At 39.3% G+C, this 57671-nt stretch carries 41 protein-coding genes; 7 read left to right on the forward strand and 34 right to left on the reverse strand.

Translation table 11 applies throughout. The annotated features are described in order from the left end of the window. Window positions 1–585 precede the first annotated feature (585 nt). On the reverse strand, window positions 586–1125 hold the full coding sequence (locus DUT70_RS18195) for an outer membrane beta-barrel protein (protein WP_113648788.1): 540 nt from the start codon (window positions 1123–1125) through the stop codon (window positions 586–588). 30 nt (window positions 1126–1155) lie between these two features. Continuing rightward, complete coding sequence (locus DUT70_RS18200) at window positions 1156–3615, reverse strand: mechanosensitive ion channel family protein (RefSeq protein WP_113648789.1); 2460 nt, start codon at window positions 3613–3615, stop codon at window positions 1156–1158. A 127-nt stretch (window positions 3616–3742) separates the two neighbouring features. On the opposite strand from DUT70_RS18200, the gene DUT70_RS18205 reads away from it, so the two are divergent. Continuing rightward, a complete protein-coding gene (locus tag DUT70_RS18205) occupies window positions 3743–4591 on the forward strand; it encodes a hypothetical protein (RefSeq protein ID WP_113648790.1) in 849 nt (282 codons plus the stop codon). A gap of 16 nt (window positions 4592–4607) precedes the next feature. Then, window positions 4608–5285, forward strand: a complete 678-nt coding sequence (locus DUT70_RS18210) for a hypothetical protein (protein WP_113648791.1) — start codon at window positions 4608–4610, stop codon at window positions 5283–5285. A gap of 123 nt (window positions 5286–5408) precedes the next feature. Here the strand turns inward: DUT70_RS18210 and DUT70_RS18215 are convergent, their stop codons facing one another. From DUT70_RS18215 to DUT70_RS18245, 7 genes are all read right to left on the reverse strand, one after another. Further along, complete coding sequence (locus tag DUT70_RS18215; protein ID WP_113648792.1) at window positions 5409–6158, reverse strand: succinate dehydrogenase/fumarate reductase iron-sulfur subunit; 750 nt, start codon at window positions 6156–6158, stop codon at window positions 5409–5411. 8 nt (window positions 6159–6166) lie between these two features. Continuing rightward, window positions 6167–8083: a fumarate reductase/succinate dehydrogenase flavoprotein subunit gene (locus DUT70_RS18220; protein ID WP_113648793.1), complete on the reverse strand. Its 1917-nt coding sequence runs from the start codon at window positions 8081–8083 to the stop codon at window positions 6167–6169. 1 nt (window position 8084) lies between these two features. Further along, the gene (locus DUT70_RS18225) at window positions 8085–8756 is read right to left on the reverse strand and encodes a succinate dehydrogenase cytochrome b subunit (protein WP_205529835.1); all 672 of its coding nucleotides are present in this window, start codon (window positions 8754–8756) and stop codon (window positions 8085–8087) included. After that, the gene (locus tag DUT70_RS18230; RefSeq protein WP_113648794.1) at window positions 8750–10180 is read right to left on the reverse strand and encodes an anion permease; all 1431 of its coding nucleotides are present in this window, start codon (window positions 10178–10180) and stop codon (window positions 8750–8752) included. Before DUT70_RS18230 ends, DUT70_RS18225 begins: the two co-directional genes overlap by 7 nt. A 10-nt stretch (window positions 10181–10190) precedes the next feature. Beyond that, window positions 10191–11345 (reverse strand): porin, encoded by a 1155-nt coding sequence (locus tag DUT70_RS18235; protein ID WP_113648795.1) that lies wholly within the window; start codon window positions 11343–11345, stop codon window positions 10191–10193. Between the two features lie 244 nt (window positions 11346–11589). Next, window positions 11590–12087 (reverse strand): hypothetical protein, encoded by a 498-nt coding sequence (locus DUT70_RS18240; protein ID WP_128353393.1) that lies wholly within the window; start codon window positions 12085–12087, stop codon window positions 11590–11592. Window positions 12088–12278: 191 nt separating this feature from the next. Next, window positions 12279–12515 carry a hypothetical protein gene (locus tag DUT70_RS18245; protein ID WP_113648797.1) on the reverse strand — a complete coding sequence of 79 codons (237 nt, stop codon included), beginning with the start codon at window positions 12513–12515 and terminating at the stop codon, window positions 12279–12281. A gap of 238 nt (window positions 12516–12753) precedes the next feature. Here DUT70_RS18245 and DUT70_RS18250 point away from each other — a divergent pair, with 238 nt between their 5' ends. Continuing rightward, entirely contained in the window at window positions 12754–13083 is a 330-nt protein-coding gene (locus DUT70_RS18250) for a hypothetical protein (RefSeq protein WP_113648798.1), read from the forward strand. A gap of 20 nt (window positions 13084–13103) precedes the next feature. On the opposite strand, the gene DUT70_RS18255 is transcribed toward DUT70_RS18250, so the two are convergent. From DUT70_RS18255 to DUT70_RS18265, 3 genes are all read right to left on the reverse strand, one after another. Beyond that, window positions 13104–13613, reverse strand: coding sequence for a DinB family protein (locus DUT70_RS18255; RefSeq protein ID WP_113648799.1), 510 nt, complete (start codon window positions 13611–13613; stop codon window positions 13104–13106). Between the two features lie 258 nt (window positions 13614–13871). Then, window positions 13872–14678: an alpha/beta hydrolase gene (locus tag DUT70_RS18260; protein ID WP_113648800.1), complete on the reverse strand. Its 807-nt coding sequence runs from the start codon at window positions 14676–14678 to the stop codon at window positions 13872–13874. Between the two features lie 144 nt (window positions 14679–14822). After that, entirely contained in the window at window positions 14823–15686 is an 864-nt protein-coding gene (locus DUT70_RS18265; RefSeq protein WP_113648801.1) for a DUF5694 domain-containing protein, read from the reverse strand. A gap of 318 nt (window positions 15687–16004) precedes the next feature. On the opposite strand from DUT70_RS18265, the gene DUT70_RS18270 reads away from it, so the two are divergent. Continuing rightward, window positions 16005–16574: a hypothetical protein gene (locus DUT70_RS18270; RefSeq protein ID WP_128353394.1), complete on the forward strand. Its 570-nt coding sequence runs from the start codon at window positions 16005–16007 to the stop codon at window positions 16572–16574. A gap of 182 nt (window positions 16575–16756) precedes the next feature. Here the strand turns inward: DUT70_RS18270 and DUT70_RS18275 are convergent, their stop codons facing one another. Then, window positions 16757–18100 carry an OmpA family protein gene (locus tag DUT70_RS18275; protein WP_113648846.1) on the reverse strand — a complete coding sequence of 448 codons (1344 nt, stop codon included), beginning with the start codon at window positions 18098–18100 and terminating at the stop codon, window positions 16757–16759. Window positions 18101–18457: 357 nt separating this feature from the next. Between DUT70_RS18275 and DUT70_RS18280 the strand changes: the two genes are divergently transcribed. The 3 genes from DUT70_RS18280 (at window position 18458) to DUT70_RS18290 (ending at window position 24060) form a co-directional block, all read left to right on the forward strand. Continuing rightward, complete coding sequence (locus DUT70_RS18280; RefSeq protein WP_113648803.1) at window positions 18458–20704, forward strand: hypothetical protein; 2247 nt, start codon at window positions 18458–18460, stop codon at window positions 20702–20704. Between the two features lie 220 nt (window positions 20705–20924). After that, entirely contained in the window at window positions 20925–22658 is a 1734-nt protein-coding gene (locus DUT70_RS18285; protein WP_113648804.1) for an SIR2 family protein, read from the forward strand. Between the two features lies 1 nt (window position 22659). Beyond that, window positions 22660–24060, forward strand: a complete 1401-nt coding sequence (locus tag DUT70_RS18290) for an argonaute/piwi family protein (protein ID WP_113648805.1) — start codon at window positions 22660–22662, stop codon at window positions 24058–24060. Window positions 24061–24272: 212 nt separating this feature from the next. Here DUT70_RS18290 and DUT70_RS18295 read toward each other — a convergent pair whose 3' ends face one another. The 21 genes from DUT70_RS18295 to DUT70_RS18395 form a co-directional block, all read right to left on the reverse strand. Next, window positions 24273–25040 (reverse strand): LytR/AlgR family response regulator transcription factor, encoded by a 768-nt coding sequence (locus DUT70_RS18295; protein ID WP_113648806.1) that lies wholly within the window; start codon window positions 25038–25040, stop codon window positions 24273–24275. After that, window positions 25037–26068, reverse strand: coding sequence for a sensor histidine kinase (locus tag DUT70_RS18300; RefSeq protein WP_113648807.1), 1032 nt, complete (start codon window positions 26066–26068; stop codon window positions 25037–25039). The genes DUT70_RS18295 and DUT70_RS18300 overlap by 4 nt, the downstream gene beginning before the upstream one ends. 149 nt (window positions 26069–26217) lie before the next feature. Then, window positions 26218–26964, reverse strand: a complete 747-nt coding sequence (locus DUT70_RS18305; protein ID WP_113648808.1) for a hypothetical protein — start codon at window positions 26962–26964, stop codon at window positions 26218–26220. Between the two features lie 450 nt (window positions 26965–27414). Next, window positions 27415–29349, reverse strand: a complete 1935-nt coding sequence (locus tag DUT70_RS18310) for a heparinase II/III domain-containing protein (protein ID WP_113648809.1) — start codon at window positions 29347–29349, stop codon at window positions 27415–27417. After that, window positions 29330–30811 (reverse strand): alpha-L-fucosidase, encoded by a 1482-nt coding sequence (locus tag DUT70_RS18315; protein ID WP_113648810.1) that lies wholly within the window; start codon window positions 30809–30811, stop codon window positions 29330–29332. The genes DUT70_RS18310 and DUT70_RS18315 overlap by 20 nt, the downstream gene beginning before the upstream one ends. 110 nt (window positions 30812–30921) lie before the next feature. Beyond that, the gene (locus DUT70_RS18320) at window positions 30922–32859 is read right to left on the reverse strand and encodes an FG-GAP-like repeat-containing protein (protein ID WP_162926665.1); all 1938 of its coding nucleotides are present in this window, start codon (window positions 32857–32859) and stop codon (window positions 30922–30924) included. A gap of 86 nt (window positions 32860–32945) precedes the next feature. Next, on the reverse strand, window positions 32946–34880 hold the full coding sequence (locus tag DUT70_RS18325; protein ID WP_113648812.1) for an NHL repeat-containing protein: 1935 nt from the start codon (window positions 34878–34880) through the stop codon (window positions 32946–32948). A 21-nt stretch (window positions 34881–34901) separates the two neighbouring features. Continuing rightward, window positions 34902–36629 carry a LamG-like jellyroll fold domain-containing protein gene (locus DUT70_RS18330; RefSeq protein WP_113648813.1) on the reverse strand — a complete coding sequence of 576 codons (1728 nt, stop codon included), beginning with the start codon at window positions 36627–36629 and terminating at the stop codon, window positions 34902–34904. A 10-nt stretch (window positions 36630–36639) separates the two neighbouring features. After that, the gene (locus tag DUT70_RS18335; protein ID WP_162926666.1) at window positions 36640–38106 is read right to left on the reverse strand and encodes a M60 family metallopeptidase; all 1467 of its coding nucleotides are present in this window, start codon (window positions 38104–38106) and stop codon (window positions 36640–36642) included. An 11-nt stretch (window positions 38107–38117) separates the two neighbouring features. Beyond that, entirely contained in the window at window positions 38118–39857 is a 1740-nt protein-coding gene (locus tag DUT70_RS18340; protein ID WP_113648815.1) for an alkaline phosphatase family protein, read from the reverse strand. A gap of 27 nt (window positions 39858–39884) precedes the next feature. Then, the gene (locus tag DUT70_RS18345) at window positions 39885–41483 is read right to left on the reverse strand and encodes a DUF5008 domain-containing protein (protein WP_113648816.1); all 1599 of its coding nucleotides are present in this window, start codon (window positions 41481–41483) and stop codon (window positions 39885–39887) included. A 12-nt stretch (window positions 41484–41495) separates the two neighbouring features. Continuing rightward, complete coding sequence (locus DUT70_RS18350) at window positions 41496–42239, reverse strand: fasciclin domain-containing protein (protein WP_113648817.1); 744 nt, start codon at window positions 42237–42239, stop codon at window positions 41496–41498. Between the two features lie 4 nt (window positions 42240–42243). Next, window positions 42244–43824 carry a RagB/SusD family nutrient uptake outer membrane protein gene (locus DUT70_RS18355; RefSeq protein WP_113648818.1) on the reverse strand — a complete coding sequence of 527 codons (1581 nt, stop codon included), beginning with the start codon at window positions 43822–43824 and terminating at the stop codon, window positions 42244–42246. Window positions 43825–43834: 10 nt separating this feature from the next. After that, a complete protein-coding gene (locus DUT70_RS18360) occupies window positions 43835–47017 on the reverse strand; it encodes a SusC/RagA family TonB-linked outer membrane protein (RefSeq protein ID WP_240432187.1) in 3183 nt (1060 codons plus the stop codon). A gap of 56 nt (window positions 47018–47073) precedes the next feature. After that, complete coding sequence (locus DUT70_RS18365; RefSeq protein WP_113648847.1) at window positions 47074–48093, reverse strand: DUF5007 domain-containing protein; 1020 nt, start codon at window positions 48091–48093, stop codon at window positions 47074–47076. Window positions 48094–48123: 30 nt separating this feature from the next. Continuing rightward, a complete protein-coding gene (locus DUT70_RS18370) occupies window positions 48124–48795 on the reverse strand; it encodes a fasciclin domain-containing protein (RefSeq protein WP_113648820.1) in 672 nt (223 codons plus the stop codon). A gap of 7 nt (window positions 48796–48802) precedes the next feature. Further along, complete coding sequence (locus tag DUT70_RS18375) at window positions 48803–50374, reverse strand: RagB/SusD family nutrient uptake outer membrane protein (RefSeq protein ID WP_113648821.1); 1572 nt, start codon at window positions 50372–50374, stop codon at window positions 48803–48805. A 7-nt stretch (window positions 50375–50381) separates the two neighbouring features. Then, on the reverse strand, window positions 50382–53375 hold the full coding sequence (locus DUT70_RS18380; RefSeq protein WP_113648822.1) for a SusC/RagA family TonB-linked outer membrane protein: 2994 nt from the start codon (window positions 53373–53375) through the stop codon (window positions 50382–50384). 670 nt (window positions 53376–54045) lie between these two features. Further along, entirely contained in the window at window positions 54046–55062 is a 1017-nt protein-coding gene (locus DUT70_RS18385; RefSeq protein WP_113648823.1) for a LacI family DNA-binding transcriptional regulator, read from the reverse strand. Between the two features lie 94 nt (window positions 55063–55156). Continuing rightward, the gene (locus tag DUT70_RS18390; protein WP_113648824.1) at window positions 55157–56413 is read right to left on the reverse strand and encodes a DUF2264 domain-containing protein; all 1257 of its coding nucleotides are present in this window, start codon (window positions 56411–56413) and stop codon (window positions 55157–55159) included. A 10-nt stretch (window positions 56414–56423) separates the two neighbouring features. Next, a complete protein-coding gene (locus tag DUT70_RS18395; protein WP_240432190.1) occupies window positions 56424–57536 on the reverse strand; it encodes a glycoside hydrolase family 88 protein in 1113 nt (370 codons plus the stop codon). Window positions 57537–57671 lie beyond the last annotated feature (135 nt).

Here is a 57671-nt window from a genome sequence, read left to right on the forward strand (position 1 = left end):
ACACAAGGAGTACCTGTTACGATGATTCGGAAGAGTTAGAGAAAGTTTCAATACGAAAACCACCCACAGTAAGAATGATAAAAGCAGTACCTGTCCTCTCTCCTTTCAAAGGAGAGAGCTAGAGAGAGGTTCAACACATAAAAATATCAAAACCCTTTCTCGCTATGCGGTTCTCTCCATTTAAGGGCAAGAATAGCAGAGATTAAAGTAACGGGGGAAATATTTAACCAGTGATCAATTGAAATCGCAGTTCAGGTACTCGCTCCTAAAAAAGAAGTACCTGTTACGATGATTCGGAAGAGTTAGAGAAAGTTTCAATATGAAAACTACCCTCAGTAAGAATGATAAAAGCAATACCTGTCCTCTCTCCTTTCAAAGGAGAGAGCTAGAGAGAGGTTCAACACCTAAAAACATCAAACCCTCTCTCCGCTTTGTAGGTTCTCTAAAATGGAGAGAGAGAAGTGCTTAAGAAAGTTCACACTAACATCATGTCCGCAAACCTCGTAGGTTTTAAAAACCTACGAGGTTTAAATACCAATGAACAAGCGAACTAATGAACCAATGAACTATTTTAGCTCAACCTATTTACAGTGCAAAATTATAGCCTACCCTAATGCCCACAAACTTGATATCATAGATATCATCGCTTACATCAGAACTTTGGTATTTTACCCCCAATTCAATTTGATTGATCATATAACCTGCACCAACGGCCCAACCAAAAGCGGTTTGACTACCGCTGGCCTTTACACCTGATGCGCTTTTTCCAGAAGCCCTATTGATCGAGATCCCTGCTTGAGTATCTAAAATGACTTTACCAAACAAATAACGATAACCTGTATAAATAGGAATGGCCGAATAAGATCCGCTTGCGCCGTCAGGAAGGTCTTTCAAACCAAAACGGTTATAACCTGCCTCTAAAGTAACCTGATGTGGACTGCTTTTGCCGCCAACGCCATATATGCCCTTTAAACTGCCACCAAAACCTGTATTAACAATATCATTTAGTTTTTCGGTTGGGAAAGCTACACGAGCACCTACCTGAATAGCATTTGTTCCCTTTTGGGCACTAGCTGCCGAAAAGATAAAAACCGAAGCAGAAAGAAGTAAGAGTTTTTTAATCATCTGATGTTAATTTTTGTATAAGGATTTATGTTAAGTTTTATTTTTCTCGTGGTTGGCCGTATGCACAAATACCTCTTGTTTTGGATACGGAATTTGAATGTCATTTTTAAGGAATAACTGATTAATGGCTACAATCACATCGCTTTTAATCTCGGCAAGCTGTTTCGTTTGTCGGCTCCAATAAAACACCTGCATTTGCAAAGCTTCTGGACTAATATCTTTAAAGAACACCGTAGGCTCTGGATGCTTCATGATCCGTTCGTCGGCCAGCAGCAATGCTAAAATGTCTTGCTGCACTTTTTGAAGGTTAGCACCATGGGCAATATGGATAATCACCGACGCTCGTCGTTTACTGCCACCACTTGACCAATTGATCAAATGCGAATTCAGTAAATCGCCGTTAGGCATCACAATCTCCGCACCGTCAAAAGTGGTTATAATGCTACTGCGGAAACCTATAGATTTTACCGTGCCGCTTTTGCCAGCCACTTCTACTTCATCTTCCAAGTTCAGCGGCTTTTCAAAAGCAATCACCAATCCGCTAACCAGGTTATTCACTAACGATTGTAAACCAAAACCAATACCCACACCCAAAGCACCCAACACAATCGCAATTTTATCAATAGGGATACCTACCGCAGCAAATGCCAAAAACAAGCCTAAAAGGATAATGGTAATTCGAATTAACAAAATCCAGCTGCCAATTCCCTTTTTGCCATCTTGCTTAGAAAAAGTACGTTTATCTACCGCAAAAAACGAGACTACTTTAGAAATCACCACTGATGCAGATACCACAAAGAAGAATAAAATCAGGTTACTGATGCTGAAAGTATAACTTCCTATGGCACGCTGGTCGAAAAAGAAATTGCGTACAGGCTCAACAATAAAAGCATAAGCTGGGAAATTCCGTCCAAACAAAATCAACCAACCAATAACCAATAGCACATAAAGCAACATGGGTGCTTTTTGCCCTACCCTATCAAAATTCATGAAAAACAGGCTTTTGTCTTGCCGTGCATACAGGTTAAATGCTAATTGTAAACCTTGGTTAATCAGTCTTACCGTCCACAAAAACATAATGGCAATGATGACATTTACATAACCTGCAACCAACAAGGCCTTGGCCAAGTTATAACTACCTATCAGGTTAAATAGCAAGGCAAAAAACTCCAGCGCCACCATCAATCCAATGGCATAAACAATGAGGCGCTCCCTCAATTCATCACGTTTTCCTTTTTTAAAAATCAAATAGCCCAATACCAAACCTGCACTTGATAAAAAGAGCATATACCACCTTTCGATACCCGAAGCTTGAAGAATGAGGTTATCAATGGCTGATAGTATAAACAACGACAACATGCCCAACCAAGCGTACATCCAAAACTTGGTGATGTAGCCCCTCATCAACAGTGTAAGTGCTAATCCAGCAACAAGCCAAAAAAACAAACTAAAGATAAAAGGCGGTGAATTAAACAGGAACTGCGCTAAATTTGCAATGATGAAAATAGCCGAAAGCAGCGGATGCCTGATGATCAAATGATCTTTGCCTATGGCTTGGCCATTAGCTTCTTTACGGTAAGCATTTTTAAGCGACAATATAAAAGAATAGCACACCAGTAGGAGCAATAAAACGCAAGCCAAAATACCCACGTTACTAATGCTAAAGAAGCGTAAAATCAATTGACCTTTTTGTACGGAGTAGTTAATAATCTGCCCAAATGGCCTAAATACTTCTGAGGATTGCCAAATGTAACTCAATTCAGGATGGAACAGTTGATCTGCCATTTGTTGCTGAAAATGCGTCACTTCATCAAGATGACTTTCCAAACTATAGGTTTGTAAGTTCGCTTGATTTTGTAAAGATTGAGTTTGCACAATCGAACGATCAATCATGCTATCAATAGGCGCTACTTCTTGTGCCAATACCACTAAAGCCTGTATGTACTTGGATAGTTTTACCGAATCTTTAGAGAAGCTGAACAGCTCTTTGGTTTTGGAAAGGGAATCAATTTGATATTTAAACTGCGAAAGCCGCTTTTTGTGATTATCTAATTTGGTTTTCTGCAAGTTACATCGTTCCAACAATGCATTAAGCAACTTTTGGGTTGATACCAGATTTCGATAAGTCCTTGGTGTTTCTCTATTTGCGAAAACTCCATCGCCTGCTAAACTGGCATGCTTTGCAATTAAAGAAAGTTCCTTTTTAGCCGCTAGGGTATCTAAACCAGTACGAAGATAAAGTTTAGCTTTTTGGATGTTTTTCTTTATCTCTACCAATGTCGCTTCCTGCACCTGCTCGGCCCTATCCGCCTCAAAATCTGCAGCACTACTCATGGCAGACGACTTTGCAAAATCCTGCATTTTGTCCACAAAACTTTTAGCATTCGCAGTGTCTTTTTGATTTGATTGATTGACTTGGCCATAAGACAAGCTAAACATCCCAACTAAAAGAAGCAACAAGTTGATGATACGGGACAGTTGAGGCTGCATATATGAAATCAAATAAATGGAGTAGCCGTTGCGCTAATCAATGCCATGAAATTAAAAAAATATTCCCTAAATGAGTAATTTTAGCTGCTAAAAAGGTAAATTTATACCATACAAAAATAATCAACTCATGGGCAGACCTCTCTTATTCCTGGTAGCACTGTTGCTCTCTATCAGCACTTTTGCGCAAACATCCAACAACGAAAAAGCCGACATTATCCTGAAAGTGAATGGCGACGAAATGAAAGGTAAAATCACTAAAATTACCGATACTGACCTCACTTTTATTTACAGTGGCGAAACTTTAGAATACACGATTAAGAAATCGGATATTTTGAAAATCACCCATTCAAGTGGCAGGGTAGAAACCATTAACCAACCGCCTTTGCCTTCTGACATTCGCAAAAACGACCAAATAGTAATGAAAGGCACTCCCGCCGACCATCATAATCGCATTGCTGTACTTCCTTTTCACTACTTGATCGAAAATCAACCTGGTGCCGATGAAATAGGTTTAAGTGCCCAACAAGACACCTACTCGTTTTTATCGCAACACTCGGCAGGCTATACCTTAATTGATCCCAGAACCACCAATGCTTTGTTGGCCAAAGGAGGCGTAACCAAGGAAAACATTACTGGCTTTACCATGAACGAGTTATGCAATATACTTGGTGTGGAATACATTATTGATGGCACCGTTAAACAAAACAAAGCCTCGCAAACCAGTTACACCAGTGATAACTCAAACACCAACGTAAAAAGAAACGCAAATGACAAAGTAACCAAGGTAAACTCTTACGGTTCTACTTTTTCAAATGCCGAACAACGTTACGACGTTTCGGTGAGCTTGAACATTTATAATGATAACAATGCCAATATTTATAATCAAAGCCATAAAGCTTTTTTCTCCAACACAGACGGAGGTTTTGGCAGTCCATTACAATACCTTTTAAAACGTTGCCCTTTATACCGTAAATAATTTTAAAGCTTATAAGATGAAAAAACTGTTTATTTCTTTGCTGATGACCTCCATAGGCTTCGTGGCCTTTGCCCAAAAGAGCCTGGTGTTGCAAACACTAAAAAAATACCATGTGAGCGAAGACGTGCTGAAACCTAATTTGAAAGACAATTTAGAAAAGTACGCTCATGAAGTAGAAAGAACGGTAAGCTTTAACGATAAGGATAAAGTTTATATTTCCAGTTTCGACCCCAATAAGCAAGACACACCACAATGGACGTTGGTTTCGGTAAATGGTAAAAAACCTTCAAAGGGCGAGCAAAAAGCTTTTGACAAGGAACACAATCAAAAAACTGATTTTAAGGTAGACGACAACTCTTACAAAATAGCTAAAGATGATGGCAACACCTTAGAAATCACTTATCAATACGACCCAAGTACCATAGATAGCGAACACGGATTTTTTAAAGATTGCCTATTTACATTACACATTAATGCCAAAACGGGCAGGTTGGAGAAAATAACCGAAGTAAATTTGAAAGACTTAAGGATTAAAATCCTCAAGGCAACCAAGCTGACTACCGAAGTAACTTATCAATACATCGAAAAAGATAAAATTTATGTTCCTGTGAACGATCGCGTAGAAGTAGTGATTAAAATGTTGGGCAACGAAATGCCAATGATCACCACCGACAAATACACTTTGAAACCCTAGGTTGTACATTGATGTCCGTGATTTAACACTTACATCGCAATGACGGGCGATACCACTACATTTCGAACATAAAAAGGCGGCTGGATGACCAACCGCCTTTTTTATGTTCAAATCCTACTAAGCTTAGGTTTTACTTAACAAACGAGATTCATGATATAGATAGTTAAACCTGGCAATATGCAATACTGAAATCCCTTGCGGACACTCCACTTCACAAGCTTCGGTGTTAGAGCAATGTCCAAAACCTTCTGCATCCATTTGTTGTACCATGGCATCCACTCTTTTAGCTGTTTCCAGCTTACCTTGTGGCAATATAGCCAAATGAACTACTTTGGCCGCGGTAAATAAGGCTGCACTGGAATTTTTACAGGTGGCCACACAAGCACCACAACCAATGCATGCCGCCGCATCAAAAGCTGCTTCGGCCGTTTCATGAGCAATGGGAATGCTATTGGCTTCAGGGGCCTGTCCCGTGGAAGCAGATATGAATCCACCCGCCTGTATAATTCTATCAAAACTGCCTCGATCTATTTTCAAATCCCTTAAAACGGTGAAAGCACTTGACCTAAAAGGCTCTACATAAATGGTTTCCCCGTCTTTAAAACTGCGCATATGCAACTGACAGGTGGTGGTATTGGCCAAAGGCCCATGGGCACGACCATTGATCATCATGCCACATTGCCCACAAATACCTTCTCTGCAATCATGATCAAATTCAATGGTTCTTTCCCCTTTTTCAATCAACAGCTGGTTCAACATATCCATCATCTCTAAAAAAGACATGTGCGTAGTGACCCCATCCAATTGATAATCAACAAGCCTGCCCTTTTCCGAAGCATTTTCTTGTCGCCATATTTTCAAGTTCAACTTCATGGTTTCCTTTATTTATAGCTCCTAACGGTTAAACTCACCCTTTCAAAAGTCAATGGTTCTTTATGCAACACATGTTGCTCATTTTCGCCCTTCCATTCCCAAGCAGAAACGTAGGCATAATGTTCATCATCACGTACCGCCTCTCCATCAGCCGTTTGGTATTCTTCCCTAAAATGCGCCCCACATGATTCTTCTCTCTGTAAAGCATCCAAACACATCAGCTCACCAAGTTCCAAATAATCGGCCACCCTTCCCGCTTTTTCCAATTCGCTGTTCAAATGCTCGTCGCCAGTAAGTTTTAAATCGGTGTAGAATTTATTTCTGAGTGCCTTAATCTCCTCAATGGCTTGTTGCAAACCTTCCTTACTTCTCGAGAGGCCACATTTATCGTAAAGCAATTTGCCCAATGTTTTATGGAAATAATCGACCGAAAGACTGCCCTTAATCTCCATTAACTGCTGAAGCTTCGCCTTTACTTGTGCCTCTGCCTCATCAAACGCAGGATGCGAAGTTTTCACACGTTCTGCTTTTAATTCATCAGCCAAATAATTTGGGATGGTATAAGGAGCAATAAAATAACCATCTACACAGGCTTGCAAGAGCGAATTGGCACCCAGTCGGTTTGCTCCGTGATCTGAAAAATTAGCTTCACCCAAAGCAAATAAACCTGGAATAGAAGTCATTAACTGATAATCCACCCACAATCCGCCCATGGTAAAGTGAGCTGCTGGAGAAATTAACATGGGCTGCTCATAAGCATTGATCCCCGTGATTTTCTCGTACATGGTAAAAAGGTTACTGTACTTTTCTTTGATTTTCGCTTTCCCTTGTGCTTTAATGGCCCTTGAAAAATCCAGATAAACGGCATTCTTCATCGGACCAACCCCAAAGCCTGCGTCAATGCGCTCCTTAGCCGCACGTGAGGAAATATCCCGTGGAGAAAGGTTTCCAAACGCTGGATACCGTCGTTCCAAATAGTAATCTCTTTCTTCTTCTGGAATAAGCCCAGCCTCTCGCTGCTCCCCCTCCTTGAGCGGCACCCAAATCCTACCATCGTTACGTAGCGATTCGGACATGAGTGTTAGCTTAGATTGCTGCTCGCCCGATTGCGGTAAAGAAGTGGGATGAAACTGGATCCAGCTTACGCCCGACATTAATGCCCCTTTTTGATGTGCCCGCCAAATGGCCGAGCCATTACAGCCCATGGCCAAGGTAGAGAGATAATAGATTTTACCATAGCCACCAGTAGCCAATACCACCGCATCGGCAGCATGACGTTCTATTTCCCCTGTCACTAAATCTCTGGTGATAATTCCTTTGGCTTTTCCATCTATCAAAACCAAATCCAGCATTTCATGTCGGGTATAGGTTTTTACCTTCCCCAAACTTTCTTGTCGCATTAAAGCCTGATAAGCGCCCAGCAGCAATTGTTGTCCCGTTTGTCCACGGGCATAAAAAGTTCTGGAAACCTGCACTCCGCCAAAAGATCTGTTATTTAAATAGCCGCCATATTCCCTGGCAAAAGGTACGCCTTGCGCTACCGACTGATCAATAAGTGCTAAAGAACATTCGGCTAAACGATACACATTGGCTTCACGGGAGCGGAAATCGCCGCCTTTAATCGTATCATAAAACATCCGATAAACACTATCGCCATCGTTCTTGTAATTTTTGGCAGCGTTTACCCCTCCTTGTGCCGCTACCGAATGGGCTCTTCTGGCACTATCCTGAAAGCAAAAGGATTTAATCCGATAACCTTGTTCGGCCAATGAAGCTGTACAAGAAGCCCCAGCTAAGCCAGTGCCTACCACAATCAATTCCATTTTTTGCCTATTGGCGGGATTCACCAATTTGGCTTTTTCCTTAAAATTGGACCATTTATCTTCTAAAGCTCCTTCTGGAATATTTGCATTTAAAGCGTTCATATCAGTGGCTTAAATAAACATAAATTGGCATGGCCATAAACCCTAGCGTAATGGCCAGTGTATAAACCCATGCTACCCATTTGGCCAACTTCACATATTTGGGATGATATAGCCCCAAAGTTCTGATGGCACTAAAAAAACCGTGCAATAGGTGAAATCCTAAGGCTAGCAAACCCACCTCATACAACATTACATACCACAGTTCCTGATAGGCACTTACCACAATGGTGTATAAATCCTTTTGTCCATGCGCATCCAAGGGCAATTCCGTAAACTTATATTGATACCAAAAATCTTTCAGGTGAACAATTAGAAACAAGAAAATGATGGTGCCCAACACGCCCATATTACGACTATACCAAGGGCTTACGGCACCACGTTGGTCATAAGCATATTTTACCCCATTGGCTTTCTGTTTTTTGAGCGAAAGGATAATGGCATAAACCACATGCGCTATAATGGATAGATAGAGCACATAGGAAATGATTTTGATGATGAGGTTATTGGACAGTAATTGCGAGTACCAATTGAACTGGATCCTAGCTTCTTCGGCAGGAAGAAAAAGCTGCAGATTGCCCAGCACATGAATCACCAAAAACACGCACAAAAAAAGTCCTGTTAAGGCCATCCAAAGTTTATAGCCCTGCGTTGTTGCTCCTTTAGTTTTTACCATAACCCAATTACTTTCCACCAAAGGCCGCCAATGACAAACCAAATTAAAAGAAACAGCACACTAATGAAAAAACCATGCTTCCACCAATCTTTCATATCCACATAGGTACTGCCAAAGAAAATAGGTGCTGGCCCATGACCATAATGCGTTAAAGAGCCCATTAAGGTAGCACAAGCACCCAAGAAAATAGCCAGCATAGTACCTGGCACCCCTACCGAAATACCCACGGCCAAAAACACCGAATACATGGCGGCAGCTTGTGCCGTTGCACTGGCAAAAAGGTAATGGCAATAAGAATATACCAAAATGATAATCGGAAAGGCCAATTGCCAACTAAAGGTGCTCATTTTAGCACCTACCAAATTACCAAACCAACCGATAAAACCAAGGGAATTTAAATAGGAACCCATCATCACCAGCGAAGAGAACCAAACAATGGTGTCCCATGCGCCCTTTTCCGATTTGACATCATCCCAAGTCAATACCCCACAAAGCAGCAGGATAGACAACCCGATTAAAGCGCCAGTAGTGGCATCTACCGCAATCAGGTTTCCAAATATCCATAATACTAAAAGAATGATAAAGGTGGCCACCATTAACCATTCTTGTCTGGTTACGGGCCCCATTTCTTTGAGCTTTTCAGCGGCTAAACGTGGGGCATCGGGTGTCTTTTTTAATTCGGGTGCATAAAATTTGTAAAGGAAAAGCGGTGCCAATATAAAACAGGCCAAGCCAGGAATTACTGCTGCCATGAACCAACTGCCCCACGTGATGGTAATGCCCAAATCTTTGGCAAATTTTTGTGCCATGGGATTACTGGCTGTAGCCGTTAAAAACATGACCGAGGTAATCATATTGGCATTATAGCTGCTCAAGGTTAAAAAGGAACCTATCTTACGATGGCTCTCTACATTTTCTGGCGTAGACCCCATGTTGACCGCAATGGATTTCATGATCGGAAAAATAACCCCTCCAGCCCTAGCCGTGTTACTGGGAATGGCGGGAGCAAGAATCAAATCGGCAGTATTGAGGCCAAAAGCCAGCCCCAGCGAACTTTTACCAAACATGCGGATAAAGTTATAGGCCAACCTGGTTCCCAATCCTGTTTTAATAAATCCCCTGGCAATAAAGAAAGCCAATCCAATTAACCAAATGGTTGAGTTTCCGAAACCACTTAGAGCATTTTTGATGGATTGCGTAGGATCTCCAGGTGCTAGTACTTGGGTAGCGGCACAAACGGTCATCCCAATCATGGCCATAGAACCCATAGGCGCCGCTTTAAGAATGATCCCGATAATGGTGGCCGCAAAAATAGCCAGCAAATGCCAAGCATTTGGCTTTACGCCTTCTGGAACGGGAATAAACCAGATAATGAGACCAATAACAACGGTAATGGCCAGTGATTTTAGGTTAACTTCTTTCATAAACGAGGGTTTAAAAACGGACCTGCAATTGCAAGTAATAAAGATGACTATCGTAAGTGGTGCTCAGCGGAACATTGCGATCATACAAATTGAGGGATACCCCCGTTTGAATGGCCGCGTAAAAATCGTCGGCAAATACCAGTGAGATATTTGGAACAATATTCCTTCTCACGTTTTTGTCTAGCTTATAATTCAAATCCAAGTACTCATACCTCGAGGAGAACTCAATTCCTCGCAAACGAGGCAAATTGCAATTGTAACGCAGGATGGGGAATACATAAAAACCGTGCATGCGCACTTTAGAAAGACTTGGTGCATTGGTGGTGAAGGTATTGAACAATGACAGGTTACTTCCATTTTTATACTCACCACTCAGGGAGAATTGCCACCTGTTTCCAAGCTTATGCGTGGTCACTACGTCAGCGCCCCAAGCATCACCTTGGCCATTGCCCATACTTCCAACTGCGGCATTCACCCCCACAATAAGCTTCTTCGCTACTTCGGCCTCAATACGCCCGTAAAAATTCTTAGCGTCATCGTTGTCGCTAGATTCGTTTCTATTATTTCCGTTGTAAACCCCTAAATAATACCTGATGGGCATTTGCCCTGTGGAAGTGACATCGCCAAACAGCGATAAGCCTATTTGAAAACTTTGCCATCCACTGGCTCCAAAAGCATAATATTGGTTAGAATAGTCGAAAGTTCTGATGACATCTACTGGAAGCGCATCCTCTATCCCAAAGAAAGGTCTGAATTGTCCAGCCTGCACTTGAAAATGCTTGCTAAGGGTATATTTTACGTAGGCATTTTCCAAAACTTTATTGGCTGGATTGGAACTAAATTCCGCAAAGTTGAACATGATATTTGCGGCGAAGTGGTCGTTCACATTACCCTTCACCTGAAGTCTGACCCTTTTTAGCAAAAAGGCATTGGTATTTTTACTGGTGGATGCGTCATTAAAATGCTTACCATTAATATCTACCTTATCAGAAAGAGAAGCCAGAAATCTGGTCTGCAACAAACCCGCAAAACCAATAGAACGTTTGTAAGTAGAATAGTTGGTGATGGTATCTCTATCGATGCCAGCAATATCCGTTTGCTGAGCAATAGCTGACAGGGAGAAAATGAGTAAAAATGAAAACAATAGACATTTTTTCTTCATCATGAGCGTATTTGAATTTGTTAATCCAACAAGCCTTAAATGCAAGATTTCACTAAGTTATTCGAGGCCTGTCATCCAAGATAACAATAAAATACCACTTCTAAAAGGAATATGTTATGATTAACAAAATGATCATACGCAATTCATCAAATCAATTAACGGGCTTATTGGATGGTTACGGTTTGGTTCAGCGTCAACGCCAAATGAAGACTTTCTTTTTTAAAAGAACCCTATCTGTAATTTGCTTCTATTTTACCTGCACAGTATCTAGTTTGGCGGTAGTTTGATGATAGTTTCCAGCAATACTGGCTCCGCCTGAGCAATAAAAATATAGCGCCCCTGCATCTTTTTCAGTTTTTGGACGGATAGATAAATTCCCATCTTTAAATTCAAACACCGCAATACCGTTAGACAAATGGGCTTCAAAAACACCAGCACCAATTTCCATAGCCTCTGTATCTAAAGTGCAGGTAGGCTTTTTTAAATCTGCTCTAGACCTAATTTTAATTCTGATATTATTTTGATCTGTTGATTCGACAGTCACAGCAACCCAATCATACCCCTTGCTACGCTGCTCATAATCAGCGCTCACATAGTTACCTGCAGGCTCTAACGCTTTAACTGTCGACTTCTGCTCAATTGAAATACTGTCCTTCTCTAAAGTTTTATGAGATGGTGCAGATCCGCACGCCATTAAGGTTGACACCAAAACGAAACTCAATTTGTTAATTTTTGCGTATAGCATATCCAATAATTTTAGATTGACTAAGAATAATAAATTTAGGCCTTTTATCTCTGTTTCTCCACCATAAAACCCAATTTTCAATAGCTACCCAAAGAAGCTACCAAGGCAACGCAAAAGTTTTAACAATGGTGAACGCCAAATATTGCCACCTTACGGGTACGATATTTATCAAGGAAAATAAATGAGGTGGGCTAGCCCACCATATAATTCACCTCAAAACCTCGATAGCTTAACATCTCGGCGGTATGCGTAACCACTAGTTTTAGCTGAAAACGTTCTATTAACGCTTTGGCTTCCTGCATGCCCCTGTGCAAATCTATAATTCCCCTAATTTCTACCCCATTTTTGATCAACTTAAATTTTCTTGGATCAAACTTGTCAATAAACTTCTGTAAATCTGCGTTTTGGTTAAGCACGGTTATTTCCATATTTATTTATCGTTTTTTTATGGCCACAAAACAAGGTAATGTGGATTAATGCAATGTTCATTTATTGTTATCATTAGCCCATTTCAATACAATAAGGGCACTTTTACACCATGAACAGCAAATCCTATGTTTTGTTTGGCGCATATTTTAAACATCATCGTTTCGTAACATTCACTTCACCTAACAGCTTTACCTTTGCACATCATTCCCATAGGATATAAATCCAACATTCCCAGTCATGTACAAATTATCGTTATTAGCCGCCATTGCGATTTTGCAAATCCAATTTCAGGAAACGAATCCAAAACATAAATTACTTCAACGCAAAATACATATAACTGTTCACCAGGCCGAGACTTTAGAAAGTGTAGTTTTGCGCATTTACACAGAAACGCGCACCAATATTGATTTCAGTAGTGCTTTATTGGCACCCTACCACGCAAAAGCCGCAGACTACAAAGGAATTAGTTTAGGAATTATTTTGAAAGAACAGTTAAAAGACACCCCAATTAAATACCGCATTAGAGGCAATACCTTAACCTTATATGCTGAAAACAGCAATCCCTAAAACGATTAGAAAAATTAGAATTAGCCTTGCGAAGCCTTCACATCTTCATAAGTTGGGCCATATAAACCTGGCGGTTTGTTACCCGTAGCACGAAGATATACCACCATTTCGCCCCTATGGTGATAAATATGGCTAAACAAGAAACTACGCACCACGATGGCCTTAGGCATTGGCCCAAGCACCGTCCGTTCACCCACTTTCATGGTCCATGCCCGTTGCAAGCTTTCGTCCGTTGCTGCTTTCATGGCCGCTCTGGCTTTCTCTACATTTTGTTCAAAAAGCGCTAGCGTTGCTTCAATATCACCTGGTTCGCCTCGCTCTAAGCTATCAGCCGCCATGTCATAAACTTCCTTTTCAAAAACACCTACGTACCAATAATAAATGGTAGCAATGTGCTGGGCCAATTCGCCCATTGTCCAAGAAACTGGCGAAGGCTTATAAGCAATATCTTTTGATGGGATAGACTGTAGCAGTTTTCGAGTGCCTGCCACTTCATGTTCAAACTCAGCAATAAGGGCTTCTAACATCATGATATTCGTTTAAATAAGCGTAAAACGCAAAGATTTAGACCATTACCTCCTATTAAATTTAAAATATAAGAAGTGCTAGCTCCCGATACAATAAATTACGGTAATTACCACTAGCAGTAAAAACAAGATTCTTGAAAGATCTCCTTGATATTCCCTAGTATCCATACAGTTGGCTTTGAAACTAAACATACCAACGCTTCTTTTTGTTTTTAAGTATCGGAAACGATCAGGAGTGATGATCTACAATAGTGAGCCAGGTTATTTTTTAAAATTGTTGCTGATGAAAAGTAATTGATACTTGATGGCGTCGGACCAATACTGCCAGTTGTGCGCCCCTGGATTAGTCATAAAAGTATGTGGAATATTCTGATAGGCTAACTTTTCATGCAATTGAACATTTACCTTGTAGAAAAAATCCTCGGTTCCACATTGAATAAACAATGCCAAGGAATTGGGCGTAAGCAAATGTGTAAGGTTAATGACCGAGCGGCTTTCCCATTGATCAGGCTTTGCCGCATAGGTGCCAATACGTTTGGCAATGTCCCAATTGTTCGGGAATGGGCGTAAATCCACGCCACCACTCATACTGCCCGCCACACTAAATACATCCTGATGTTTAAAGGCCAAATAAAGCGCCCCATGGCCACCCATACTTAAGCCCGTAATGGCTCGTGCTTTTTTATCAGCAATGGTTTTATATTTTCCATCTATCCATTTTACAAGCTCTGTAGCCACATAGGTTTCATACTTGTTCTCGGGCTGCTCAGGACTATCAAAATACCAACTGCTAAAATTACCGTCTGGACAAACAATCATCAGTTGATACTGGTCAGCCAGGTCTTTAATGGCAGGCACTTTTTTAATCCAATCGGCATAATTGCCCGAGTAGCCGTGCAACAGATAAACTACAGGGAACCGATTTCCATCTTTATAGCTCGCAGGAGTAACTACCACCGCTTTGATTTCCTTCTTCATGGAAGCACTATAAGTTTTAACCGTATCCACATCGGCAGCAAAAGTGTTTAGTGCCGATAGCAATAGCAACATGCTCAATATTTTTTTCATCTGATCTGCTGGTCTGTTATGAGATAATTCTTTACGTTTTAAATCGCTTTTGAAGATAGCTATTTGCTCGGAATTATGGAGAATTTGCTAGCAAAATGAGCTGCTCTCAGCTTTGCCTACTTTTTCCCTTAGCTTAATTTCGCACTACTTCAATCCATCAAATTCAACCAACTCGTATTCAGGCGAACTTTCTAGCAACTGCCGAAGAATGGAACCATGACCGTTTCCGAACAATACCAAAATCCTATCCGCTGGACCTTCAGTAATTTCCTGAAGATTCCTGAAAATCCGCAGATTTCTACTATACCAATTGATAGAAAGCGCATCAGCACCTCTTTTATCTTCCAATTTGAAATCCCCTACAAGGTAAGCCCCGTGACTAGCCGCATGGTAGCTTCGAGCATTGATATGTTTGAAATAACTCAACAAGTCCAATTTCGAACGCAGCTTGTCGTCGCTAACGTACCAAGCCTTATACATTTTACTAAAAGGATCATCGCTTTGATAATCATAATCCTTAAATAGCTTTTTAAAATAAGTGGAATCCAATGTCATGAGTTGGGAAACCATCGAATCGTCATCAATGGCATAGATCGTATCCAAATTCAATTCACTGGCAATCCTCAATCCCAACTGATAACGTTCGTCACGCTTATCCCGATGTGCGCCTTCTTTGTATTGCCTCAACTTTTCTGTTGCTTTCCATTGTGGAAAGGCTTCAATAGCAATTTTAGTAGGTTTAAATTTTTTGATATAGTTAACCAGTTCCGTCACTTCTGGTTTTCTGGATTCTGAAAGGACGTCTACTTTGTCGCTATTGGAGGTCACATGGGCATCCAATCCTGGATAGTGAAAATGAAAGGCCCCCACAAATAGCACCTTGGTTCGCTCTTTTGGAAAAAATGAAGCGGGAGTTGATCCTTCCGCTTTTTTCTGGCCAAAAGCCAAAGCGGTGTTTAATAAAAATAATAACGACAGCAACAGCTTTGCTAAATGAGTTTGGTTCATTGGAAAATCAATTTAAGGTTTACCACAAAGGACACCACCTGCACAGAAACGTTGCATTGGGGAAAAATGAAACCCTCACTCCTGCCCACATTTCCGCGGACGTAGCACCGACGGCAGACCGACGGTAGACCGACGGCAAACGAGCATGCCTCGACTATTGCGACAAAAACAGAAAACAACGCAAAATGCGTTCAAATGCGACAAAACCGCCAAGCCCAAAATGCTTTCTTCCCAAATTGCCTTCATCAAACACGCATTACCGGTAAATAAGCAGTGTAAATGGTAAAGATTATTCACATTAAAAAAGAAAGGAAAAAAATGGCAAAATCAGAAAACAATGAAGTGATGTTTGGTGCCCGCGGCAAAGTGGGTAACTTAGTGGTATTTAAAAATTTTGCGAACAACCAAACGGTGATTGCCAAAAGACCAAGAAGACCAGAAAATTTGGTGTATACGGAGAAACAAATCAAGGCTACGCAAAAATTTAGAGAAGGCGTGCTTTATGCAAAGGCCGTAATCAGCAATCCTGATCTGGTCGCCACCTATCAGCCTTTTGTTAAGCCAGGCACCTCAGTTTACAACCTAGCTTTGGCAGATTATTGCAAAGAGCCAGAAATTACCCTGGTGGATACCAGCACTTATCAAGGTCAAATTGGCGATCAGATTAAGGTTAAGGCCATCGACAATTTTAGGGTGACCGAAGTAAAAGTGAGCATTTTTGATGCCACCGATGTATTGATCGAGAGCGGCTTGGCCATGCTAAGTACCAACAACATCGATTGGATTTACGAAGCCACCACCTTAAATGGCAATTTGACAGGTACCAAAGTGACGGCAGAAGCTAAAGATACCCCTGGTCATATCAAGGCAGAAACCGTGATCATTTAACATCAAGCCCATCTCCCGAATAGTGTATTTGGGGATGGGCTTAAATTTACAAATGCGTGTACATGACGTGGAAAGATGAACCGATTGGATCGTTGATCAATACACCACCTCCATTGCGTATCATTAAAAAAGGCCCACCGAATATTCGATGGACCTTTCTTTCGTCTAACAGAGACTCATCATTAGAATAAGGTAAACTCTACACGGCGGTTTTGTTGACGGCCTGCAGCAGTTTTATTTGTTGCAATAGGTTGGTCAGGACCATATCCAGTAGCTTCAATTCTAGAGGCATTTGCACCTTGAGATACCAAGTAAGCTTTTACTGACTCTGCTCTTTCTTTTGATAAACGTAAGTTCAATTCTCTTGAACCAGTAATATCAGTATGACCAGCTAATTTTAAGCTAAAGTTCTTTTCAACCAATAATGCCGCTACTCTATTTAAGGTAGCATAAGATTTTGATCTGATGGTAGACTTACCTAAGTCAAACTCTAAGTTTTTAATGGCTTCATCAACTACTTTACGGTCAGCTTCAGTTACCACTACTTTGGTTTCTTTTACTACTTCTCTTTGTACTTTGATTGGACATCCAGAACCATCAACCACGGTGTTTGCAGGAGTTCCTGGGCATTTATCAAATTTGTTGGCTACACCATCATTGTCATCATCGCCCATATCTTTCGCATATTGATCCCTGTCACGTTGTGCATTTTGCTCGGCGGTAGATAATGCTCTTCTCAATGCTTCACTTTCTTCTTTAGATTGGATACGAAGTGTTGCCAATGAACTGTGGTTTTGCAATTGTGGTTTTGATTTGCTACCCAAAGCAAATTCTAAACCTGCATGTGCATAAGTGAATTTGTCGTTGGTTGCGCGATTAACCCCATCAAAAGTTGATGATTTCACGAAATTAACATCGTAACCCAAATCTAGGTTAATGCCTTTGGCTACACCAAGTTTGAAACCAATACCTGTAGGGATATACCATCTTTGGTCGTAACCTTGATAATTGCTAGTACTACCTGCATAAGTAGTGGCGTTAGATGACATGTAACCAGCACCTGCTTTTACATAAGGGATCAATACGGCATTTTCGTTATTGATGTTGATGTTGGCGATGTTATATACCGCAGTTACGGCACCAGACCATTCTATTCGGCTCTCATAACCTGATCCAGTCAAATAAGTTGGATTGCCATTGGCGTCAGTAGCACCAGTCCATGCTCTTAAGCCTTGAACTTTACCCGCTAAAAACTCCGCTTGGATACCTAAAGAAGGCAAAAGCTGTTTTTTAATGTAACCACCATAACCTAAGCTTTCTTTGGTGGTTTGGAAATCTCTAAACTTTCCATCGAACAATGTTCTCGGACTGGTTACCCCAGCGTGTACTCCTATTGACCAAGTACGAAATGGTTGTGTAGAAAAACGTGTTCCTTCTGTAGATGATGACATCTCTTGTGCCATCACTGAACCTGAAATACCTACCAAGGCTATTAAAAGTGCAGATTTTGTAATTTTTAGTTTCATATATTTAATTTCATAGACTGGGAATTGCCCCATCGGCCAGTTAGGAGGGAAAATAGTGCCAAAGGAAACTAAAAACTACACAAAAAACATCTAATCAGCAAGTTAGCATGTTTTAAAAATTAATTTTAGAGAGGGAAAATTGTCCTGAAAAGTGTACAGATTTAGGATTTGATAGTTTATGGTTTCATCCACTTTGCTTAAAAATCCTATCTTACTAAATGTTAAGACAGGCAAAGATTAAAAGTCTATGAGATAACGTCGGTTAATTTATTTGCTGTTTATTTTTTTATATTAGAAATGAATTTTATTAAAGAAAATCAATATTGATATGGCTATAAACTAAATAAATATTACTTTATGGGAATACCTGAAATATGCATCACATTTATCGCCGCTCTTGTTGGTGTTGCCTATCCAATATTACTCGAAGTAGTATCAAGGCTTGATGAAAAATATGGCTCATTGGTTATTGTAAACCTCTTCAAAGAAGAAATTGAATGGAAGCTGTTTAGACTAATGCTTTTCACCTCGCTTTTCTGTGTACTGGTATATATAGTCCTTAACGTACCTTATTTGGCAATCACAACAAATATATGCTTCACAAATATGTTTATTTCTGCCTTTATCATTTCTACAACTGTATTGATTATAGTGTTTCTCTTTTTTGTAAAAAAGATAATAATCTATTATTCTACCAATCAAGTTCTCCAATATTTTAATCAACAGAAGGATAATGAGGACCACATTTATTTTCAGGCAACTTCAGATATTCTTAACTTATCTATAAAAAAACAGGACACCGTAACAGCAAAAACTGCTTCGGAATTCATCTACAAAAACTTTCGGAACATTCGTGTCTTAAATTCTGGCATTCAGGTTCAATATCCAAATGCTTATTATCAAGCGGTCCACAAGATTATTCAAGAGCTTATCTATTCAAGAGATGAACGCTTCATCTATCTGGAACACAGAACTATAGGAGGTGTATGGTATCTAGGAGAACATGAAAGAGCTAAAATCCACGAAGACACTTTCGGCTGGCTATGGCACGGCTTGGTATTGGCAGTCAAACACGATAGAGATGACATGGTAATGCATTACTGGAGTGTAGCCCACCAGTATTTTATGTATGAACTAAGTTCTATCCATCCGAACCATGTAAGGATGAATGAGCAGTTTGTAGTTCAGAACGCACAAGAAGTAGATGATAGAGAAGAAGAACGATCACGCTTTCTGGAATTCAATTATGCATTAGGGGGACTACTTATGTACAGAGGCCGCCACAAATGTCTAAAGAGAATATTCGAATATACCACAAGTTTACCCCCATCTTATGATCTCTTACCACTATGGATGAATGAGGTGTTCCAGCTTTATTTTAAGTTTAGAGATCCTTATGACTATAACTTTCCCTTCATCAATAACCGATACTATTTTCCAGAAGTAGAAGGTATTCAAGGTGAGAATGCAGTCAAATTCTGGATATGTAAATATGCCGCACTATTGTTCATTCGACAGTACAGTATCATCCCGTATCTTTCATTCATGGAACCATTAAGATACCCTTTCATACCAGAAAAACAGAACGAAAAAAGGCTATGGATTGAGAACCTTGACCATTTTAAAACATTGATCGAAAACATTCTAAATGATGGGGCATTACTAAACGATGTTGGATTTGGCTATATAAACAGCCAGTGGTTTATTGACGAAGGCAAAACCTCACCTCAAGATTTTATTGAGAACTTAAAACAAGAAGTTTCCCAAGCATACGACAACACAGAGCTAAACCAGCCAATATCTGATGCCAAAAGACAATCCTTTATTGATGGGACCAAGAACATATTATCGAAAGTAATCAATGAGTACAAATCAAAACTAAACTCTGAGATTGAGGAAGAATACAAAAGCTGGTTTGTTCCTAGTATCAATATGGTTTCCGAAAAGAGTGCTTTCTCTGATAACCAAGACGTACACCATACTAACTATGATACATTTCTGGCGGCAGAACAAGCCAATCGCATCAGTATGTCTGTCTCAGAAACATTCCATTTGAAGTATACTGAAAGATTCCTATTAAAGACTCCAGACCTTTTTAAGGCTTTAGACCGCCTAGCTCTAGACCCCAAAAAATTTGTCATCGTCAATTTTGGTATTGAATTAAATTACCAAATAAACTATGAAAAAATAGATGGGTTAACGGCAACTCAATACAAATCTTTGGAAATCATAACATTTGACAACTTCAATAGAGCTATGATGAATCCAACATTTTTTGTTCTTGAAAAACGACATCTTCCCGCATTAGTTTGTAAACAGATTGCCCAAGATCAGCTTCAAAAATATAGTTTGACAGAAATAGATGAAGAACTACATATTTATGCATCCGTAATAGATCTCAACCTAAATGACGACCTAAGAAATGAATTGGAAGCTGAAGACATATATCCTAATCTGAGAAAATCGGCATTACTATATATTGGAACACCTATTGAGATACGATGGGCCAAGAATATCAAAATGCTTGCTTTATCGCAATTTTCCGAATTCCGTAATCGTGGAGTTGCAAATGATGCTGGCGATGTCACATTTAAAGAGGAATAGACTAACCCATTATAGGTTTAGACACAAACTTGCAGCGATTTTACTCAAAACTGGCCGCAAGAATATTTATGATTCATGCAACATCAACATCTTCGATTTCTCTTATCTAAAGTGATTAATAATGTGGAAAATAAATTACAGGTCGAATATTTTTTAGTTTAGTCTATTCTATGTTAAATTGCAGAATTAAAACAAGTTTAACCATCTAATAACATTCTCATTGGCAATATCATTATCAGAATTCGTCAAATTTTATCCCTTAAGGGCAAGCAGCTTAGGATGGCTCTTCGGGGCTGGGAGTTCGGTGTCTGCTGGAGTTCCCTCGGCATACGATCTTACTTGGGACTTCAAAAGAAGAATATATTGTGCTGAACAATCTTATCCTTTGCATTTATTTAGCAATCTAACTGACAAAGGAATCAGGGAACAGATCCAAAACTATTTTGATTCCCAAGGAAATTGTCCTGCTTTTGATAGTCCCGAAGAATACTCGTATTATTTTGAACGAGCATTTTCATCTCCCAGAGATAGGAGCGACTATATCGCTAAACAGACTTCGGGAATGCAGCTGACCTATGGCCATAAGGTCATAGGTATATTAATGAAAAATAGCTACATCAATTTAATATTCACCACGAATTTTGATAAGGCATTCGAAAATGTTGCAAGTTCCAATTTTCAAAAACTAGAAAGTTGGTATGCGGCAGATTTAGATGGCGGCGATAATGGCATTAAGTTTTTTCAAAACGGAAAGCGTCCACTTATCGTTAAACTTCACGGTGATTATTTTTCAGACAAAATTAAAAACACTACGGAAGAACTTCAAAGCCAAGACAAAAAACTGAGAGATATTCTATCAATCTCCCTAGATACCAACGGGCTTTGCGTAATGGGATACAGCGGCAGAGATAAGTCGATTATAGATATCCTACAGGAATCTTTAATAAAAACCAACTCCTTTTCGAACGGTCTTTTTTGGTTTATAAGATCGGGAAGCCAACCGTTGCCAGAAGTTCAATCGCTGATAGATGCGGCAAAAAAGCACGGAAAGCAAGCTGAAATTATTGAAATAGAAACCTTCGATACAGCTTGGGCAGATATCATCAAGGGTTTTGATAATATTTCACATGAGGATTTCGAGAACCTTAACCAACATTACCATAGAATAAATAACCAACCACTACCAGACGTCGGTAAAAAATACCCATTACTCAGACTGAACGCAATTCCTATTTTAGAATATCCAGCAACTGCGAGGTTATACAAGTGTAATGCTGGAAATACTAAAGAGGTTACGGAAAACATCTTAAAAAGTGGCAGCAAAATATTGGCGATTAGAAAACAGAGTGGGGTTGTAGGCTTTGGGCCCGATGAAGATTTTAAAAATACTTTTAAAGACTACGGAGACTATGATACCGGACTATTCCAGATAACCGAAAAGGATCTGATGTATGATGACTCCGCAATGAAAGGATTGATTACAGCATGCTTGCAGAAGGCACTTATAGACAATAAACCTCTTAGATCATCGAAGCGTCGTAATCGTCATTTTATTTTTCCAGACCCCAAAAAGCTATCCGACCCTATTTTTGATTCTCTTAAATCAACATTGACAACTATATCTGGTACCGTACCTAGATCAAAGCTAACTTGGGTTATCGCATTGGAAGTAAATATTCAATATGTATTGTCCAAACCTTTGCTTGTACTTACACCAACTGTCATAGCATCCAAAGCATCGGAGCGTTCGGAAAGTAAGCTGGTCGCTCCATTTGTAAAAGAATTTATGGCTAAGTGGTACAATCAAAAATATGACACTATTTTAAACAGTTGGCTAGATGTCCTATTTGGAACAAATAAAGAAATAACTATTACTGCGTACCAAAGACCAATCGGAGGCGTTAACGCTTCTTTCACACTCTCACGAACCACAGCGTTCACTAGAATAAACTAAAATGGAATTTCCTGCATATCAAGTCATACCAGAACCTAAACTTAGCTTCGAAGCTTTATCAAATACACAAGACATCCATCCGCTGCGAGGGCTGAAATCCTTTAATCCATATTCCAGCAAATTAAATCCCATCGGAAAAATTAGAGTAGCGGCAATCTATCCAGAGGGCTCTTATAACATACTTGAAAATCTGGTCCGCGAACTTCATTCGGTACATACACCTAAAGAACGGACAGCCTACTTGGAAGAATTTACTGGAGTAGAGGCCATATTCAAAACAAAAGTTGAACTGATCCCTGAGAACCTTTCCATCTCTTTAAGAACAGATAATATGTTTAAAGATGGTGTCGAGCCTTATATCTCATTAAGCGAAGCAATTAGTGCCGCTATTAGAGAAATGGCTAAACGGATTTTGGAATATGACGTCCTTGTTATCTATTTGCCAGAATATTGGTCTGCAGGATTTGATGATTTGAACACAGGCTTTGACTTGCATGACTTTATTAAAGCGACAACAGCGATGCAAAATGTCGCTAGCCAGATTTTGCGGGAGAGTAGTGCAATAAAATATAAGTGTAGATGTAGTGTGATGTGGAGACTATCCATCGCATTGTATGTAAAAGCGGGCGGGATACCTTGGAAGCTCTCGTCAATCGACCAAAACTCCGCTTTTATAGGCCTCAGTTATGCCACAAGACTCAATCCAAACACCAATCAATTTGATTTTACAACCTGTTGCAGTCAGGTTTTTGATGCTGATGGAACTGGATTGGAATTTGTAGCCTATGATGCGGCTGAAATCGAAACGAGGGTAGGTGAAAACCCGTTCTTATCCAGGGCAGAAATGAGAAAACTAATGTCGAGAAGCCTAGAGCTATACCAACGAAAACATGCCGGTAGAAGGCCTGAAAGGCTGATTGTTCATAAAACCACTCATTTTACAAAAAGTGAGATTGATGGAGCTTTCGATGCCATACCTGGCAATATCAATTTAGAGTTGTTACAAATAGTTCAAGATACCAATTGGAGAGGAATTCATTACATTGACAAATCAGGGACAAAGTGCGCTGACAACTTTCCTTTGAACAGAGGCACATACTTTCAAATAGGTCCGCAGGAAGTGCTCCTTTGGACACAGGGAAATGTGGTGCTCAACAACAAGAACTTTTTCAAGGAGGGCAAGAACATCCCATCTCCCATTTTAATTAGACGTTTTGCTGGTGATGGTGGTTGGAATAGAAATTGCCAAGCGATATTAGGTCTGACTAAAATGAATTGGAATCACGATGCTTTATACGATCGCTTGCCAGTCACATTGGGATACGCTCAATCACTGGCTACTACCATTAAAAGAATGAATAAGCTTATAAATAAACCATATGAATTCAGGTATTTTATGTAACTATTTTTATCGGTAATTACAACGCTATAGCTGTTAAATATATCTTGATATCTAATACTTAATAGAGAATAACAGCTCTACATTCCCTCTCTAGCGCAAGCTTTTCCTTTTACCTATCATAACTATTAAATTATTTTTTAAACCCAAGCACCGTTATGCTAATGCCTGCGCTAGAAGGGGGATATTTGAATGATATATATGACAACATTTTCCTACTTTTCTATCCAATCCCTAAACGTGGCTGTTTGGCTTTGGCTAGTTTTAAGGTAGCTTTCATAGCCTATCAATTTAATGGCAAGCGTATTTTTATTGTAGCGTTCTATTTTTTCGATGTAAGGTTTGTGAATAAGCTCGCTCCTGTTGATACGGAAAAATACGGAGGGATCGAGCTGCTCCTCTATTTGCTTTAACGTAGCTTCGCTCAGCAAATGCTCTTTTCCTTTATGGTCATAAGCCACTACCATACCTTCATTGGCTTCAAAGAACAGGATATTTTCAGTTTCTATAAAATAAATTCCTTGGCGGGTATTGATGGCAAAACGTTTTTTCCAAGACTGACCAGGAAAATTCTCCCTAATTAGCTTTGTCAAATTAGTGATCATAGCTTGCTCTGATGAAGCAGCACTTTTAAGCATCTTAAATTTATGCCAAGCCTTTAAAAAGCGATCCTTGTTAAAGGGCTTCAGGAGGTAATCGATCCCATTGCCCTCAAAAGCATCCATCCAAAATTGGTCATAAGCGGTCGTAAAAATGATTGGACACTTCACTGGAACTTGCCCGTAAATCTCAAAAGCATTGCCGTCCAATAATTCGATATCGGAGAAAATAAGATCGGGCTGATTAGTCCTTAGGAAATCAATCGATGCCTGAACCGTAGCTGTTTCAGCCACAATTTCGACAGGCGAATCCAGTTCTTCAATCAATCGCCTCAATTTTTTTCTCGCTGGAATTTCGTCTTCTATGATCAGTATTTTCATCATTTGCTTTGTTTGAGTATGATGGGAAGGTGTAGCGAGAATGCCGTATCATCTTGATGAATTTCAATAGGTATATCCGACAATAACTGATATTGCTCCTTCAGATTTTTCAATGCCCGCCCAGAGGTTGCCTTTTTATTTCGCTTTAAATTGATATTGTTTACCACAGTAATGTTCTTGCCTATGGTGATTTTAATAAAAACTGGATTTTCGTCCGTTCCCAAATTATGCTGAACCGCATTTTCTATTAACAGTTGCAAGGTAAGCGGAACGATAAAACCACTTTCATTTTCAGATTCGACAGTTAATTGGTACGCATTCCCATATTTATGCTGAATAAGGTTGAAGTATTGCTGGGCAAAATCAATTTCCTGGGCAATAGTTACCAATTCTTTGTCGGTAGAATGCAGTACATACCGATAGATTTCAGCAAATTCATTTAGAAAATCAGAGGCTTTCTGCTTGTCCTCCTCAATCAGTTGATCCAATACATTGAGGTTGTTGAACAAAAAATGTGGATTGAGCTGTGTTTTGAGTTGGCTGATTTTACTTTCAGCTAAGGCTTCGTTATAAACAAGCAGCTTTTGTTGGTATACTTTATTGTTATGATAATAGTAATAGGTTAAAAAAAAGCTCCCGTAAATAATGCCATCTAACAAATGTGAAAACAGCGAAATTGCCAAAGTGTGCGAATTGAAATTTCGTTCTACATGATCAAAAGCCAGCGCAATAAGTAAGCCGATCAATTGCATTGAAAGCACGAATACGAGCACAGAAGCAACAAAAACCTTCAGCATCGACAGGGTATTAAACACACCCCCTTTTTGCCATTTTCGGATAAAGAAAACAATAATCAAAAACAAGATACCTGCACCAATCAGCTGGGCTAAAGCGGCCTCTGGCGTAAAGGTGTAAATGTTAATTTGCTGTCTTACCGCAATACGTGTATAAATAGACTGTACATAAGCAAACAGCAAAATAAAAAGCAGAAAGTAGCGGTTTTGAGATATTTTGCTAACGAGTTTTTTCATTGAGATATGCACCTGCAATTTACAAAAAATAGCACGGTAAAAAATAGCACTATTTCAGCCTGGCAACCGCCTAACCTGTGGTCTAAGCGGAAGCTACGCTGTAAAATAAATTCAGGACGAGGACCGATGGAATGAGGTGACTGCTATTTTTAATTTTTCTGCTCTGGAAAAGAAGCAATGGTATTACCTTTATCGTCGAAAAAATCGAGCTTTGCTTTGTTTGCTTTGTCTACATAGAACATCGCTTTCGGCATTCCCTTATCATCGAAAAGAAACAGTCCGTTGTTCTGGTTTCTAGACTTTCCTAGCATTACACGAGGAACACCCCCAACTAAGCCTTGATTTTCATACCATTTGTATTTTTCCTGCATCAGTTTTGGATCTTTTTTACGAAGTTCTTCCAGCTCCTTCATAATTTCCATTGTTTTCAGCTGCGATTCTTTACTTGGGCGGTCGTTGAATGCCAGAGTACTACTCACAAACCGTTGGTCACCTTGTGCCACATCTTGGGTAAGCAACTGCATCACCTGATCACCATCGTACTGGTCGTAAGTAAGCGAAAGCCCGGCAGCATGCCCATTTGCGGTTTTCTTTCCATCGTAGATAAAGCCACCAGCTTCAATGCCATCCTCGTTAAAGAACAACATTCCCGAACGCTTTTTACGGTCGGCATTGGTAGGTTTATGGTTAATCTGATCTGTGCCGTTCGGAAAACGCGCTACATTGGTAATCACCATTTTTACGGTGCCGTCATTTTCTACAATGTTGATGCGTTCAACATCGATTTCCGTAAAACGCTGGTTGCCTATTTTTTTAAATGCTGAAGTGGTCAATATTGTTACACCAATGGCCGTAGCTACAGCAAATGTTCTGAGAAAGGTAAGTTCTTTATTCATCTTTTCAATTTTATAGTTTGATGAATCAAAACTATGTTATCAGCATTCCTGGTTCAACACAAAAACAATAAACGCAGGAAAAAATCAATTGAACTAAGGAAAAAGAAGATTGAGCAATGTAACTGTAAAGGAAAAAACAGTATCACACCATACACTCTTTTAATGACCGTACTAAGTGCACATCATCGCACCTGATTAGAAAAGTAGCCCCTCTCTGGCGCAACCTTCTGCTTGGGCCTATACTAACAATTTAACATTAAGCAATTTTTCAAACCCAAGCACCACTATGCTAATGCTTGCGCTAGAAGGGACGATGGCCCATAAATAACCTTTTGGATATGAACTGACCACTCTAGAAAAGACCGAAGATTGCCTAGATTGCCTGTGATCAGGAATTTCATTAATTACCAAGGCAGATAGCGGCCATGCCACCTTTCTGCGAGTCAATTTTTAATATTGTTTGATCGTGATTTGGTAGTTGTCTTTTAGGAGTTTCTTTTTAGCCACCAGTTTTATTTGATAAATTTGATTTCCCCAAGCCTTTATCAGTCTATCATCATCCATCATTTTTGGATTGATGACGACATCGAATTTGGAAGCGTCAAATTGCAAAGTTGCCTTGTTGCCGAAATTTAATTTCCCTGTGGTTATGGTTGGCTTGATGACGGCAATGTAGTTAAGCTCATTATTCTTTACGGTTTTATTCAATTCAAATTGGTCCGTTACGCTAATTTGCTTTTTTGACCTATTCAATATCATTTCCCTATTCCAGTAGTTTATTGCAGCTTCTGTAGGGTAAGCTTTTGAGAGATCCATTGATATTTGCTCTAAATTATCCTGATGGATTTCATTTAGTTTTGAAGCGGCATATTTCCTGCCGTCTTTTTGCTCAAACCCGTTAATGGTTGGACAGTTATGCCAATTGGATTGCACATTCCAAATTTCGTAACGTTGTTTGCTGAATGTTTTAGCTGTATAGGTACCAACCCCAACATCAATCAATAATGGATTTCCATCTACATAAACAATAAAATTCCCAATATCATTGTGATTATGACTTTCGTTATTATGTCCGCCCTTGATGGCGAAAAATAATCCTTTGTCGGAACCTTCTTGCTGACGACCCGTAAAAACTTGCAAATTAGGGAGTGATGTGCGTTTAGGATAGGGTGCTTTTGCTGGGGTGGCAATCAGTTTTTGATGAACCTTCAAAAGCTCTACGAAATCAACGATATCGTTGCCCCATTCCTGACGGCGTTGCTCAAACACGAAAGCAGCATACTCCTTCAACTTCTCGTCGTTAAACATTAATCCGTATTGAAATATACTTACTGGATTTTGCGTATAAATGGCGTGAGCATCAGCAAAATTGGTATAAAATTTATCGCTAATGTGCATTTTATAGGTGTAGCTACCCATGTTATGCAACAATTGGTTCTCTGCAAAATCAATTTGATTTGCTGAAATGGCCTTTAGCTGATCTAATAAATTAATTAAACGACCGCCTGCCATATCCCAATAAGACGGACCTTCATCACAACCTCCATCAGCAGGATAATGATTTAAAAAGGCATCGGAACTTAGGATAATTTTTTGGGCCAATTGCTGGAGTGTATCCGCCGATACTTGCGAATAAATGAGGGCATTGAAACAATTAGCATTATTAAAGGCATTCCAATTATTAACAATTCCGCCATTTAAACCCATCCAAAAAAACTTATCATTGGTTAAATAAGGTTGGATGATTCTCTTGTCTAGTTCGGCAGCTATTCTTTGGTTGACAACCCTGGAATATTTCTCTAGTTTATCTTTTAAAAGAAACTGAATTAATGCCACCCGATAACCTGTTCGGGAAGCATGTAAATCGATATAAGAAGTGGATACGGCGGGTAAATCAGCGCCCTGTTTTTGTACAACAATGTGCGCTGGAGCCACCCAAGTGCTTTCTTCGAGCAAAAGCCATAGCCCGTTTACCAATTGGGGAATATAAGTGTCATCATCAGAAATGATTGCCCCTATGGCTAAAAGTGAAATCATCTCTTGACGTTTGTTGTGTAAATTCTCGAAAGCTACACGTTGGCCTTTGTGCTTATAATCTAAATATAAAGCTGCGGTAATGCTGGGCCAATCATATTCGTTGGCCTTGTTAGCTAAATTAATGTAATAGGCTTTTTGCGCAGCGGATAAGCTGTTGATTTTACGGCGCAAATCAGTCAATTCGTTCATACGCCATTGCGCAACATCCTTGTCAAATGCTGCTTGGTGGTATCTTTCGTTAAACTTCTTTGTGATATAGTTTTTTTCTTGAGCATCACTTTTAAATGCTATGCCCAAAAAAAGAACAATTGACAAGCCTATTAACAACTTAGGTCTTCGCATCGCCATAATTTTTATTGTTTCCGTTACTTTCACCTAAATCCAACACAACCACAAAAGGCTTCTCTGTTTTAAAATCTGCAGGCAAGGTAACATCAAAATACGTGTTGCTATCCCTATCTATTCCTATATTGGTTTTTTTAATCTTTAGTGCTTGGCCACCCACCAAAAAATACGCTTTTTGTATCCCTTTTCCATAGGATTGAGGAATTGCCAAACGCAATTGATTATTTACTGGTCGGTTAAAAACCGTTAAATAAAGCTGATTTCCTTTTAGGGTGTAATAGCCGTATTCTGGTTTAGGCAGACCTGCATATTTGGCACCGTAAATGGCTTCAGCATTTTGCTGCATCCATTCGCCAATGCCAGCGGCAATTGCACCTTCTTCGGGACGGATAGCTCCTTTTCCATCTGGACCAAAATTGATGACCAAGTTACCATTTAAGGATACCGAGTGCAATAGCATTTGTATCAAATCGTCATCTGTTTTAATGTACGACGACTTCCAATCGGCGTTATAGCCCCATTGGTTTGGCGGAATGGTCATTACGCAATCCCAGTCACGACCTTTTAGCACTTCTATACTGGCTGGTAATTTACGTTCCCAACCCTGTTCATAATCGCCCATCATTTTACCGTTTGAATCAAAGTGGCGTTTACCGTTTTCATCGGCCCTAAAGCGGCTGCCAATAATTAAACCTGGATGTACCTTACGCAATTCTTTTTCCAACTCATCAGTATAAGCTGCTTCTTTAATCCAAGCTTGATCCCATGAACCGTCAAACCACAAACCTTTTACGGTTGGGTAATTTTTGAGTAGCTCGAGCAATTGGTTACGTGTAAATTTTTTGAATGTTTCATAGCTTGCAATTTCTTCCGCAGTTTTTGGCGCAGCACTTCTGTAACCTTTGTGGTTCCAATCAATAATCGAAAAATATAAGTAAACATCTATGCCTTCAGCGTTATAAGCATCTACTACCTCTTTTACAATATCTTTTTTATAAGGGCTATTTTTAATGGTGTAATCAGTGTATTTACTTGGCCAAAGACAGAAACCATCATGATGTTTAGTGGTAAATATCACATATTTTGCGCCCATTTGTTTAGCTTGCTTTGCCCAAGCTTTCGCATCAAAACTGGTAGGATTGAATTGTTTGTAGAAGTTATCGTAGGTATTGGTCCAATTTTCTGGTGCGGTAGCTTTGCTCCAAGAACGGATCCATTCGGCTGCGCCGCCATAGGTTTTGCCAGCCCATTGACCTCCTGGTATGGCATACACGCCCCAATGGATAAACTGACCTAGGCCATAACTTCGCCAACGTTCCATTTCGGCATCGGTTCTGTTACCCGTTCTGTGGGCGCCATATTTTAAAGGTATGGTATCTGTTTTGAGTGTCGAAGATTGCGCATTAAGGGTTAAACTTGCTACGCCAATTAACACCGAGCTTAGGATTGCTTTTAGTTTTTTCATTTGTGTGTGAGATAAATCAATTTTAGCAATTCTTATGAAATAAATTGCTTTATGATCAAAATTGTATCAATTATAAAGGATGTACTTTCGCACATCCTCTACAATCGTCATTATAGTTTTATAACTCTTGTTGCTATGTTACCGCTTGCACCAGTTAATTTAATGATGTAGGTACCTGCTGCTACCGATGCTAGGTTGATGTCAATTGTATTGTCAGTGCTGCCAATTTTTCCAGAGGCAACGGTATTACCCTGTACACCTACTACCGTATAGCCAGTGTAAGCGCCAGTAGCCAAAGCTACCGTTGCCGTCCCTTTAGTTGGGTTGGGATAAACGCTCAACTTGTTATCATTTAAACCAACTTTTACCACTTTTGTATCTAAATGGTTAATTTTTCCATCTAAATCTTCTTGCTCTAATTTGTAGTAATAAGTACCCGCAATTGCGTTTTTATCAACCAAGCTATATCCTGTAGTTTTAGCTACCAGGGTAAAGTCTGTTCCGTTACTACTGCGACTTACGATATATTGCTTATGATCAGTCTCTGAAGCGACTTTCCAGCTTAATTGCACACCACTAGTAGTAGACTTAGCAGCAAAACTGATAAAGTTTACTGGTAGCGGAGTGTCATTATACGTATACAAAGCGGCAATACTTGCCGAACCTGCATTAGCAGGGATACCAAACTTCGCCACATCATCTTTCCTACCATCTCCATCTATATCACCAAAGGCGAAGAAACGATAATTTGAGTTTGAAGCATAATCCCAAATAAAACTGGCAAATGCCGTAGTATTAATGGTATAAACAGAAGGATTGTTGCCGTATCTAGAATAAACAGTGAAATCAGTGTAGGGCGCTCCTTTGCAGATAAGTACCTCTGTAGTTACATATCCAGTAGCCGTTTGCCCTGTAGTAATCAAATCTTTTTTAAAGCCCGAGCCAGTTAAATCACCAAATATTACTTGACCATACCTTTTACCTCCTTGATGATTAGTTTGACCTGTACTACCATTTCCGTAGGTTAACACCGTTGTATAAACATCTGGATTACTTGGATCTTGTTTATATACTTTGATCATCCTAGAAGTTGTGTTAGTATTGCCGCTTGTATTACCTTGAACTGCTATATCTGTTGCGAAACCATCTCCGTCTAAATCTCCAAAATCAATACTACCATTCCCCATGCCTGTAAAATTAGCATTTGGTGTACCATCTAAAGTAATTGAAACTTTAGAAAAAGTACCATTACCATTGTTTTTATAAATAGAAGTATAGGTATCATTAGCACCGGTTCCAATTTTTGCGGCAACAGCAATATCTTGTTTGCCGTCTTTATTATAATCGCCAACTACTACGCCAGTTACCTGATAACTGTTTAGAATCATTACTGGGAAGTTGCTAGTTCCATCTACTGGATTAACCAACAACGTATATTGGTTTGAACCTAAATTTTGATACAGAAAGCTTGCACCAGTATCATTATCAACCAAAAATATATCGTCTTTGCCATCACCATTGTAATCAATAAAGCCTACAAAACCAGTCGTACCTGGAAATTCACTTGTACCATTAACAGGGTTAACTACTTTGACATAATTACCACTTCCGTCTCGAGCGTACAGCATAGTTGTTTTAACATCGCTGCTGTTAAGTCCATTAGTTACAATGTTACCGTCGGTTTTACTCCATGCTCCATTTCCTCTTTTTAAAGCATCAAATGCAGAGGCATTTAAAGTATAAGTCCCAGTACCATTGTTTTTATACAACTCAATCCCAGTAAAAGTAAGCGCAGCGCTTGTTGTTTCGTTACCTACTTTGAATATTAACAAATCCTGATCTTTACCATTATTAACTGCATCGATAGAGCCAAAAATCATCTTTTGTGCTCTAACGTTATTTAATATTCCACCTGAAATTGACGTTGAGTCTACACGGTTATATGTTTTTTGAGCCTTTACATCAGTTAGTGCAAATACCCCCATCCCAAGCAATATCGCGACGCCATTAGTTAAGGATTGTTTTTTTAAGTTGTAGAATTTTCTCATCCTTTTTGGTTTAAGTTTAAAAGTTAGTTGATTGTTTTTTTTCAATAGCATGGATTGCTTGCGCAACCCATGCATTGGAGGTTAATTTAAATATCGCTAGACCTGATGACCTTAATTTTCTTATTGCCAACATCTGCTACATACCAATTGCCCGTGTACCTATCATACCAAATACCAATTGGGCCATTAAATCTTGCCGAGCTTGCCGCTCCCAAAACATCGCCATTAGCAGTTGCTCCAGCTACCAAACTAAAGGTTGAGGTACCTGTTTCGTTAAGTGCGTTTACCATAGACAGGTAATGACCTTGACCAGCGCCAGGATTATCAAAATTAGACACCACAATTTTACCTTGCGAGCTCACATAGATACCTCTTGGAGATTTGAAATTGGTTGTAGCTCCGGTCCTAATAGCCGTAACGCTATTGTTTGCTAAATTGATTTTACTGATAGCATTCCCATTCCAAGCAGTTACATAGAGGTTTTGGTTATTTTCATCTAATGCCACTCCCCAAGGATTGGATCCAGTAGTAGCAATTAAACTTACCTGATTATTCGTTAAGTCTATCCTTCTTATTCTTGCACCACCCCACTCAGCGGTATAGAGGTATCTGTTTGCTTTATCTATGGCCAAACCTGCTGGTCGGTTAAATGTAGCCGATGTACCTATACCATCTGCAGCACCAGAGGTACCAGAACCTGCAATAGTAGTTACCGTTGCCGCTCCATTTGGCGCAATATCTAATCGGCGTATGGCATGAAAAGCAGTGCTGGCAGAACCATTATCGTTAGCCACATAAATGGAACCGTTGTTAGCTACTTTAATGCCATAAGGAAAGGCAAAAGTTGCCGTAGCTCCCGGTCCATCAGTTTTTCCCGCGGTGCCACTACCAGCCAACACAGTAGTATTTCCATTGGCATCAACCTTAATAATTCTGTGAGTATTGCCATCTGTGATGTAAATATTACCTTTTCTATCCGTAGTGACATCTTGCGGATCAGCAAGGGTAATTCCATTGTTTAAGGCAAGTGTAGTTACTCGCAAGTTGGTCATGACAGGCTCATTATAAGCTGGCGGTTTTAAATATAATGGTGCACTTAAGGTATGGGTAGCATATTTAGGTACATTGACATTGAATACCGTATCCTTAAAAAATTTAAGGCCAGTGATTTCAACTTTCACCTCTGATGGGAAAGCGACAAAAATACTCGCCTTACCCGCTGCAGAAACGGTCTTGGTATCGAGCAGGGTAAAAGCACTCTCCCCTTGTTTTTTGATGCTAAATTTAACATCAGCGCCTTGAACATATTGATTATCTAGGTAATCGAATACATTAACATCTAAGCCGACTAACGTCGATATTTTTAGCGTGACCGCTGTTCCTATATCATCTTTATGTTGCACAAAAGCCGAATCTGCTTTGTAAACATCTGCATCTGCTACTTTTGCCTTTACGGTAGATGGCCATGGCAAGGACATCAAAATTTTACCTGATGCATCTGTTTTTTCTGTACCCACTAGGGTAAAATCATTCTTTCCACCAGCTCTGTAGCTTACAGTTATGTTAAAATTTGAGATAGGTTGCAAGGCAGCACTATCTATTACATTAATTTCTACAGGCGACATGCCAAATTTTGGATTTGTACGTAGCACGATACTATTTGGTGTTGCGGTACCTATCGCAAGATTAACCGTATCGGCTGTATAAAAAGTGGTGTCTAAAAATATCCTATACTGATTTGGATATCGGGCATCATACTTAAACTCGCCACTAGCATTAGTCCTAATGGTATCTACAATTTGATATTGTTCCTGAGCACTAATTTTTCGTCCAACGAAAACCTTTACTCCTGGCTCTGGCAAATTATTTTTTGTGTTAATTACCTTAATATTTAACGATGTACTTGGTAAATTTTCGTCGGTATTAAGGGCATCATTTTCTAACTTGCTACAGGCGAAAATGGTGACAATTGTTAATACAGGAATTACGTATTTAAATAGTTTGATGTTTGATGCTTTCATGTTGCAATCTTTAATACGATCTTATTTTATAAACTCAGATTCAAAATCTGATAACCAAACCTTACCATTGGTTACCCATTTGGCTTCGATATTAACACCAAACCAATAGTAAAGCTGTTGTGAAATATCTGAATTGTGGGTAAGGTAAAGCTTGCCAGGCGTGCATGTCCATGCGGCTAAAGGAGCCCAAGCGAAGTTTGTCCCACTCGTTGCGGTAATTGTTAAATCTTTACCTGTAACATTTGGAGCATAGTTTTTAAGCACAGTTCCTTGCGCATCGTTTCCTGGCCAGTAACCAATCAAATTATTGAAGTAAGGATCTGTATCGGGAATTTGCTCTTGACAAACAAAGTTTTGAATAGCTTGAGGTGAAATTGCTGTATTGTAAATGGCCAGTTGATTTACGTTTTGCGTGCATGTTCCTAATGAAGATGCAATGGTACCAATTACCAAATCGGAGGCAGTGCCCATCGCAAAACCCGTAATATCTGTTGGTTCTTTAACTGCCTTTCCATCTTGAAAAAGTTGTGCGTAACGCTTACCGCCTTCGGTATGTACCCTTAATGCCAAGCTGTACCATTTGTTAACATCGGTTACTTGGGTGCCTACTAAAAACTTTAATGTTGCAGAGCTGCCGCTGCCTAAAATTACACGGAAATATTTGGTAGATGCTTCGTACATAAATTCCCAACCGGTAGCATTACCATACGCTGCATTAATTTTTGAAAGAATGGTAGCATGGTTAGATCCGCTGGGAACAGCTTTTAGATTCACTTTGAATTGTATAGTAAAATCGCCTGTAGTGCCTAAGCCATAAGCAGCAGAATTTGCTGCCGAAAGACTTGCCAATACATTTTTGGAAGAGGTCGTTACCCCATCTACCACAGGCTGCGCAGGTAACTCTTTGCCCACAAAATTTGGTTGATGGTAAATGGTAAATATATTCCGTGTACGTTTGCTGCCTGATGTAAAGGATTTTCCATCGCCACCATGGGTGGAAGTGATGACCACTAGCCAATCTTCCTTGGCATAGGTAGGCCTTGCTTTAATACCCGCTAGCAATTCGCCAATGTAGGTATCTAATTGTAGTACCGCGTTTTTGTATTCGGGTACATTAGCATCAAAACCTGCAGCTAAACCAACTTTGTTTGCGCCATTAAAATTAGCGATGACCAAATCCATATTGGGTTCTGCTATTTTTTTCAGCGTAGAATCTTTTACCAACGCATCATTTGCCACTACAATTGGAAAATCTGAATAGATAAATAACTTTTGAGATAGTTTTTGCCAAGTAGTAATTGCGGCTGAATACCTAATTTTACCACTACCTTGTAGCCTTTCTATAAACGTAGGATATACTGCCCTTGCATCATGCTCGCCACCGATGACGGTAGACGAGGCATCGAAAGAACTATCAGCTACGCCGTGGGTGCCTATGCTTACACCAGTCATGATATTTTTCCAACTACCAGCATCACTAACGGGCATATCTGTCCAGCCGTCATAACTGTATTTACTTTTGGTTAATATTTCCTGAATTTTTGGCGGGGCAATAGTTTTTAAATCAGCTCCCGTTATCCCATCAAGGCCAATAAGCAAAACTTTTTTTCTTTTGACATTGACGATGGTTTGTTCCTCAAATACATCTGGTGGATCGAAATATTTTTTACATCCCAAAAAAGCAAAGCAAAGCATCAAGAGTAAAAACCCTTTGTTCACCATTTGTCTAGTATTTTTTAATGTCTTCATCTTATTTAAATTAGATTGGATTTGAAAGCCAAACTTGCTCTGTTAACAAAGGGTATTGCGCTGATATTTTAGCCTTAGAAACTGTACTTACCCATATTCCCCATTTTGTGAGGAAGGGTTCCATATCTGTTTGCGTATAGGTGGATAGTTTTTCGTAGAAAAAATCCACTTTGTCTTGGTTGTTATTGGCCCCAAAACGTGCATGTCTTGCTTCGGTGACCAAATAGGTCATAAAGCCGTACCCATATCTTTCAAAAATTTGGATATACATGCCTAATCTTGCATCTAAACTTGTGGTATTGGCCGAAAATTCTTTACGTGCTGGTGCCGCAGGAGGAGCAGCATTTACAAATGCCAAACCAGCATCAAGCATTCTTTTATAATTGCTATGTTTAAAGCCATTTTGCTTGGCTACTTTTAAGCTGAACAAGTTGCAGGTTACTTCGCCATTACCCTCAAAATTCCAAGTGGAGCCCATTTGCATATTGTGCCCAATTTCATGGTAAGTACCCCAGTTAAATCCAATCACTTGGCTTTGGGTAACGGCCTGCTTAAAATAGTTGTCGTTTGCGGTAGCCACTACAGGGTAACCACTATGCTGCGCACCAACCGAAGGCTGTATATCATGAACAATGCGCCAAGGCAACATGGCATTTCTATCTCTTACGTCAACCGCATCAGGAGATAAACCGTACCATTTCCAGATCCCATCTTCCACTTGTTTGTCCCAAGTTTCCATAAGCAATTGTGGATCATCGATAGGAAAATCGGCTAATTTATTTACAGGCAGGGTGAAAATAATGCGTTTACCTCTTAATTCGAACCAAGGAACTTTGGTGTTGGCAATCATCTGCTTCCACGCTGCGTTAGTCGTTTCGCCCAGTACAAAATCTGGCGATTTGACTACTCCTGTAAATTGAAAAGTTACTTTTTTACCTAACGGACGAGGAGGAATGATCCACACATGGCCACCATATAAATTACGTAACATATTTTTACCTGGGAACAATTCTTGGCGGCTATAAATGATCGGAGCCCTACTTAAAGGATCTTTGCCAGTTAAATTATCTGTCCATGCACCAATTTGAGCCGTTAATCCGTAAACACCTAAAGGCACTACAATCTCTATTAGTTCTCCAGCAGGCGCATACATACCCGTGCTAAAATAGCCGCCTGGTGGGACAGAAACTCTTAAAAGGTCGTTGTTACTGACTACGTAATCTAGGTTTAGGGTAACTTCTATCCCTTTCAAACGCGGTTCTTCAATGCCCACAAGACCAGGAAATACCCTGGCCGCATTAAACTGCGAACGGTCTATTTTATAGATTGAGGTATCCAATATCACTTTTTTCAGGGTATCTGGAACACCATTTGGATTATACCCGTCTTCAAAAGAATATCCGTATTTCTTTTTACATGCCGCTAGACATAAAACTACCAGTAAAATGGCCGTGATGCTAAAATTATACTTTTTCATATTCGTCATTATTATTGGGTGATGTTATAAACTGGCAACCAAACTTTTCCGTCGAGCCCATAGTTATCTGTTTTGATCCTCAACCATGAATAGATATACCTGGGAATATCTACCCCTCTTGGCAGTCTACCATATATTTCGGGTGAAAATGGAATACAAAATTTTGCATCTGCATCTTCAAAAGATTCCCACACCGGGCTTCCTCCGATAGCGAAATTTCTGGTGCCTGATATTTTATCTTTAAAAGAAACCCCAACGCCATCGGTTGCTGGCCAATAACCAATTAAGGAGCTGTAATAAGGGTGTGTGGTGGGTACATTTACCTGGCAAGCGTATTCTTTAATGATATTATCTGGAACCGCTGCTTTAAATAAGCGTATATCGGTAATGCTTTGTGTTGCTGTATTTCCGTAACCGTCTATTTGTCCCGCAATAAGCGGCACAGCATTATCTACATTTCTAGTGGTAATATCTACTGGATTGGAAATCTTCTCGCCATCTTGATAAAGTACAACCCATCTTTTAGCGCTTTCATTATATATTTTAAATCCGATGGTGTACCATTTGCCAACCGTAAGTAGTGGAGCTGAAGCACTGGTAATAGTCGTTGCAGATAAACCAGCGAAGCGCCATGTACCATTAGAGCCATTATGTATAATCCACCATCCTGTTGAACTATTTGCGGGGCTGCTACTTTTAGAAAATATAGGAGCATTTAAGGTTCCAAATGCATGTACTTTCAATTTTAATTCTACCGTGTACTCTGGCGCTGTGGCACCAGTACCAAAGTTAAAAATCGAAGCATCAGCAGCACTCAAAGTTCCTCTCAAAGCAGTACCATTTAATTTAATATAATTACCATTGTAAGGGATGGCACTTGTATTTGGTTTCTCGTAAACACTTGTATTAAAGGCGGGGTTGTAGAACATCACGTAGCTGTTAAGCAATGGTCTGCTAAAAAGGGTGCCATCATTATCTGCTGGATTAATAGGGTAAGCGCCCCCTTGGTTAGAAGCGATGATGACTAACCAGTTTTCATTAGCGTAATTCTTACGACTCTTTAGCTGCGCCATGATTTCACCTATGTAACCATCTATCTTAAGAATAGCGCTTTGGTATTGTGCCACCGAATTGTCGTAGCCATATTGTGCTCCTGCTTTATCTACGCTGTTAAACTCTGTCAACACCACAGCGGCATCGTCCCTTTTCAACTCATCCACGGTTGCCGCTTTCACCGCCAAATCATCATCATTAAAAGATTGGTTTACATCGGCATTGCTGACTAAGTTTTGGCTTAAACGTGCTGAGGCACAAAAAGCGGCTGTACGAAATGTAAGATTATCCTTAATTCGTTTAAAGAACATAGGATAGTTTGTTAGCTGCTTCCCTGCAAAATCGGCGGTAGTTACCCCATGCTTTGCTTTATTTACGCCCGTAAGCATGTCTGTCCAAGTGGTTGCATCTAAACCACTGTCATCACTTACCGATTCGTAGGCATAATTGGCATTTGCCTTGATTTTGGTTAGGTTGGGTGCTAAACTGGTTTCTATAGATTTACCTCTGGCGCCGTCGATAATTATATACAATATTTTTGAGGTTCGGACCTCCAGAACAGTATCTTTGGTTTTGGCAAAATCACGTTTACCTTCAAAATCTTTATTACAAGCCGATAGGCCACATCCTGCCAAAATAAACAGGATACCATACCATATGCCGCATTTATTGGTGTTATTTTTTTGTGTTCTTTCCATTTCTATTTTAATCAGGAGGTAAATAATTTATGGTTTAAGGACTATCCTAACGATGTTGTTGACAGGTTTGGCATCGAACGTGGTGATAAACCCAGCGATGATTACAGTTGGATAACCGAGGCTATTTGTTTTCTCATAGATGTCGGAAATTGAACCAATAAATCTGCCTGTATTGTTGTAACCTTGGGCTAAGGTTCCATCGGCGTTCAGGATCATAAAGCCCTGCCTGATGATATTGTTATAACTCGCAAAACTTCCCGACACAATGATTTTGCCACCAGAAAGTTGTGCCGCAAAAGTTGGGTATCCACTTGCCATGCCAAGTGCTGTAAATGAAGGATCAATGCTTCCATCAGCGTTGGTGCGCACTAAGCCATTTACTGGCGTACCATTATAGGTAGTAAATGAACCCGCTAACATATATTTTCCATTGGTAGCATTATATTTCACACTAAAAATGGGTCCGTTAGCTGAGGCGGTAAAGGATGGATCTACTCTTCCATTATTATCTAGCCTTAAAATATAGTTAGCTGTTTGAGCCTGATACCGCGTAAAGCTACCTACCATAATCAGTTTGCCATCGGGCTGTATTGCACAATCATAGACACTTCCGTTACCAGCTTCCAAAGCTATACCAGCAGCCTTATCGAAATTGTATGTAGAGTCCATTTTCCCTTCCAAACTCATCCGCAGCACGTTATTTATTTTAGTATAACCTACTACTTTTCTATCTCGGGTGGATCTTTCATAGAAATGCTCTGCATAATTGTTGAAATTACCCTGTACAATAATTTGATTGTTATAGATGAACAGCTTACTGGCCGTGCCATTAATTCCTCCGTTAAATCTGGCAACAGTATCATAGCTATTGGCAGGAATCAGTGGCGTCAAATTCACCACTTCCACACGTGTAGTATCTAGCGAACCATCGGCGTTTAATCTGGTGATCCCGCTTATTCCTTTTCTATTATTAAAACTAGAAAACGATCCACCAATCATCAATTGACCGTTACTTAAACGAGCAATAGAGGTGATAAAACTATTTGCACCTTTTTTTGAATTTAAGGTATTTAGGTAAGTTCCATTTTGGTTTGTTAACACGATACCGTTAATGGGCTGTTTTTCTGAAGCGGCCTGTGCATAATTAGTAAAACTTCCCACCATCATTAAATTACCGTTTGGCAACGGCAAGATTTGACTAATCATGCTGTTTGCGCCTAAACTTGAAAAAGTGGCATCTACTTCTGTTTTACCAGCAATGTTCACCATTGGACCAAAAAAGATCTGCTCATCTACAATGATCACCGCTGGCCCTGAACTCAAATTATCTGGTATAGTAACGGTTACAGAATTGGTGGTTACTGATGTAATTGTTGCTGGTACGTTGTTGATGAGTAAACGTAGCTTATCTTTATAAGGAACTAAACCAGTAGCGCTAAAAGTCATACTATTTCCCTCTGTTACCGCAGGAGTAGTTAAAAATCTAATGCCTAACGCTTCTTTTCCACCTGAGTATGGGTCTTCTGGCAACGGTTCGGTTTTTTCACAGGCTGTAAAACAAACTACTGCTAGCATTAACACGAAGAAAAAACGAACTGGATGCTTTATATCTTTAAATTTTTTCATGTCTATTTCTTATTAATTGCCAATGCCAAATTGTAGTGCTATCTCGGAAAATATTCCAGTGTTAAAACCAAATGCGTGGCGTTCTATTTTTAACGCATGTACAATTCCATTTTTAGGATTGATATCTGACGAAGAAACCAGGGCATTTATCCAATACTTTTTTGGATTTGTCCAATCGGGGATGTAAGAGATCATGAGTTGGCGATAGCCTGCGTACTTGATCACGATGTTATCATTTTTGGCGTCGTTATATACTACACCAATGTTGTACGGCACATTACTGTAAGCTAAATAGCCTTGTCCAGCATAGGTATCCAAAGCCAAGGTATCTACCTGTTTGTAATCTTTCAGGCGGTTTGTTCCTTTAAAAATGTACGATGAAAGTAGTATTTTCCAAGCCTGGGGCTTAATATCTTCCAATTTACTTACCGTATCTCTACCTATGGAAAGCAAACGCTGGTTAAGCTCCCTGATAGATACCTGTATAGTAGGATCTGGAGGTGCAAAAAAGGTAATCTCTTCATTATTGAAGGTATTCTCCATACCTGCCAGCTTTATAATTTTAGCCAGCGTATCAAAATGCAAAGGCTTAGATTCCAAGTATTGCAATATTGTTCCATCGAAAGTGGCTTTAGCCAAACCCGTGTCTTTATAATAATCTTTTTTACAAGAAGTGATGGTGATTATTGCCATCATTAGCAATAACAAACCGGCACCTAGTTTTCCAGTAAAACTCATATTTATAGTTGTTTTCATTTGTTTATTGCCAATAGTTATTTAATGTCATGTACGGATTGTTAGTGAGGGCAGCCCGATCTATAGGCCAGGTCCAAGCACCAGCAATAAATGCCGAATAAGTAAGTGGATTGTAGCAGTAATCAGGATTTAAGATTTTTTTGGTTCGCACCAAATCATAGAAGTAGTGCCCCTCGCCCATTAGCTCTTTGCATCTTTCCCAAAAAATAGCATCCTTAAGTTTTCCTTCACCTGGATCTGCTGGGTAAAGATCTGCTCCTGCCCTGGTTCTAATTTTATTCAATAGCTCTGCGGCTTTGGTATCATCGGTTCCCAACTCGGCCAATGCTTCGGCCTGTAGCAAATAAGTATCTGCCAATCTAAAAACAATAGGATTATCGTCGCTACTTTGCGTTGTTGCGCTTTTGTTAAACATTTTATAAAATACCGCTGTACCATCGGTTTTATACATATTGGCGTCAAACCATACCTGCTTTCTTTTGTCGGTAAGTGTTTCTGGATAAATTTTGCTCATATAAGCGGGATAAAAAGTGAGCTCGGTGTAATTTCTGTCGCTAATAGCGGGTGCAAAAATTTGATTAACTAGTCCTACACTGAATTTGAACCTATTTCTGGCAGTACTTTCCCCATAGTTATCACTCAACTGTATTTCGTAAAGCCCCTCTTGCGAACGTCCAAACATAATTTGATAGGTTTGTTCGATTGGCAATAGGCGATAAGCCCGTTCTTTTACTACCCCTAATTCATGAATTTCATCACCAAATGCTACGGTTTCTTCGTAATACTTTTTTGCATTTCCTGCGTCAAAACCTGCATTCCACATGTTCATGTGCATCATTAAAGCCAAAGCGCCTCCACGCATAGCTCTCACTCCTCTATTGGCCGGATCAGTGTAAGTCCATGGCAAGTTGTCTTTTACCTTTTTTAGCTCTGTTACACAATCGTTAAATATGTTGACCATATTTGTTCTGGGCATGGCATCTTGCTGGTAAGCTTCTTTGTAATAAGGAACATCACCATACAGCCTTACCAAGAAATAATAGGCCATTGAACGCATAAATACAGCCTCAGCTTTGTATTGATTTCTTTTGGCATCGGTAATTTCACTTTTAGGAATTAAATCAATTTCCTTATACATGATATTACAAGACTGAATTACCCTAAAAAATGGTGTCCAATTAGGGATTAAATCATACCTAGCGTTGTTTTGAAACCATTCTAAAAGTAGCTGTGCATTGGGCAAATTAAGGATCCTTGGCGGCCCATCGGCTCTAGCTGCAATGGCCAGTCGGAGATTATTTTTAGCCATATAATCAAAATCGTGACGATATGGGTTTGCACCAGAATAGCCCCTAATTGGAGCGCAACGCTCATCACCAACGGCAAACAATACGCTCGACATGGTGGCATTTCTAAATAAACGATGAATATCGGTAGCAAAACTTTCGGCATCTTTTTCACTTGTCCAAAAGTTATTTCCCGAAAGCTTATTTAACGGTTCTACATTAAGGAATTTCTTGCAACCGCTATTGGGTATACCTAGCGCTAGAGCAAAAATTAATATGATATAGCTAATTTTTTTCATAACGATAATTTTAAAACTGAACGTTTAAGCCTAAACTGTAACTACGTCTTGAGGGATATCCAGCAGACATATCTCTACCTAAATCACTTACATTTTCCGGATCTGGACCAGAGTAACTTGTAAATGTGTATACATTGTTAGCCGTGACATACATCCGCATAGAGCTTACCCCTATTTTTTTCAATGCATTTCTATTGAAAGTGTAAGAGAAAGTAATGGTATTGATTTTTAAATAGGAGCCGTCCTCTTGAAATAAGGTTTGGTTGTAACGGAAAGGTAAAAACTGTGTCCCTGCATTTGAAGTAGGGCTGTAATTACCAAATCTTAAATAATCATAAGGGTTTGGATAAGTAGCGTTATCGCCAGCGCTTCTCCAGTAGTTAAATTGCTCAATGGGAACTAAATTTGTTGCGGTTAAAGGATTGGCAAAATTTTGGAACATACTGGATAAGGCGTTATTTAAAATATCTCTCTTGTAGGTGTAAGACATGTTCACGTTAAGGGAGAATTCTTTGTACCTTATGAAAGAGGTGATACCACCTGTAATTTGAGGAAACGAGTTACCAGCAGGTACCAAATCTCTTTGATCTAAAATATAATCCCCATTGATATCAGCATAGTAAGGGTCGCCACCTTGGAAATAAACAGGTGTTGTAGTACCATTAAAAGTTTTATAACGCATACCCGTAGCTGGATCAACCGCTACAGCATCGGTAGTGGAGTAAACGCCTTTTGTATTGTAAAGGATATTGGTCAAACTATTCCTTCCCAATCTGTAAAGGATGGCCTGCCCTGTTGCTCCGCCTTCTATTAATTGTTGTCTAGCTCCATCGGGCAATGAGGTAAGTACATCTTTGTTGATGGCTCCATTGAAAGATAAGGTCCACTCTACTTTACTCGTTTTAGATAGAGGTCTAACCGTTGCCGAAAGTTCATAACCATAGTTAACTAAACTTACTTCGTTAGTTTTGATATTAGCAAAACCGGTCATGTTGGGTAATGCTTTTGACCTTAACTGGTTATCAACCATTTTATAATAAGTGTCAAATGATAATGATAACCTGCCATTTAAGACACCTATATCAAAACCTGCATTGTATTGTGTAGTGGTAGTAGGTACCAAACTGATATTTGGAAGCGTACCAAAATCAACACCTACCGCTTGATTTCCGTTGTAGAAACCTGTATAATCGTAAGTACCAAAGGCATCGAAAACAGAACCCGTAGGCACAATATTTTTACCCCAGCTAGCACGTAACGATCCGTAATCTAACCACTTGGATAGCGTTAAGAAATTTTCTTTATTAAAGTTCCAACGTAATCCTACTGATGGGTTTTTTGACCATGGTGCGTTTGGACCACTGGTAGATAAACCATCTAACCTGTAAGAAAGCTCTACCACATATTTTTTATCAAAATCGTAAGCCACTTGAGAAGCAAATGCTACTGATCTTAAATCAAAATAATTGTCTAGAATACCGCTTTTAGATGTCGCTCCCGTACTTCCCACTGGACCTTGATATTGATCATTTGTGGTTTGCTCATTATTGATGGCATGTGCTTGGAAATTTCTGATGTACATTTCGTTGAAAACGAAGGCATTAATGCTATGCTTTTTGATGGTTTTACTAAAGTTTAGCATGTTTCTGTTGTACAGCGTGCTACGCTTATCATTATATGAATACACTTTGGCTACGTTGTTTCCTAAAATGGCTGGGGTGAACGTTTCTACTGTACCTGTATTATAATCGTAACTAAATGTACTTGTGGCAGTAAGCGACTTAATGAACTCATATTTACCTTCTACTACCGCTTTCAAATTGCCCGTTTTGTTATCATTTTCGGTAATTAAGGCTCCTAAGGCTGCATTTCCATTAAATAAGCTTGGGCCAGGCAATAAAGAAGAGGCGGAGGCTGCTGAAGCGATTCCAGTTTGCAAGACGCCATTTCCGCTACCATTTTGTCTGTTACCTAGGTTGGTAGAAATATTGGCATTGAAGGAAATTTTAGCATTAGGTCTGTACCTGGTATTCATATTTAGCGAATACCTTTTGAAACCTGTATTTTTTATAATTCCATTTTCATCGTAATAACCCATGTTAACTTTATAGTTAAAGTTATCATCACCACCCGAAGCAGAAATATTATGGGTTTGGTTAAAGGTTGTTCTGTAAAATAGGTCTTGCCAATTAGTGGAGTTATTGTAAAAGGCGTTTAAACTATCCGCCAAAAACGGAGCATTGTCTATCGTTTGACGAGCCGAATAGATGTCTTTACCAAAGGTGTTGATTTGCCATATACGCAAAGTTCTTTCTCCATTTCCACCTAATACTTCCTTTAAATTTGGAGGTGTATTGATAAAAACGTTAGAGGTGTATTGAATAATAGGTGTTTTAGATTTGCCTCGCTTAGTGGTGATGAGAATAACCCCGTATGCTCCCTGAGAGCCGTACAACGACGTGGCCTGTGCATCTCTTAATACCGTAATTTCTTCTACATCCTCGGCTGGAATTAAGGAAAGTGGACTGATGCCCGGACCTCCACCTGAAAAACCATACTCATAATCGGTATTGGCGTCAATAGGGACACCATCTATTACGAATAATGGTGAGGTTGGTGTTAAAAAGGCATTGTTACCAGATCCTTGCACATCGATACTACTTAATCCACGCACAAAAATGGAACCTCTCGCTCCAGGGCTACCTGTATTATTCTGGATGTTTAAACCTGCCACCTTTCCTTGCAAAAGTGAAATTAAGTTTGCTTCTGGTACATCTTGAATGTCTTTACCGCTAATGGTCACTGCAGCACCAGTAGTTACTTCCTTAGTTTTTGGCGTATAACCAATTACCTGAACCTGTTTTAAACTGGTAGCATTGTCTTCTACTAATTGTACCTTTAAATCTGTTTTCCCTTTTACCTTAATGGATTGTGTTTTAAAACCCATATACCTGAAAACAAGTTCAGCATCTTCGGGTACAGTTACACTAAACTTTCCATCTGAATCGGTATACCCTGCTGATTTTTGGGTACCGCTAATCATGATGACCAGTGAAGGTATCCCTAAACCGTTAGCACGCTCTACCACAACACCTTTTATGGTTATGTTTTTTGGGGTTTGAGCATGAGCATTGATAGCCGTTAACACAGCTAACATTAACATTAAAACGAAATGAACACACTTTTGCTTCATTATAGATCTGTTTGTGAAAGGTATCTTATCCAATTTTATTCTACTTGTATGTCCCATTAGTCGTCTGTGAATTTTGGATTGTCTGTCTTAAACCAAATGATGATATCCCAACTTCCTTTTTGAAAGATTGTAAAATCAAAGCCTAATCTTGCTACCTGCCTTACCCCACCGAAACCCATTCTATCATAAAGGAAATTTACGCTAGCTCGGCGACCATCTGCTGTGGTATAAGGTGTAGGAATGAATACGCAAGGGATAGGATATGCTACGTCATAAGTCACCTCGGTAGTGGTCATCTTCATGTTAAACCCATGTATCAATTTTGCCCAGTTAGTTAGTTTAAATTTTGCAGGATCTATGGGATTAGATAAGGTATCCAAGAATTTAAAGCTCAATGAGTTTCCATCTCCCTTTCGGTGAAACGAAATATTCACATCTCCAAAATTGAGGAAGCTAGAACTGGCCTCTCCCACGATATTATCAATCCGTGTAGGGAATATATTTCCGCCAGTAGATGTACCTGTAAGTGGGTTAATGTTGTTTGGCTCGTATGCTCGTTCCTTATACGGTTGTAGCTTTAGGCCATTGTAGTATTTACGACCACCAGAGTTGCTTACCTCAACGTCGAAAACGTAACCAGAGTCTGGAAATGATTTTACAATGTTTGAAGTGGCTTCCGACCACATGATCAACTCTCCAGAATGTTGCCTAATCTCGAAGAAAGGATGTTCTTCAACTACTCTTTTTGCTTCAATTTCCGCCAATGTTTTCTCGCTGCCGTCGTAAGCTTTTTTCCATACACTTATGGGAAATGACTTTAGTAATTCAGGAGCAGATATGCCGTCGCTATTTCTTATGCCAACAATCTTAAATGTTAAGGGTAAAGATGAGCCTTGTGAATTGAAATTATTGCTCATCACGGTGGTTCTGCCTAAAACAGGTTGATAAATGGTTTGGGTAAAGCCCGCATCTGCATTAAATGCATCTTTATCTGTAGGTAAGAGCTTTTTACAAGCACCAAATAGCAAAGTGGCGAGTATGAGTATCAATAATGCGTTTGTTTTATTTTTTAGCATCGCTGTATTTTTATGTTCTTGCTTCAAATCCTATCTATTCATTCGATTTACAAATTCGCCAAAACCAAACTCGTGCGAAGCTGCAATGATGTGTACAATAGCGTTTTTACTATGGATATTTACGGCTTGGGTAGTGGTACTAATCCAATCTTTTGTGTATTGTGAATTTTTCACATCACTATAAATGATACTTTTAGGCCCACCATTTACCAGTCCACTTGCATTCGAACTTTTATCCACTGCATTCATTTCATAATCTAATCGGGCCGTTCTAAGAAATGCGCCATCGGCAAACTTTAAACTATCTGTAGTTAATTTGCCTTTGACCACGTAACGGTCCATTAAAATTTCTAGGTGGCTTACATCAATCGTTGCAATGCCTAAAGGCGATTTGTTTTGTGCTGCCCTCACTTTGTTAAGTCCAATAAAGGCAACTTCAAAGCTTCTATTGGTAAGTGCAAAAACGGTCAGATTTTGCTCCTGTGTCATCCAATCTTTAAATCCAGGCACTCTATCTATCGCTTTGGTAAGCGAATCAAATTGCTTTTGACCTTTGAGATAGGCATAAACATCGCCGTCGTAAACGTTTACTTCATTTACAAAATCATATCTGCCCTTATCTTTCTTGCAGGCCGTAAATGCTAAGCACAACATCAAAAAGCCTAGTAAAATTTTACCCGTGTTTTTCTTGTTAAAATTCATTGCTTGTTTACCTCCAATATTCGTTTTGCACCAATAATGAGTTGTTTCTTAATACCTCTTCACTAATTGGCCAATAAATGCCTCCGCGATCCAATAATTGATTGAATGCAGCATCTTTTCTTTTTATTCTGTTAAGCCTAACCAAATCGAACCATCTCCAACCTTCGCCCATTAATTCTCTTCTTCTTTCTAAAAAAATGGCATCAATTACACCATCAGCAGCTCCGTTATAACCGCCTAATCCGCGTAGAAATCTTACTCTATCTAGCTCGTCTATGGCAGAGGAGGTATTCCCTAAAACCGCTTGGGCCTCGGCATACAATAAGGTGAGTTCTTCAATTCGGGTAAATACCATTGCTGAAGTGTACAAGGCCAATGAACCATCTGTTTGTGGTGCATTCCTGATACATTTCACCTTACTAAAGACTGTATTTGAACTTCCGTAACCCGTAAAATAATCTGTCACTGGCTTGCCGTCTACAGGGTTAATTCTAAATCTGCCATCAGTAGCTTCATTAAAAATTTGCGTAATGGTTTCATCGGGAACATAAATATGAGGTCTAGCTCTAGTAATTAAAGGCGCTGCCAGGGTAAGATCTTCAATGTGCCCAACCTGCGAAAACTCCTTTGTATCCCACCTAAAAGGAAAAGCAATTAAGTGTGATGGTTTATTGTTATAAAAGAAGCCACTTGATAGTGTTAAATTGGCTGTTGTGGTAAAAGAAGCACCCGTTTTTTCGTAATTTCTGATGGCTATTTCTGCGTAAGTAGAGGCTTCTAAATATCTTTGGTCCCAAGCGGCAATGTGGGCCAAAATTGCGTAGGCTGATGTTCTGGTTAGCAATACACCATTCCAATAACCCACATCGGCGGCTACTGTTCCATCAGTGTATTTTCCGTAATAAGCGCCAGGCAAATCTTCATCCGTTTGAAATCCATATTTATAAGGCAAATCAGTAGCGGCAAGAATCAATTCGCTTTCTGCGTATCTTAATACGATTGACTGTTTAGTTCTCTCTTTCTTCTCAAAATAAGCGTCATGTGAGGAAGTAATCAATGGTACATCACCCCAAATTCTACACATTAGAAAATAGGTAAAAGCTCTTAGGGCACGCATTTGAGCTACGTCTGTTTTATAATTTTTTTCGGTGTATTGCCTGTCTTTTTTTAACACCTCTCCTGCCCTTTCAATAAATAAACTAGTGCTGTTAATCACAGCATAAAACCTTCGCCAGTTGCTTAAAGACTGTAAAGTTGGATAAGGAGCGTTCAATTTATTATCAATAACGGCTTTAAGGTCTAACCTGGTAGTTGCTACGAAATCACCCTGCCTAAGTTCACCATACAACCAATGGGCGTTGTTATCTGCTAATGCAGCCCTTAGTAGTCCGTAAGCTCCTAAAAGTGCGCCCCTGGTATCTGAAATCGTTTCCCAGTTGTTATTTTCGTTTACTAAGTGTGTGGAATTAATTTCTAATTTCTTGTTGCAAGAAACCAAAACCAACACCGTCATCAAAAATCCAATGGCTTGGAACTTCAACGTATTAAATCTGATTTGATGTAGTTGCTTTGATAACATTTCGTTCTTATAAATCTAGTTTTATACCTAAAGAATATGTTTTTGGAATAGACATGCCGTATCCAGTGTCTACACCTGTGTAATTCACCAATTCAGGGTCTCCACCAGTGTAAGGCGTAATGGTAAATACATTTAATGCCGTAGCATACAGGTAAAGTCTTCTAAAATTATTCTTCTGTTTCTTGAAAAATCCTGCTCTGGTAATATCGTAGCCTAACGAGATGCTTCTTAACTTTAGGTAGGCACCGTTTTCGATAAAAATATCCTGATCGGTACGATAGGCTTGTACCGCACTCCAAGGATTGTAAACTGGATAATTAGCCATATCCAATCCCTTTTGCCAAAAGGTGATTTCGTTAATGGAATTGATATCATTGTTACCAGCTCTAGCTGCAAAATCAAGTCTGTTTGCTGCTGCTTGGTTTAAGATATTGCGTTTGCCTACAAAGGCAAAGTTTACATCTAAGGTAAAACCTTTATAAGTGAGGTCTGTACCTACATTTCCTGTGATACGAGGAATAAAATTGCCTAGTTCTACTTTGTCATTTTCATTGATGATGTAATCACCATTTAAATCTTTCCATTTCGGATCTCCTGCAAGTAGTGGTAAGCCTTTGTAGTTTAAGATTTGATAGTTAGTTGGATTTACCGGAACATCTATATCTCTTTGATAAACGCCCGCACTTTGCAGCACCCAAAACCTATCGATAGGTTTGCCGACCACTAGTTTCTGATTACCTACCGTAATTTCATTAAGCCCACCTGGAAGCGCATTTAGCTTGTTGGTGTTGTAAGCAACATTGAAATTTAAATTCCAAGTAATACCCCCATTTTTTGGTGCTAAAATAGCTGCTTGCAATGCTAACTCTACTCCTCTGTTATTGACATCCATACCGGGTTGTGAGGTATTAGCATAACCGTACTCGGCATTAGTTGGCACGTCCATTAACATGCGCTTATTGTTTTTAGAGTACAGGTCTATTTTAGCTTGTAACCTATCCTTTAGCATGCCAACTTCTAAGCCAATGCTAGTTTCCTGCACATAGGCCCAAGGGATATCATACCCGACCCACCCTAAAGAGTAGGGTCTGGTAATGGTTCCAAAACCGTTATAAGAACTCATACTGGGATTTGCAGACCAACCAATATCAGAAGTATATTGAGGTCCAGCAGCATATCTGTCAGAAGTATATAAAGTGCCCAACCTGCCCCAACTCGCATTAACTTTTAATCGTGAAACTGGCAGGTTATATTTAGCTATAATTCTTTCAAGGTTCCATTGTGCGCTTATAATTGGCGAGAAAAACCAACGATTTGTAGGTTGCATGTTAGATGCACCATCTGTACGTAATACCGCATTTAGGAAAAACTCTTTGTGATAACTGTATTCTACTTTACCGTACAAAGAGCTAAGGTTAATTTTTTGCTTATCTGTAAATCTGTTTACAATAAGGAATAACGATTTTAGATAATCGGCACTTTCTGAATTTCCAACAACCGAGTTGATACGTACATAGTCGCTGGGACCTTTGTAACCTTGTCCGTAATTGTATTTACTGATATCATTGGTAAAGGTGTGTCCTACCAAAAAATTAAAGTCGTTCCTACGATCAAGTGTATAGCTATAACTTAAAACATTGTCAATATTTAACCTTTGGTTATAACCAAAATAATTAGAAACGTAGTTATTGCCATCCAACAATTGGGAGTTATAAAAAACATCCCTCATATTTTCATTATAGTCAAATGATATTCTCGACAGCAAATCAAACTTCTTGACTTTTGCATTTAACGAGAATGAGCCTTGTATAACATTGTTCGAATTATTGTCAAATGATCTATTCTCGTACTGGTCAAGCAAATTGCTATACACCGTTTTATTTGGTGCAATTGGACTGCTTAAGTCTGGTACATATTGCATTTCGGCAAAGCGATCTCTCAAATTTCTGTTGCGGTCTCTGGTTAATTTGGTGGCATTTACCATACTAGATACCGTTAGCCATTTTAGGGGCAACATGTTGATAAAGAAAGAAGCCACATACTTATCGAGCTTTGTATCATCGGCATTACCAGCACTTGAACTGTTTGCTCCGTAAAATCTGAAGTTTGATCTGCTAGTTCCACCGGTAATACTTCCGTTAATCGTATAAATTGGAGCTCTTTTATAGTAAAGATCAGTCCAATTAGAAGCGCCATAATAGTTTTCATTGCTTACATCGCTCAAAAAACCAGGCACATTAGAGCTTTCTTGCGCTGTAGCAAATTTATCGTAGAAGATTTTCCTGAAATTACTCTCGTCCACACCATTGGTTGTAGTTACCATATCCTTATCTACAAAACCGTAGGCGCTGTTAAAAGAAATTTCACGTTTACCTTCGTGGGCATTTTTAGTGGTAATTAAAATGGCGCCATTAGCAGCACGCGGACCATAAATTGCTGCTGCATCAAGGCCTTTTACCACGTGTATTGATGCCACATTATCTAAATCGATTGTTGAAAGCAGATTGGTTGCCGATCCTAGCGGGCTAAAATCATACTTTTGTATCTTACCCGAAAAGGTATTATCCTGCATGAGCGGGATACCATTAATAAAAATTGCAGGTTGCGCTAACGTGACATCGCTTTTAGTAAAAAATGGACGACTTATCCCTCTAATGAGCATCCCTTGTTCCGAAGTTCCAGGCTCTCCATTAGGTTCCTGCACAAATACGCCACTCACTGATGCTTTTAATGCTTGCTGTAAGGAATTGAAAGGATATAGCGCAGCCTTCTTTACGTTAATAGAATCGACGATTTTTTTAGAAACGTAATTTCTAAGTACCACTGAGTCTATTACCTTAGTATTTTCATTAGGCTTATCCTTTTTAGATTTTGCTGAATCTACTTCTTGATAAGGGGCAGCGATTGTTATATTTTTTAAACTAACGCTAGCTGTTACAGCTTCTGACAAGCAGGCATTAATAAAAAGTAAAAAAGTAAAACACGCAAAATAGTTTTTCATTTTTCTAATTGTTGATTTAATCAATTCGAATGTTGGAGCCTTACAGCACTAAATTGACATTATGCTCAGAGGAACTCTAACTCTAGTATTGAGAAGAAATATTTATTTAGCTTATCTTCTTCGTTTTTGAAAGATCGCGTCGGAGCATTTTCTCCTCAGCAAGGGGATTTGTTTGTTTGGTTTCATGATTAGTTTTGGTTGGTTTCGTTAATCCAAATATGTCCATTAACCATTTTAAAAAAGATGAAAATCCAAAACAATTAGGTAGATTATTCTGCATAAAACCCTCAAAACACAACTAAAAGCTGTTTTTCAAAAAACTAACAACATTTACTCGACAAAAAAGCTCGATAAAAAATTCGGAATATTCTGGCAGATAAAATGAATTTCAATTTGAACAAAGAAGAAACCTTCAGATTGAAAAATTAAATGCTTTTTTTAATAGAAAGAGCGACATCAAAAGCTACTACATTTAACAAACGGGCCGAAAGAAGTCAATCATACTAGAGTTTTGGTTTTATATTGATTATCATTTAACGACCTGATACCATTTGTTTAGTTATAAGTAGAGAAATAGGAAGATGTATGCCCTCCGTAATATTAAATTACCATATAGGAGAACATCTAAGCGATAGTCATTCGTTGTCCAACTACCCCATAAAGGAATACATTACTTGCCGATGTGTTGTACCAGCACTGGATCGACTAATGTATTAAAGAAATATTGTTCGGTACTATTGTTATTTTGAATAAGATGCAATAATGCATCTATGGCTTTTTGTCCTTGTTCTGAAGGGAAATGTTCTACAGATGCCAAAGGTGGAAATTCAATATACTTTGAAATGGGCGAATTAGCGAAACTAGCAAACTCTATTTCTTCATTAACCCTGATTCCAAGTTTTAGTGCATGCCCAATTGCAAAGGATGCCACATCATCACTAAAGGCAATAATTGCTGTGGGTTTAAGTCTACGTTTGAGCAAAGTTTCCAACGTCATGACCACCCCTTCTTTCGTCAGATCACAATTCATCACCAAGAAAGGATCAAATTCTAGGGAATTTTTTTTCAATCCCTTTAGATAGCCTTCTTTTCTTTGCTTACTTTCCCATAGTTTACGGGGGCCATTGATAAAGGCAATATGCTTATGCCCTCTTTTTACAAGGAAATCAACCGTTTCCATGCTACCTTTTTTGATATTGCAGGTTACATAATGAATATTTTCTATGGGCGGTATCCGATCAAAATATACGACTGGTATTATGGACTTCTTCAGCTGCTCAAAATGATCAAAATCCATCGTATTTTTAGCTACAGAAACCAACAAGCCATCCACACCAGATGACTTCATCTGCTCCACCATCTGTTTTTCACGTTTCTGGTCATCGTGAGACTGGGCGACGGTGATGACATAATTGTTCTTGTACGCGATGTCTTCAATAGCACTAATTGCGGCAGAAAAAAAACTCTCCGACAGCTCGGGCAGGATGACGCCGATATTAAATGTTCTTCCCTGCTTGAAAAAGATTGCTTTCTGATTGGGCAGATACCCCATTTCATCGGCAGTTTCCATCACCAACTGCTGTGTAGCCAAACTAATGCCTGGATGTTTATGTAGCGCCCTAGAAATAGTGGAAAAAGACAAATTCAATCTCTTTCCAATCTCCTTGATGGTCACATTCTTTTTCATGCCGAGTAAATATATTTTAGTTGACAGCTTTCGATTTGTGCTGTGAGCATTCAGAATTTAGAAGCTCTCAATCACCATCTAAGCGTAGGCAACATTAGTAATCAACATGATAGTCTTTTGGAAAACTCTTGGCAGACCATGCCTTTTTTGCTGTCCATTCGGCAAAAGGCGCTGACCAAAATGGATCTGTAGCAGGTAAACCCAAAGGTAAAAAAGACAAAGTGGCCATATAAAGACTCCCTGTTGAGGTATAATAATCTGCGATCTCTGGTTGATGACCACAAAAACCAAGTTGTAGCCATCCTTTATCGTCAAAGGTTCCCTTCACATCATACATATTCTTTTTTACTAATGTTAAGGCGCATCTCACTTGTGCTGGATTGATACCTTTAGGTAGCTTATTCATCAACGCCACCTGACTTAACACCTGAAACGCACTGGTTCTGTAAGTAATAGACCTACCAATAGGAGGAAATGTACCCTCTGGAGAAATCATTCTTTCCTGCCCTACCGCATAACGTTGCATACGTTTTAAAGCTAATTCATATTTAGCTGGCTCTATCATTTGATGTTTTACTAGCACTGCCAAAGTATCTACCATCATAGGATGGATCACAAAAGAATTATAATAGTCGAACGCTAAATTTGGTCCATCACCATACCAACCGTCACCTTTATACCACTCATTAAGTTTAACAATGCCTTCATTCAATCTTTCTTTATCAATATCCTCACCTACTGTCAACAAAAAGGCTTCAGTTATTGAGCCGAATAACAGCCAATTGCTTTTGAAAGGCTTTCTGTTTCTAAGAGATTTAAAAGAGGCAATGATGGACTGCTTAGTTTCTACTTTTAATGGTTCCCATAATGCTTTAGGCGCTCTCAAAAAAGCATGCGCTAAATAGGCCGCATCTACGATAGGTTGAGCATCCCTATTAAAAGTGAGTTGATCGGGGCTACCATTTGCGAAACAGTTGTCCAAACCTTTCACCGCCTCTACCCTCATTTTTTTTCTAAGCTTTCCTTCGTCAGTATCGTCATCAGGCAAGGCTAACCAAGGAGCTATGCCTGCATAAGTACGACCAACAGCCTCTAAATAAGACACTTTTGGTGACCTCGAATCAAATGTTGGCGAAGTAACCAGAGGCATATTTTTAACCAATGTACCTGCTGCCAAATTAGACACCACGGGGTTGGCTATTTTATAAAGTAACTGATACCAATAAGTCCTATCATTGATTGGTTTTATTGCTTTCTTGTTTTTTTTCTCTTCAGCTAAAACTGTTTCAGGCTTAATTATTCCAGTTAAACCTGCAATGGACATTGCTGTTAAAAAATTTCGTCTCTTCATGATTTTACTTTTATAGATACCAGTTTTTATAACGCATCAAAGCTTCAAGATAATAATAATCGGCATAAGTCAACGGCACGTCAATCTCTGATTTTAAGGGTAGCGCTCCTGTGCTATGCTTTAATAAAAATCCACCATTGGAACCCTCTTCTGCGGTATATTCTTTAGAAGATAGCGATACTAGCATTTCTCTTGCTTGGTCTGTATAATATTTTTTGTCTTTAGAAGAACTATATTGTCCCAGTTCCAATAATGCCGACGCAATAATGGCTGCAGCCGATGCATCTCTATAAGTATTTGGAATATCTTTGGCATTAAAATCCCAATACGGAATTTTATCTTTTGGCAAAGTGGGGCTATTTAAGATATAACTAGCTATGTTTTGGGCAAAACCAAGGTATTTCTTATCTTTTGTAAAACGGTACATCATGGTATAGCCATATAAAGCCCAGCCTTGTCCCCTGCTCCATGCGGAGTCATCGCTGGCTCCTTGAGCAGTTCCTTTTCTCACTACCTCGCCATTAGTCATATCATAATCTACCACATGGTACGAACTAAAATCAGGCCTAAAATGGTTAGCTAATGTCGCATCAGCATGATTTAAGGCAACCTCTTTATATTTTTGATCTCCACCATTTTGGGCAACCCATAATAAAAGCTCCAGATTCATCAAATTGTCAATAATTACCGGTCCTTTCCATTTCTTACTTGAGTTCCACGATTGGATCACCTTTGCATCTGGTCTATAGCGGGTAGTTAATGATGCCGCCGCAGTATCTATTGTTGTTTTGTATTCTGGTTTTTTATTGAGACGATAGGCGTTCCCGAAACTACAATACATCATAAAGCCTAAATCATGGTTTCCCGTATAATGTTTTTCTTTTGCAAGCGAAGCTAATCTCAGCTCTGCTTCCTTTAGAGTTGTTTCATCTTTAGTGTATTCGTATATGTAAAGTAATGAACCAGGATAAAACCCACTGCACCACCACTTGGTGTCACTAGTTTCGAACTTGTTGCTTTTGGCATAAAAAGTTTTTGGCATACGTCCAATTGGTGTATTACTAGCCAATATGCGATATTGTTTCTCCGCTAATTTATACTGCCTATCAATTAACTGTCGCATATCTTCTTTTGAACTTTGCGCTGTTACATCGCTAATGCAAAAAAATAACAATAGGCAACAGATTATTTTTTTAATTGAGTTGGGAGCTAAAAAGAAATATTCACTATTCATATTATAAATCATTTGTGTCTTAAA

Source organism: Pedobacter chitinilyticus (assembly GCF_003313385.1).
GTDB classification, from domain to species: domain Bacteria; phylum Bacteroidota; class Bacteroidia; order Sphingobacteriales; family Sphingobacteriaceae; genus Pedobacter; species Pedobacter chitinilyticus.

Excerpts from the sequence above, each read along its gene's own strand:
- DUT70_RS18195 (WP_113648788.1), bottom strand. The coding sequence starts at position 1,125 with ATGATTAAAAAACTCTTACTTCTTTCTGCTTCGGTTTTTATCTTTTCG.
- DUT70_RS18200 (WP_113648789.1), bottom strand. The coding sequence starts at position 3,615 with ATGCAGCCTCAACTGTCCCGTATCATCAACTTGTTGCTTCTTTTAGTT.
- DUT70_RS18205 (WP_113648790.1), top strand. The coding sequence starts at position 3,743 with ATGGGCAGACCTCTCTTATTCCTGGTAGCACTGTTGCTCTCTATCAGC.
- DUT70_RS18210 (WP_113648791.1), top strand. The coding sequence starts at position 4,608 with ATGAAAAAACTGTTTATTTCTTTGCTGATGACCTCCATAGGCTTCGTG.
- DUT70_RS18215 (WP_113648792.1), bottom strand. The coding sequence starts at position 6,158 with ATGAAGTTGAACTTGAAAATATGGCGACAAGAAAATGCTTCGGAAAAG.
- DUT70_RS18220 (WP_113648793.1), bottom strand. The coding sequence starts at position 8,083 with ATGAACGCTTTAAATGCAAATATTCCAGAAGGAGCTTTAGAAGATAAA.
- DUT70_RS18225 (WP_205529835.1), bottom strand. The coding sequence starts at position 8,756 with ATGGTAAAAACTAAAGGAGCAACAACGCAGGGCTATAAACTTTGGATG.
- DUT70_RS18230 (WP_113648794.1), bottom strand. The coding sequence starts at position 10,180 with ATGAAAGAAGTTAACCTAAAATCACTGGCCATTACCGTTGTTATTGGT.
- DUT70_RS18235 (WP_113648795.1), bottom strand. The coding sequence starts at position 11,345 with ATGATGAAGAAAAAATGTCTATTGTTTTCATTTTTACTCATTTTCTCC.
- DUT70_RS18240 (WP_128353393.1), bottom strand. The coding sequence starts at position 12,087 with ATGCTATACGCAAAAATTAACAAATTGAGTTTCGTTTTGGTGTCAACC.
- DUT70_RS18245 (WP_113648797.1), bottom strand. The coding sequence starts at position 12,515 with ATGGAAATAACCGTGCTTAACCAAAACGCAGATTTACAGAAGTTTATT.
- DUT70_RS18250 (WP_113648798.1), top strand. The coding sequence starts at position 12,754 with ATGTACAAATTATCGTTATTAGCCGCCATTGCGATTTTGCAAATCCAA.
- DUT70_RS18255 (WP_113648799.1), bottom strand. The coding sequence starts at position 13,613 with ATGATGTTAGAAGCCCTTATTGCTGAGTTTGAACATGAAGTGGCAGGC.
- DUT70_RS18260 (WP_113648800.1), bottom strand. The coding sequence starts at position 14,678 with ATGAAAAAAATATTGAGCATGTTGCTATTGCTATCGGCACTAAACACT.
- DUT70_RS18265 (WP_113648801.1), bottom strand. The coding sequence starts at position 15,686 with ATGAACCAAACTCATTTAGCAAAGCTGTTGCTGTCGTTATTATTTTTA.
- DUT70_RS18270 (WP_128353394.1), top strand. The coding sequence starts at position 16,005 with ATGGCAAAATCAGAAAACAATGAAGTGATGTTTGGTGCCCGCGGCAAA.
- DUT70_RS18275 (WP_113648846.1), bottom strand. The coding sequence starts at position 18,100 with ATGAAACTAAAAATTACAAAATCTGCACTTTTAATAGCCTTGGTAGGT.
- DUT70_RS18280 (WP_113648803.1), top strand. The coding sequence starts at position 18,458 with ATGGGAATACCTGAAATATGCATCACATTTATCGCCGCTCTTGTTGGT.
- DUT70_RS18290 (WP_113648805.1), top strand. The coding sequence starts at position 22,660 with ATGGAATTTCCTGCATATCAAGTCATACCAGAACCTAAACTTAGCTTC.
- DUT70_RS18295 (WP_113648806.1), bottom strand. The coding sequence starts at position 25,040 with ATGATGAAAATACTGATCATAGAAGACGAAATTCCAGCGAGAAAAAAA.
- DUT70_RS18300 (WP_113648807.1), bottom strand. The coding sequence starts at position 26,068 with ATGAAAAAACTCGTTAGCAAAATATCTCAAAACCGCTACTTTCTGCTT.
- DUT70_RS18305 (WP_113648808.1), bottom strand. The coding sequence starts at position 26,964 with ATGAATAAAGAACTTACCTTTCTCAGAACATTTGCTGTAGCTACGGCC.
- DUT70_RS18310 (WP_113648809.1), bottom strand. The coding sequence starts at position 29,349 with ATGGCGATGCGAAGACCTAAGTTGTTAATAGGCTTGTCAATTGTTCTT.
- DUT70_RS18315 (WP_113648810.1), bottom strand. The coding sequence starts at position 30,811 with ATGAAAAAACTAAAAGCAATCCTAAGCTCGGTGTTAATTGGCGTAGCA.
- DUT70_RS18320 (WP_162926665.1), bottom strand. The coding sequence starts at position 32,859 with ATGAGAAAATTCTACAACTTAAAAAAACAATCCTTAACTAATGGCGTC.
- DUT70_RS18325 (WP_113648812.1), bottom strand. The coding sequence starts at position 34,880 with ATGAAAGCATCAAACATCAAACTATTTAAATACGTAATTCCTGTATTA.
- DUT70_RS18330 (WP_113648813.1), bottom strand. The coding sequence starts at position 36,629 with ATGAAGACATTAAAAAATACTAGACAAATGGTGAACAAAGGGTTTTTA.
- DUT70_RS18335 (WP_162926666.1), bottom strand. The coding sequence starts at position 38,106 with ATGAAAAAGTATAATTTTAGCATCACGGCCATTTTACTGGTAGTTTTA.
- DUT70_RS18340 (WP_113648815.1), bottom strand. The coding sequence starts at position 39,857 with ATGGAAAGAACACAAAAAAATAACACCAATAAATGCGGCATATGGTAT.
- DUT70_RS18345 (WP_113648816.1), bottom strand. The coding sequence starts at position 41,483 with ATGAAAAAATTTAAAGATATAAAGCATCCAGTTCGTTTTTTCTTCGTG.
- DUT70_RS18350 (WP_113648817.1), bottom strand. The coding sequence starts at position 42,239 with ATGAAAACAACTATAAATATGAGTTTTACTGGAAAACTAGGTGCCGGT.
- DUT70_RS18355 (WP_113648818.1), bottom strand. The coding sequence starts at position 43,824 with ATGAAAAAAATTAGCTATATCATATTAATTTTTGCTCTAGCGCTAGGT.
- DUT70_RS18360 (WP_240432187.1), bottom strand. The coding sequence starts at position 47,017 with ATGAAGCAAAAGTGTGTTCATTTCGTTTTAATGTTAATGTTAGCTGTG.
- DUT70_RS18365 (WP_113648847.1), bottom strand. The coding sequence starts at position 48,093 with ATGCTAAAAAATAAAACAAACGCATTATTGATACTCATACTCGCCACT.
- DUT70_RS18370 (WP_113648820.1), bottom strand. The coding sequence starts at position 48,795 with ATGAATTTTAACAAGAAAAACACGGGTAAAATTTTACTAGGCTTTTTG.
- DUT70_RS18375 (WP_113648821.1), bottom strand. The coding sequence starts at position 50,374 with ATGTTATCAAAGCAACTACATCAAATCAGATTTAATACGTTGAAGTTC.
- DUT70_RS18380 (WP_113648822.1), bottom strand. The coding sequence starts at position 53,375 with ATGAAAAACTATTTTGCGTGTTTTACTTTTTTACTTTTTATTAATGCC.
- DUT70_RS18385 (WP_113648823.1), bottom strand. The coding sequence starts at position 55,062 with ATGAAAAAGAATGTGACCATCAAGGAGATTGGAAAGAGATTGAATTTG.
- DUT70_RS18390 (WP_113648824.1), bottom strand. The coding sequence starts at position 56,413 with ATGAAGAGACGAAATTTTTTAACAGCAATGTCCATTGCAGGTTTAACT.
- DUT70_RS18395 (WP_240432190.1), bottom strand. The coding sequence starts at position 57,536 with ATGCGACAGTTAATTGATAGGCAGTATAAATTAGCGGAGAAACAATAT.